At 59.0% G+C, this 54,787-nt stretch carries 65 protein-coding genes, 1 tRNA gene and 1 pseudogene (1 of these 67 cut by a window edge); 25 read left to right on the top strand and 42 right to left on the bottom strand.

What is annotated here, in order from left to right; translation table 11 throughout:
* Window positions 1-781, bottom strand: partial view of an AbrB family transcriptional regulator gene (locus KBF66_RS03945; protein WP_296652530.1) — the 5' portion only. The gene continues 284 nt to the left of window position 1, outside the view; the window shows 781 of its 1,065 coding nt (coding positions 1-781); its start codon is at window positions 779-781; its stop codon lies beyond the left edge, outside the window.
* 158 nt (window positions 782-939) lie between these two features.
* Here KBF66_RS03945 and glcE point away from each other — a divergent pair, with 158 nt between their 5' ends.
* The 3 genes from glcE to KBF66_RS03930 are packed head-to-tail and all read left to right on the top strand — an operon-like array spanning window position 940 to window position 3,945.
* Window positions 940-2,067, top strand: a complete 1,128-nt coding sequence (glcE, locus tag KBF66_RS03940) for a glycolate oxidase subunit GlcE (RefSeq protein WP_296652528.1) — start codon at window positions 940-942, stop codon at window positions 2,065-2,067.
* Window positions 2,068-2,089: 22 nt separating this feature from the next.
* Window positions 2,090-3,343 carry a glycolate oxidase subunit GlcF gene (gene glcF, locus KBF66_RS03935; protein ID WP_296652525.1) on the top strand — a complete coding sequence of 418 codons (1,254 nt, stop codon included), beginning with the start codon at window positions 2,090-2,092 and terminating at the stop codon, window positions 3,341-3,343.
* 23 nt (window positions 3,344-3,366) lie between these two features.
* Window positions 3,367-3,945, top strand: a complete 579-nt coding sequence (locus KBF66_RS03930) for a DUF1697 domain-containing protein (RefSeq protein ID WP_296652521.1) — start codon at window positions 3,367-3,369, stop codon at window positions 3,943-3,945.
* Here the strand turns inward: KBF66_RS03930 and KBF66_RS03925 are convergent.
* From KBF66_RS03925 to KBF66_RS03915, 3 genes are all read right to left on the bottom strand, one after another.
* Entirely contained in the window at window positions 3,923-4,621 is a 699-nt protein-coding gene (locus KBF66_RS03925) for a DUF2202 domain-containing protein (RefSeq protein WP_296652519.1), read from the bottom strand. The two genes, KBF66_RS03930 and KBF66_RS03925, sit on opposite strands and share 23 nt — an antisense overlap.
* A 100-nt stretch (window positions 4,622-4,721) precedes the next feature.
* Window positions 4,722-5,012, bottom strand: coding sequence for a hypothetical protein (locus KBF66_RS03920; RefSeq protein WP_296652515.1), 291 nt, complete (start codon window positions 5,010-5,012; stop codon window positions 4,722-4,724).
* Window positions 5,013-5,042: 30 nt separating this feature from the next.
* The gene (locus KBF66_RS03915; RefSeq protein ID WP_296652511.1) at window positions 5,043-5,414 is read right to left on the bottom strand and encodes a hypothetical protein; all 372 of its coding nucleotides are present in this window, start codon (window positions 5,412-5,414) and stop codon (window positions 5,043-5,045) included.
* Between the two features lie 162 nt (window positions 5,415-5,576).
* Here KBF66_RS03915 and KBF66_RS03910 point away from each other — a divergent pair, with 162 nt between their 5' ends.
* The 5 genes from KBF66_RS03910 to KBF66_RS03890 all read left to right on the top strand — a co-directional run bounded on the left by KBF66_RS03910 (window position 5,577) and on the right by KBF66_RS03890 (window position 10,947).
* A complete protein-coding gene (locus tag KBF66_RS03910; protein WP_296652509.1) occupies window positions 5,577-6,299 on the top strand; it encodes a response regulator in 723 nt (240 codons plus the stop codon).
* The gene (locus tag KBF66_RS03905) at window positions 6,299-7,636 is read left to right on the top strand and encodes an ATP-binding protein (RefSeq protein ID WP_296652507.1); all 1,338 of its coding nucleotides are present in this window, start codon (window positions 6,299-6,301) and stop codon (window positions 7,634-7,636) included. Before KBF66_RS03910 ends, KBF66_RS03905 begins: the two co-directional genes overlap by 1 nt.
* Before the next feature lie 56 nt (window positions 7,637-7,692).
* Window positions 7,693-8,751 (top strand): 3-deoxy-7-phosphoheptulonate synthase, encoded by a 1,059-nt coding sequence (locus KBF66_RS03900; RefSeq protein ID WP_296652504.1) that lies wholly within the window; start codon window positions 7,693-7,695, stop codon window positions 8,749-8,751.
* 223 nt (window positions 8,752-8,974) lie between these two features.
* Complete coding sequence (locus KBF66_RS03895; RefSeq protein ID WP_296652501.1) at window positions 8,975-10,201, top strand: histidine kinase; 1,227 nt, start codon at window positions 8,975-8,977, stop codon at window positions 10,199-10,201.
* Window positions 10,198-10,947 carry a LytTR family DNA-binding domain-containing protein gene (locus tag KBF66_RS03890; RefSeq protein WP_296652498.1) on the top strand — a complete coding sequence of 250 codons (750 nt, stop codon included), beginning with the start codon at window positions 10,198-10,200 and terminating at the stop codon, window positions 10,945-10,947. Before KBF66_RS03895 ends, KBF66_RS03890 begins: the two co-directional genes overlap by 4 nt.
* Window positions 10,948-11,016: 69 nt before the next feature.
* Here the strand turns inward: KBF66_RS03890 and KBF66_RS03885 are convergent, their stop codons facing one another.
* The gene (locus KBF66_RS03885) at window positions 11,017-11,505 is read right to left on the bottom strand and encodes a glutathione peroxidase (RefSeq protein ID WP_296652496.1); all 489 of its coding nucleotides are present in this window, start codon (window positions 11,503-11,505) and stop codon (window positions 11,017-11,019) included.
* A gap of 203 nt (window positions 11,506-11,708) precedes the next feature.
* On the opposite strand from KBF66_RS03885, the gene KBF66_RS03880 reads away from it, so the two are divergent.
* Complete coding sequence (locus tag KBF66_RS03880; RefSeq protein ID WP_296652494.1) at window positions 11,709-12,164, top strand: GNAT family N-acetyltransferase; 456 nt, start codon at window positions 11,709-11,711, stop codon at window positions 12,162-12,164.
* A gap of 24 nt (window positions 12,165-12,188) precedes the next feature.
* On the opposite strand, the gene lplT is transcribed toward KBF66_RS03880, so the two are convergent.
* A complete protein-coding gene (lplT, locus tag KBF66_RS03875) occupies window positions 12,189-13,472 on the bottom strand; it encodes a lysophospholipid transporter LplT (protein ID WP_296652492.1) in 1,284 nt (427 codons plus the stop codon).
* 123 nt (window positions 13,473-13,595) lie between these two features.
* On the opposite strand from lplT, the gene alr reads away from it, so the two are divergent.
* The 3 genes from alr to radA are packed head-to-tail and all read left to right on the top strand — an operon-like array spanning window position 13,596 to window position 17,292.
* Entirely contained in the window at window positions 13,596-14,702 is a 1,107-nt protein-coding gene (alr, locus tag KBF66_RS03870) for an alanine racemase (protein ID WP_296652490.1), read from the top strand.
* On the top strand, window positions 14,702-15,919 hold the full coding sequence (locus KBF66_RS03865; RefSeq protein ID WP_296652487.1) for an HD domain-containing protein: 1,218 nt from the start codon (window positions 14,702-14,704) through the stop codon (window positions 15,917-15,919). Before alr ends, KBF66_RS03865 begins: the two co-directional genes overlap by 1 nt.
* 5 nt (window positions 15,920-15,924) lie before the next feature.
* Window positions 15,925-17,292: a DNA repair protein RadA gene (radA, locus tag KBF66_RS03860; protein WP_296652485.1), complete on the top strand. Its 1,368-nt coding sequence runs from the start codon at window positions 15,925-15,927 to the stop codon at window positions 17,290-17,292.
* A gap of 9 nt (window positions 17,293-17,301) precedes the next feature.
* On the opposite strand, the gene KBF66_RS03855 is transcribed toward radA, so the two are convergent.
* Window positions 17,302-17,814, bottom strand: coding sequence for a glycine zipper 2TM domain-containing protein (locus tag KBF66_RS03855; protein WP_296652483.1), 513 nt, complete (start codon window positions 17,812-17,814; stop codon window positions 17,302-17,304).
* Window positions 17,815-17,913: 99 nt separating this feature from the next.
* On the opposite strand from KBF66_RS03855, the gene KBF66_RS03850 reads away from it, so the two are divergent.
* The 8 genes from KBF66_RS03850 (at window position 17,914) to waaF (ending at window position 24,905) form a co-directional block, all read left to right on the top strand.
* Complete coding sequence (locus tag KBF66_RS03850; RefSeq protein WP_296652480.1) at window positions 17,914-18,816, top strand: winged helix-turn-helix domain-containing protein; 903 nt, start codon at window positions 17,914-17,916, stop codon at window positions 18,814-18,816.
* Window positions 18,797-19,459: a response regulator transcription factor gene (locus tag KBF66_RS03845; protein WP_296652478.1), complete on the top strand. Its 663-nt coding sequence runs from the start codon at window positions 18,797-18,799 to the stop codon at window positions 19,457-19,459. Before KBF66_RS03850 ends, KBF66_RS03845 begins: the two co-directional genes overlap by 20 nt.
* Before the next feature lie 34 nt (window positions 19,460-19,493).
* Window positions 19,494-20,849 carry an ATP-binding protein gene (locus KBF66_RS03840; RefSeq protein ID WP_365732526.1) on the top strand — a complete coding sequence of 452 codons (1,356 nt, stop codon included), beginning with the start codon at window positions 19,494-19,496 and terminating at the stop codon, window positions 20,847-20,849.
* Between the two features lie 84 nt (window positions 20,850-20,933).
* Window positions 20,934-21,239 (top strand): c-type cytochrome, encoded by a 306-nt coding sequence (locus KBF66_RS03835; protein ID WP_296652476.1) that lies wholly within the window; start codon window positions 20,934-20,936, stop codon window positions 21,237-21,239.
* Window positions 21,240-21,261: 22 nt separating this feature from the next.
* Window positions 21,262-22,578: an FAD-dependent oxidoreductase gene (locus KBF66_RS03830; protein ID WP_296652474.1), complete on the top strand. Its 1,317-nt coding sequence runs from the start codon at window positions 21,262-21,264 to the stop codon at window positions 22,576-22,578.
* A 106-nt stretch (window positions 22,579-22,684) separates the two neighbouring features.
* A complete protein-coding gene (locus KBF66_RS03825; protein ID WP_296652472.1) occupies window positions 22,685-23,635 on the top strand; it encodes a branched-chain amino acid transaminase in 951 nt (316 codons plus the stop codon).
* 23 nt (window positions 23,636-23,658) lie between these two features.
* Window positions 23,659-23,862, top strand: a complete 204-nt coding sequence (locus KBF66_RS03820; protein WP_296652467.1) for a zinc-finger domain-containing protein — start codon at window positions 23,659-23,661, stop codon at window positions 23,860-23,862.
* 44 nt (window positions 23,863-23,906) lie between these two features.
* Window positions 23,907-24,905, top strand: a complete 999-nt coding sequence (gene waaF / locus KBF66_RS03815) for a lipopolysaccharide heptosyltransferase II (protein ID WP_296652464.1) — start codon at window positions 23,907-23,909, stop codon at window positions 24,903-24,905.
* A gap of 276 nt (window positions 24,906-25,181) precedes the next feature.
* Here waaF and KBF66_RS03810 read toward each other — a convergent pair whose 3' ends face one another.
* From KBF66_RS03810 to KBF66_RS03670, 29 genes are all read right to left on the bottom strand, one after another.
* On the bottom strand, window positions 25,182-26,519 hold the full coding sequence (locus KBF66_RS03810) for a HAMP domain-containing sensor histidine kinase (RefSeq protein ID WP_296652461.1): 1,338 nt from the start codon (window positions 26,517-26,519) through the stop codon (window positions 25,182-25,184).
* 15 nt (window positions 26,520-26,534) lie between these two features.
* On the bottom strand, window positions 26,535-27,239 hold the full coding sequence (locus tag KBF66_RS03805; RefSeq protein WP_296652458.1) for a response regulator transcription factor: 705 nt from the start codon (window positions 27,237-27,239) through the stop codon (window positions 26,535-26,537).
* Between the two features lie 101 nt (window positions 27,240-27,340).
* Window positions 27,341-28,675, bottom strand: a complete 1,335-nt coding sequence (locus KBF66_RS03800; protein WP_296652455.1) for an AmpG family muropeptide MFS transporter — start codon at window positions 28,673-28,675, stop codon at window positions 27,341-27,343.
* Between the two features lie 108 nt (window positions 28,676-28,783).
* Window positions 28,784-28,860: transfer RNA gene (locus KBF66_RS03795), tRNA-Met, on the bottom strand.
* 22 nt (window positions 28,861-28,882) lie between these two features.
* Complete coding sequence (gene rplQ, locus KBF66_RS03790; RefSeq protein WP_296652451.1) at window positions 28,883-29,287, bottom strand: 50S ribosomal protein L17; 405 nt, start codon at window positions 29,285-29,287, stop codon at window positions 28,883-28,885.
* 61 nt (window positions 29,288-29,348) lie between these two features.
* On the bottom strand, window positions 29,349-30,338 hold the full coding sequence (gene rpoA / locus KBF66_RS03785) for a DNA-directed RNA polymerase subunit alpha (protein WP_296652448.1): 990 nt from the start codon (window positions 30,336-30,338) through the stop codon (window positions 29,349-29,351).
* 101 nt (window positions 30,339-30,439) lie between these two features.
* Complete coding sequence (gene rpsD / locus KBF66_RS03780) at window positions 30,440-31,063, bottom strand: 30S ribosomal protein S4 (protein ID WP_296652446.1); 624 nt, start codon at window positions 31,061-31,063, stop codon at window positions 30,440-30,442.
* Window positions 31,064-31,145: 82 nt separating this feature from the next.
* Window positions 31,146-31,550: a 30S ribosomal protein S11 gene (rpsK, locus tag KBF66_RS03775; RefSeq protein ID WP_227334136.1), complete on the bottom strand. Its 405-nt coding sequence runs from the start codon at window positions 31,548-31,550 to the stop codon at window positions 31,146-31,148.
* 18 nt (window positions 31,551-31,568) lie between these two features.
* On the bottom strand, window positions 31,569-31,934 hold the full coding sequence (gene rpsM, locus KBF66_RS03770) for a 30S ribosomal protein S13 (RefSeq protein WP_296652439.1): 366 nt from the start codon (window positions 31,932-31,934) through the stop codon (window positions 31,569-31,571).
* A gap of 24 nt (window positions 31,935-31,958) precedes the next feature.
* Window positions 31,959-32,072, bottom strand: coding sequence for a 50S ribosomal protein L36 (gene rpmJ / locus KBF66_RS03765; protein ID WP_296652437.1), 114 nt, complete (start codon window positions 32,070-32,072; stop codon window positions 31,959-31,961).
* Window positions 32,073-32,105: 33 nt separating this feature from the next.
* Entirely contained in the window at window positions 32,106-32,324 is a 219-nt protein-coding gene (gene infA, locus KBF66_RS03760) for a translation initiation factor IF-1 (RefSeq protein ID WP_223907181.1), read from the bottom strand.
* 11 nt (window positions 32,325-32,335) lie between these two features.
* Window positions 32,336-33,646 carry a preprotein translocase subunit SecY gene (secY, locus tag KBF66_RS03755; RefSeq protein WP_296652434.1) on the bottom strand — a complete coding sequence of 437 codons (1,311 nt, stop codon included), beginning with the start codon at window positions 33,644-33,646 and terminating at the stop codon, window positions 32,336-32,338.
* Window positions 33,647-33,668: 22 nt separating this feature from the next.
* Complete coding sequence (rplO, locus tag KBF66_RS03750; RefSeq protein ID WP_296652431.1) at window positions 33,669-34,100, bottom strand: 50S ribosomal protein L15; 432 nt, start codon at window positions 34,098-34,100, stop codon at window positions 33,669-33,671.
* Between the two features lie 10 nt (window positions 34,101-34,110).
* On the bottom strand, window positions 34,111-34,293 hold the full coding sequence (rpmD, locus tag KBF66_RS03745; RefSeq protein WP_296652428.1) for a 50S ribosomal protein L30: 183 nt from the start codon (window positions 34,291-34,293) through the stop codon (window positions 34,111-34,113).
* A gap of 14 nt (window positions 34,294-34,307) precedes the next feature.
* Window positions 34,308-34,832, bottom strand: a complete 525-nt coding sequence (rpsE, locus tag KBF66_RS03740; RefSeq protein ID WP_296652425.1) for a 30S ribosomal protein S5 — start codon at window positions 34,830-34,832, stop codon at window positions 34,308-34,310.
* Window positions 34,833-34,850: 18 nt separating this feature from the next.
* The gene (gene rplR, locus KBF66_RS03735) at window positions 34,851-35,216 is read right to left on the bottom strand and encodes a 50S ribosomal protein L18 (RefSeq protein WP_296652422.1); all 366 of its coding nucleotides are present in this window, start codon (window positions 35,214-35,216) and stop codon (window positions 34,851-34,853) included.
* 11 nt (window positions 35,217-35,227) lie between these two features.
* Entirely contained in the window at window positions 35,228-35,761 is a 534-nt protein-coding gene (gene rplF / locus KBF66_RS03730; RefSeq protein WP_296652417.1) for a 50S ribosomal protein L6, read from the bottom strand.
* Between the two features lie 25 nt (window positions 35,762-35,786).
* On the bottom strand, window positions 35,787-36,182 hold the full coding sequence (gene rpsH / locus KBF66_RS03725; protein ID WP_296652415.1) for a 30S ribosomal protein S8: 396 nt from the start codon (window positions 36,180-36,182) through the stop codon (window positions 35,787-35,789).
* Between the two features lie 17 nt (window positions 36,183-36,199).
* Window positions 36,200-36,505 (bottom strand): 30S ribosomal protein S14, encoded by a 306-nt coding sequence (gene rpsN / locus KBF66_RS03720; protein ID WP_296652412.1) that lies wholly within the window; start codon window positions 36,503-36,505, stop codon window positions 36,200-36,202.
* A gap of 8 nt (window positions 36,506-36,513) precedes the next feature.
* Entirely contained in the window at window positions 36,514-37,053 is a 540-nt protein-coding gene (rplE, locus tag KBF66_RS03715) for a 50S ribosomal protein L5 (RefSeq protein WP_296652409.1), read from the bottom strand.
* A 2-nt stretch (window positions 37,054-37,055) separates the two neighbouring features.
* Window positions 37,056-37,376 (bottom strand): 50S ribosomal protein L24, encoded by a 321-nt coding sequence (rplX, locus tag KBF66_RS03710; protein WP_296652406.1) that lies wholly within the window; start codon window positions 37,374-37,376, stop codon window positions 37,056-37,058.
* A 9-nt stretch (window positions 37,377-37,385) separates the two neighbouring features.
* A complete protein-coding gene (gene rplN, locus KBF66_RS03705; RefSeq protein ID WP_296652403.1) occupies window positions 37,386-37,754 on the bottom strand; it encodes a 50S ribosomal protein L14 in 369 nt (122 codons plus the stop codon).
* 212 nt (window positions 37,755-37,966) lie between these two features.
* Window positions 37,967-39,520: a glycerol-3-phosphate dehydrogenase/oxidase gene (locus KBF66_RS03700; RefSeq protein ID WP_296652398.1), complete on the bottom strand. Its 1,554-nt coding sequence runs from the start codon at window positions 39,518-39,520 to the stop codon at window positions 37,967-37,969.
* Between the two features lie 177 nt (window positions 39,521-39,697).
* A complete protein-coding gene (locus KBF66_RS03695) occupies window positions 39,698-41,428 on the bottom strand; it encodes an ABC transporter substrate-binding protein (protein WP_296652395.1) in 1,731 nt (576 codons plus the stop codon).
* 82 nt (window positions 41,429-41,510) lie between these two features.
* Window positions 41,511-41,819 (bottom strand): DUF2160 domain-containing protein, encoded by a 309-nt coding sequence (locus KBF66_RS03690; protein ID WP_296652393.1) that lies wholly within the window; start codon window positions 41,817-41,819, stop codon window positions 41,511-41,513.
* Between the two features lie 45 nt (window positions 41,820-41,864).
* A complete protein-coding gene (locus tag KBF66_RS03685) occupies window positions 41,865-42,677 on the bottom strand; it encodes a carbohydrate ABC transporter permease (protein ID WP_296652391.1) in 813 nt (270 codons plus the stop codon).
* The gene (locus tag KBF66_RS03680) at window positions 42,670-43,563 is read right to left on the bottom strand and encodes a sugar ABC transporter permease (RefSeq protein ID WP_296652387.1); all 894 of its coding nucleotides are present in this window, start codon (window positions 43,561-43,563) and stop codon (window positions 42,670-42,672) included. The genes KBF66_RS03685 and KBF66_RS03680 overlap by 8 nt, the downstream gene beginning before the upstream one ends.
* Window positions 43,560-44,636: an ABC transporter ATP-binding protein gene (locus KBF66_RS03675; RefSeq protein ID WP_296652385.1), complete on the bottom strand. Its 1,077-nt coding sequence runs from the start codon at window positions 44,634-44,636 to the stop codon at window positions 43,560-43,562. The genes KBF66_RS03680 and KBF66_RS03675 overlap by 4 nt, the downstream gene beginning before the upstream one ends.
* 1 nt (window position 44,637) lies before the next feature.
* Complete coding sequence (locus tag KBF66_RS03670; protein WP_296652382.1) at window positions 44,638-45,714, bottom strand: ABC transporter ATP-binding protein; 1,077 nt, start codon at window positions 45,712-45,714, stop codon at window positions 44,638-44,640.
* A 137-nt stretch (window positions 45,715-45,851) separates the two neighbouring features.
* Here KBF66_RS03670 and KBF66_RS03665 point away from each other — a divergent pair, with 137 nt between their 5' ends.
* The 3 genes from KBF66_RS03665 to proC all read left to right on the top strand — a co-directional run bounded on the left by KBF66_RS03665 (window position 45,852) and on the right by proC (window position 49,073).
* Window positions 45,852-46,613 (top strand): DeoR/GlpR family DNA-binding transcription regulator, encoded by a 762-nt coding sequence (locus tag KBF66_RS03665; protein ID WP_296652379.1) that lies wholly within the window; start codon window positions 45,852-45,854, stop codon window positions 46,611-46,613.
* Window positions 46,614-46,668: 55 nt separating this feature from the next.
* Window positions 46,669-48,159, top strand: coding sequence for a glycerol kinase GlpK (gene glpK, locus KBF66_RS03660; protein ID WP_296652377.1), 1,491 nt, complete (start codon window positions 46,669-46,671; stop codon window positions 48,157-48,159).
* Between the two features lie 98 nt (window positions 48,160-48,257).
* The gene (gene proC / locus KBF66_RS03655; protein WP_296652374.1) at window positions 48,258-49,073 is read left to right on the top strand and encodes a pyrroline-5-carboxylate reductase; all 816 of its coding nucleotides are present in this window, start codon (window positions 48,258-48,260) and stop codon (window positions 49,071-49,073) included.
* 6 nt (window positions 49,074-49,079) lie between these two features.
* Here the strand turns inward: proC and ubiA are convergent, their stop codons facing one another.
* The 4 genes from ubiA to KBF66_RS03635 are packed head-to-tail and all read right to left on the bottom strand — an operon-like array spanning window position 49,080 to window position 52,209.
* Window positions 49,080-49,967, bottom strand: a complete 888-nt coding sequence (gene ubiA / locus KBF66_RS03650) for a 4-hydroxybenzoate octaprenyltransferase (RefSeq protein WP_296652372.1) — start codon at window positions 49,965-49,967, stop codon at window positions 49,080-49,082.
* A 5-nt stretch (window positions 49,968-49,972) separates the two neighbouring features.
* Window positions 49,973-50,875, bottom strand: coding sequence for a Dyp-type peroxidase (locus KBF66_RS03645; protein ID WP_296652370.1), 903 nt, complete (start codon window positions 50,873-50,875; stop codon window positions 49,973-49,975).
* Window positions 50,876-50,924: 49 nt separating this feature from the next.
* Window positions 50,925-51,878 (bottom strand): LysR substrate-binding domain-containing protein, encoded by a 954-nt coding sequence (locus KBF66_RS03640; RefSeq protein WP_296652368.1) that lies wholly within the window; start codon window positions 51,876-51,878, stop codon window positions 50,925-50,927.
* 4 nt (window positions 51,879-51,882) lie between these two features.
* Complete coding sequence (locus tag KBF66_RS03635) at window positions 51,883-52,209, bottom strand: DUF2007 domain-containing protein (RefSeq protein WP_296652364.1); 327 nt, start codon at window positions 52,207-52,209, stop codon at window positions 51,883-51,885.
* 83 nt (window positions 52,210-52,292) lie between these two features.
* Here KBF66_RS03635 and KBF66_RS03630 point away from each other — a divergent pair, with 83 nt between their 5' ends.
* Window positions 52,293-52,622: an antibiotic biosynthesis monooxygenase gene (locus KBF66_RS03630; protein WP_296652595.1), complete on the top strand. Its 330-nt coding sequence runs from the start codon at window positions 52,293-52,295 to the stop codon at window positions 52,620-52,622.
* Entirely contained in the window at window positions 52,537-52,794 is a 258-nt protein-coding gene (locus tag KBF66_RS03625; RefSeq protein ID WP_296652586.1) for a type II toxin-antitoxin system Phd/YefM family antitoxin, read from the top strand. Before KBF66_RS03630 ends, KBF66_RS03625 begins: the two co-directional genes overlap by 86 nt.
* Window positions 52,795-52,972: 178 nt before the next feature.
* Here KBF66_RS03625 and KBF66_RS03620 read toward each other — a convergent pair whose 3' ends face one another.
* Window positions 52,973-54,124, bottom strand: coding sequence for an acyl-CoA dehydrogenase family protein (locus tag KBF66_RS03620; RefSeq protein WP_296652362.1), 1,152 nt, complete (start codon window positions 54,122-54,124; stop codon window positions 52,973-52,975).
* 13 nt (window positions 54,125-54,137) lie between these two features.
* A pseudogene (locus KBF66_RS03615) lies at window positions 54,138-54,787 on the bottom strand (lipid-transfer protein); the annotation flags it as partial.

The following is a 54,787-nucleotide window of genomic DNA, read 5'->3' as shown; positions in this document are numbered from 1 at the left end:
TGGCACGGGTAAAACGCAGGCCGATGCTCCAGCCAATCAGGGCGTAGGCCAACACCAACGCTGGCGCCGGCAGCTCAATCACCAGCCACCCAGCCGACTGCAAGGCGGTGCCCAATAGCAGCGGCAGCACCATTGGCCCGGCCGGCAGACGCAGTCGGCGCGCCAGCAAGGCTCCGCCCAAGGCCAACAGGAGGGTCGCGGCCACATGTCCCGCGTCATGCACTGAAAACCAGGCTGCCGAGTGGCCGGAGGTCACCGTTACTGCCGGCAACCAAATTCGGGCCACCAAGGCCGCCGTGGCTGTGACCACCGCCACGCGCAGGTACTGCATAAAGGCCACCAGGCGCACATCTGCGCCATATGACTCGGCCATCAGCACCATGGCCGAGGCCGCACCCGGCGCCAAACCCCACACCGCGGTGGTACCGGGGAACACCTGGCGTCGCATCATGATCCAACCCAGTACCGCGCTGGCCAGAATGACCGCACTGGTGGCCAGTAAAAACACCGGCCAGCCAGCGGCCACTTTAGCCAGCGCAGCAGGGTTCATGCTGGCCGCCATCAGGCAACCCAGCACGCCCTGCCCCATGGCAAACCCCACCGGGGGCACAGTCAGCCGGATGTCGCGGGTTGAGAACCCAATCCCCGCTGCCATGCACCCCAACAACACGGCCGCCGGCAAATGCACGGCAGTAAACAACAGGGCCAGTCCCAAGCTGACGGGCAACAGCGCGGCCCAGGCGTAAACGGGCTGGGTGCGCAAGTGGGTAATAAGCTTCATGATCAGGGGGTGATTCTCGGCGAGACCGAGTTGAGGCCGCTTTTCACCAAGCCCGGTTCCACCGGATGGCAAATTTTATGAAACGGTGGCGTTCAAAAAATTCAAGCAACACCGCCCAAGCAGGCTCTACCATCGGTGCCTCATCAAGAGCGAGCACCATGGACGCTGCACTGCAACACCTTACTGACCAGATCAAGACCGCCGCCGCGCAAAACACCGCGTTGCGCATTGCTGGCTCCGGCAGCAAAAGCTTTTATGGCGAACCCTGTACCGGCGCGCTGCTGGACCTCAGCCGCTACTGCGGCATCACCGCTTACGAGCCCACCGAACTGGTGGTGACAGCGCGCGCCGGCACACCCTTGACCGAGCTGGAGGCGGCGCTGGCTGAAAAGGGCCAATGCCTGGCGTTTGAACCACCGCGTTTTGGCGATGGGGGAACGGTGGGCGGCATGGTGGCCGCTGGCCTGAGCGGCCCGGCGCGCGCCAGCGCCGGTGGGGTGCGCGACTATGTCTTGGGAGTGCAACTCATCAACGGCCGTGGCGAACAACTCACTTTTGGCGGCCAGGTGATGAAGAACGTCGCTGGCTACGATGTCACGCGACTGATGGTCGGCAGTCTGGGTTGCCTTGGAGTACTGACCGAGGTGTCGATCAAGGTGCTGCCGATCGCCCCGGCGCAGGCGACACTGGTCTTTGAGATCGACCAGGCCCGCGCGCTCGCCCAGTTGCACCGCTGGGGCGGCCAACCTCTGCCGCTGAATGCCAGCTGTTGGGTGCGCGACGATACCGCCGCTGGCACGCCCCAGCTGCTGTTTGTACGACTGCGCGGGGCCGCTGCTGCCGTGGACGCGGCGGTAAAAAAAATGACGCACGACCTGCCTGGCAGATTTGTCGACACGGCGCAAGCCGACGTCGACTGGGCCGCATGCCGCGACTTGCGCCTGCCGTTTTTCACCAAAACGCCAGCGGATAGCCACGCGTTGTGGCGCCTGAGCGTGCCGCAAACCACGCCCGTGCTGGACCTGCCCTGGCCGCAACTGATCGAGTGGCACGGCGGGCAGCGCTGGTTATGGACACCGCCTGACGCACTGGCACGCCTGCGTGAGGTGGCCACTGAGGCAGGCGGATTTGCTACTTTATTCAAAGCTGAAACTACATTAGATATAAGTGCTGGAGGTCGATTTCACCCTCAAAACGCAGTAACGCTGGCGATCCATCAGCGGCTGAAGACCGAGTTTGATCCGGTCGGCATCTTCAACCCCGGGCGCTTGTACCCGGGCCTTTAACACGGCCTCTCACCCAACTGCCATGCAAACCCAACTCGCACCCCGCTACCAGGGCAGCGCCGACGGCATGACCGCCGAGGCCATTTTGCGCAAATGTGTGCACTGCGGTTTTTGCACCGCGACCTGCCCCACCTACCAACTGCTCGGCGACGAGCTTGACGGCCCGCGCGGACGCATCTACCTGATGAAGCAGGTGCTCGAAGGCGTGCCACCCACACGAAAAACCCAGCAGCATCTCGACCGCTGCCTGACCTGTCGCAATTGCGAAACCACCTGCCCCAGCGGCGTGCAGTATGGCCATTTGCTCGACATTGGCCGCAAACTGGTTGACGAGCAGGTGCCACGCCCCACCAGCGAGCGGGCCCTGCGCTGGGCGCTCAAGGAAGGTTTACCGTCGTCCGCGTTTGCACCCGCCATGGCACTGGGCCAGCTGGTGCGCCCACTGCTGCCCGCCACCCTGAAGAACAAGGTGCCGGCCAAACAGGCCGCTGGCGGCTGGCCAATCCGCCAGCACAAACGCAAGGTGCTCATGCTGGCCGGCTGCGTGCAGCCCGCCATGAGCCCCAACATCAACCGCGCCAGCGCCCGGGTGTTTGACGCCGCCGGCATCGAGACGGTGCTGGCCCCCAAGGCGGGCTGCTGCGGCGCGGTGAAGTTTCACCTCAACGACCACCACGGCGGCATGGACGAGATGCGTGCCAACATCGACGCCTGGTGGCCACACATCGCGGCCGCGCCGGGCCAGGTGGCGGTGGAAGGCATTGTCATCAACGCCTCGGGCTGCGGTGCCACGGTGAAAGACTACGGCCACATTCTGCGCGACGACCCGGCCTACGCGGCCAAGGCCAAGCGTGTCAGCGCCCTCACACAAGACATCAGCGAATGGCTGCCCGAGCTGAGCCAAGCCCTGCGCGAGCGGGTCAAGGCCAGCGCCGGGCGCATCGCGTTTCATCCCCCGTGCTCGCTGCAGCACGGCATGCAACTGCGCGGAGGCGTTGAAAAATACATGGCCGAACTGGGTTTCAACATCCGGGTCACGGGCTGCGAGCCGCACCTGTGCTGCGGCTCAGCGGGCACCTACAGCGTGCTCAACCCCGAGATCGCCTACCAGCTACGCGACCGCAAGCTGAGCAACCTCGACACCACCTTTGGCACCGACAAGCCGCAGCAGATCGTGTCGGCCAACATTGGCTGCATCACCCATTTGCAAAGCGGCACCACCACGCCGGTACGGCATTGGATCGAGCTGCTTGACGAAGCACTAACACACGCTTAACGCCTCAGTTGGCCCGCCTACGCATGCCCCGTTTCGTTTTGCTGCTTCGGGGTGTCAACGTTGGCAAGGGCAAGCGCTTGCCGATGGCCGCGCTCAAGGCAATCCTTGAGGGCCTGGGCTGTACCGAGGTCAAGACAGTGCTCAACAGCGGCAATGCCGTGTTTAGCAGTCAGGAGCTGTCTGCAACTCAGCTCGCGGCGCGCATAGGTGCGGCGATTCGGGACCAACTGCAGCTAAGCCCGACGGCCATCGTCAAGTCGGCGGCTGAGCTCTCGGCCATCATTCGCGCCAATCCAATGCAGCTTCCCGCCGAAGAGCACGCAAGATTCCTTGTGGCCTTCGCACCGGACCGCCAGACACTGCAGCACCTGCACGCCATCGAGCCGCTGGTGCAGACGCCTGAGCGCTTTGTGATCGGCGATGAGGCGGCTTACCTGCACTGTCCCAACGGGCTGCTCCAAAGCAAAGCCGGCGAAGCCTTGCTGGGCAAGGCCGGCAAGGGCGTGACAACACGCAATTGGGCAACCGTCCTCAAACTCGAGGCTTTAATAACGGGTGCGGCTGATTTGAGCACTGAACCTAGCGCTCCATCGGCGTGCTGATGATGGTCTGGTAGTCGGCCAGCGCCATGTACTGGGGCACATAAATCACGCCTTGGGCCGTCAACGCGGTGACGAAGGCGCGCAGGTGGTTGCGGGACCCTTTGAGCAGACTCTGGTACACCAACACAATATCCTGATTGTCAATGTCGAGCAGTGCCTTGTTAAGGTCAATCATGTCAATTTCTTCAATCGCTGCCCCCACTTTAAGGGCCTCAACCAGTGATGGCGTTCCCGCTGCCACCAGCTGGGTATAAAGGCCCTGCAAGGTGGTGTTGGCGTAGACCCCTGCAGCCAGGGTTGAGGCTGGGTCGATGAGAGCGTACCTTGCCAGCAACTGGCGTACCGCCTCAGTATGTGTGGCCTCACTGCGAGCAATATTGCCAAACACGCGCGTCTGACCGCCCCACAGTGTGGCCAGATAGGTGTAGACATCCTGCGCCAGTTTTTCTTCCTCGCGCATAAAAACCAGCGATGCCGACTCGGCAGCACTCAGGCTCTCGATGGGCAAAATGGTCAACGAACTGCCCAGGGCGGTGCTGTCAAAGGTGCTGTTGCCCTCGGCGTCCACCAGCAAGGGTGGTCCGCTCGTCGAGCTGTCACTGTCACCACCACCACAGGCTGCCAGCGTTGCTGCCACCAACAAAGCCAGCGTGAATGATCGGATTGAGATTTTCATTGTTAACTTTCAAAGAATGCGATTGGGGTCGGGCCGACTCGGCCCGACCCACCACCCGGCACCGGTCCCGGTGACCAGGCAGGCGCGGAGTACCTGGAACTCAGTTGCCGACTGGCGTCACCAGCCCGGTGCCAGGCGTATGGATACCGCGCGGTGTGCCGGCGTTACCTTGGCGACCCACGGCCAGTGTCGGGTCGAGTAACCCGGTCCCAGGGGTGTGCAGCTGTGCCTGGGTTGCCGTGCCTGTGCCCACGCCGGCCTGACCAGCGGTGGCCGAACGGGTTTGTGCTGCAGCACCTTGGCGTGCGCCGCCAGGACCTTGTGCAAAAGCGCTTGTGCCGATGGCCAAAGTGGTGACCAATGCGATAGAGAGATAAGAGATTGATTTCATGATGACACTCCAAACAGGTTGATAAAAGGCCTAACGCCCACGGCCGGAGCCGCCCCGTCCACTGCCGCCGCCACTGCCGCCGCCTGCATTGCCAGAGCTACCTGCTCCGGTGCTACCAGCGCCGTTGCCCAGTTGCCGGCTCTCAAAGCCAGCCCCAAAGGGCAGCGCCGCTGCACCTGCATCTTCATTGCCGCCGACAACCGCGCCTTGTGTAGCCTGGGTCGGGGTGACCGACTCAAGCAGCAGCAAGGCCGGATCTGTCACCGGTGCGACGGGTTTGCGTACCGACAGGTTAAGCGGCCGCGGCAGGCTGGGGTCAGCCGCCTTGGGTGCCACCTGGCCAAACGCGCCAGTCGCTGCGGTCAGCAGCAGCAATGAGAAGATGGAAGTACGGGCTTTCATGGTGATGTTGTTTTCGGGTAGGTGTATGGTGCGTCAGGGGTGTCTCATCAGAATGTCGGTTTGGCCGCGTTGTGTATCGGTTTGTCGCAGCGTGTCATCGGCACTGCGCCTGAGCGATTACACCGCGAATAACGGCCTTAAACTGCACGCAAGGCGTATGCAATGAACTCTCTGATTTCACCTCACATTCTGGTTGTCGACGATGACCCCGACCTGCTTGAGCTGCTGCGCAGTTATCTCGGCAGCAACGGGTTCTCGGTGGCGGTGGCCGCCGACGGCGTGGCCATGCGCGCTGAGTTGGCGGCGCGCGCACCTGATGCCATCGTGCTCGACCTGATGCTGCCCGGCGAAGACGGCTTGTCGCTCACCCGGGCGCTGCGCGTCAGCTCTCAGGTCCCGATCCTGATGCTTTCGGCGCGCGGTGAAGAGCTCGACCGGGTGATTGGCCTGGAAGTGGGTGCTGACGACTACCTGGCAAAACCCTTTGGCCCGCGCGAACTGCTGGCGCGCCTGCGCGCCCTGCTGCGCCGGGGGCAAACACCGGTGGTGGTCCCCCAAAGCGCTGAGCCTGCCCTGGCGCGCTTTGGCCCCTACCAGCTCGACACGCTGGGCCACCGGCTGTTCAAGGACGGCGCTGAGCTGAGCCTGACCAGCGCCGAATACGACCTGCTGGCCGCGTTGGTGGCGCACCCCAACCGGGTGCTGTCGCGCGACACCCTGGTGGACATGCTGCGTGGCTATGACCGCGACCCGTTTGACCGCAGCATCGACAACCGGGTCACGCGCCTGCGCCGCAAGATCGAAGCCGACCCCGCCGCGCCCACCTACATCCGCACCGTGCGCGGCGAGGGCTACCTGTTCAACCCGAAAGGCAGCGACGCCTGATGCGCGGCGGGAGCCAGCAGCCCAGCCTGGCGCGCCAGAACACCGTGGCGTTGGCGCTGGCCTTTGTGGCCATGGAGCTGCTGGTGATGGCGGTGTTTGTCGGTTGGGTACTGCTGCCGCTGGCCCGGCGCTCCGCGGACGATCTGGCCGGGCTGATGGTGCTCTCGGCCCAGACCTGGGCCGAATTGCCACCGCAAACCCGCGCTGCCTTTGAGGTGGAGCTGTTCAACAAACATGCCCTGGCCTTGCGCAGCGACCCGCCAGGCCCGGCCCGCGACGAATGGCACCCACCGTACTTCTACCTGCTTGAAGACGCACTGGCGCAACGGCTGCAGCGGGCGCAGCACCTGAGCCGCGAGGCCACCGATACAGGCACCTGGTACTGGGCGCAAGTGCCGGTGGGCCAAGGGTACCTGAGCGTGGGGCTGGCAGACAACCGGGTGGATAGCCAGCCCGTTACCGCCTTTGTCGTCGCCCTGGTCGCCGGACTGGCGCTGGCGCTGGCTGTGGCGGTCTGGCTGGCACGGCGTCTGACGCGCCCGCTGGCGCGGCTCGAAGCCGCCAGCGCCGACATTGGGCAGGGCAATCTGGGCCAGCGCCTGCCCGAGACCGGGCCGCGCGAGATGGTGGCCTTGAGCCGGCGCTTTAACGCCATGGCGCAGCAGGTGCAAGACCTGCTAAGTGCCCGCACCACCCTGCTGGCCGGGGTCTCGCACGACCTGCGCACGCCGCTGGCACGCATGCGCCTCGCGCTGGAGATGCTGCGCGAGGCACCCGATGCTGCGCTGATCGACCGCATCGAGCGCGACATCACGCAGATGAACCAGCTGATTGGCGATGTATTGACGCTGGCGCGCGGTCTGGGCCAGGAGCCACCGCGCGTGCTGGACCTGGCTGAGTTTCTGCGGCAACTGGCCAGCGACTTTGACACCCCGGCGCAGCCGGTGCAGCTGGACTGCCCGGTGCGCAATGTAAGCGTGGCGGCCACCGCCTTGCAGCGGGTGCTGGGTAACCTGCTACAAAACGCGCAGCGCTACGCGCCGGGTAGCCCACTGGACCTGGTGGCCAAGCTTGAAGACGGTGCGCTGCATATGGGTGTGCTCGACCGGGGACCAGGCATTGCCGCCGAGAAGATGGAGGCCATGTTTGAGCCCTTTGTCCGCCTTGAGCACTCGCGCAGCCCAGCCACCGGTGGCGCCGGCCTGGGCCTGGCCATCGTGCGCGCCTTGGCGCGGGCCAACGGCTGGACGGTCAACCTGTCGGCCCGCCCGGGGGGTGGTCTGCAGGCCTGGGTGCGGGTGCCACCGGCACGTCCAGCTAGCCAATCACTTTCATAAATATAGCTGGTTGCGCAATTAGAATATGGGCTAGAGCCCATTTTTATCGATAAATCATGACCTTTCCCAACGCCTTCGAAAACCTCAATGTGCTGGCGCAGCAAACGCTGCTACCGCCCTCGCAACTGCACGACGCGGTGCCCGCCAACGACGCCGCCATGCGCACTGTGAGCAGTGCACGCTATACCGTCGCGCGCATTTTGCAGGGGCAGGATGCCCGGCTGATGGTGGTGGTGGGGCCATGCTCGATCCATGACACAGCGGCGGCCATGGCGTATGCGCAGCGGCTCAAGGGCTTGGCTGACGAGCTGCACAACCAGCTGTTTGTGGTGATGCGGGTGTATTTCGAAAAGCCGCGCACGACGGTCGGCTGGAAGGGCCTGATCAACGACCCGCGCATGGACGACAGCTTTCACATCGAAGAGGGCCTGCACATCGCGCGCCGCTTGCTGGTCGACCTGAATGCCATGGGCCTGCCCTGTGGCACCGAGGCGCTCGACCCGATCACGCCACAGTACCTGGGCGACCTGATTGCCTGGAGCGCCATTGGCGCACGCACCACCGAGAGCCAGACGCACCGAGAGATGGCCAGTGGGCTGTCGAGTCCGGTGGGTTTCAAAAACGGCACCGATGGCAGCCTGGATGTGGCGGTCAACGCCATGCTGTCTGCCGCGCAACCGCACACCTTTTTGGGCATCAACGGCGAAGGCCAGGTGGCGCTGACGCAAACGCGTGGCAACGCGCATGGCCACCTGATCCTGCGCGGTGGCAACCAGCCCAATTACGACTCGGTCGCGGTGGCAGAGGCCACCAGCGCTCTGCTGGCCGCCAAGCTGCCCACCAACCTCGTGGTGGACTGCAGCCACGCCAACTCGCGCAAGAATCACGCCTTGCAAAACCTGGTGCTGAAAGACGTAGTGGGACAGATCGTGGACGGCAATCGTGCCATCAAGGGCGTGATGCTCGAATCCAACCTCTTCGAGGGCAACCAGAAGCTGGCGGACCCAAAAGACTTGCGCTATGGCGTGTCGATCACCGACGCCTGCCTGGGCTGGGACGCCACCGAGGCCGGCCTGCGCGAGGCCGCAGCGCGCCTGCGCGCCCGCACACATTGAGTGTTTTCTTGAGTGATCCGGTCCAAGTGGTCAAGCCAAGGTTTGCTCCGATGATTTGAGAGAAACAGTGCCTGAATGGGTGACCGAGCAGGCGGCCATCCTCGCCAATCGTGCACCAGATCGCCAGACTCGCCATTCATCGCATTCTGGAACCGACCAACACCCGGTTTTTGTAGACTTCGGAGTTGCGAAACATCGGCATCAAAGAGCCAGGAGGTGGGTTGTGTTGAATCGACTGATCAATTGGCATCGATCGTGGGAGGATGAGATTCTGGCGGTGTTGGCCGACCCGTCACTGGCACCCAAAGCACCGCCCGGCTACCGTCGGCGTACCGCCGAAAAGCTTGCCAAAATGTCCGTCATCGAACGCCGGCAGCTGCGCGAGTTCTCGGTCGCCTACCGCGGCCGCAAGGGCTACCTGGCACTTGCCAAGTGGTTGCTGCTTTTTTGCCTGGTGGGCGCGGCCGTGCATCTGCTCGTTCCAGCCAAGTTCAGCTTGAGAGAGTCGCTCGTGCTCAGCAACCTGCTGGGCCTGTCGCTGGGTTTTGGCCTGTTCAGCGTGTGGTTCAATTACCGTCGCCTGCCACCTCCTGGCCTGCGCCCCTTCCTCGTCGCGACAGGCCTGGCTTCGCTGGGGGCTTTGACTGGTGCCAGTACGGTCGCCCTGGTGGACGGCAAGCCCATCTTCGCATCACTGGAGAAAATTGGATCCATTGTGTTGTTTGCTGGGTTTGGCGTTGGACTTGTCTTCACATTGATTCACAGCGTGGTAGCCGGGTGGCGCAACCGTGAATACGAGCTGTTGACAAGGCAACTTGAGCTGCAGGCGCAGCAAGACCGGATGGCCAGACAGCTGAGCGAGGCAAGTCTGCATTTGCTGCAAGCGCAAATCGAACCGCATTTTCTCTTCAATACGCTGGGAGCAGTGCAACAACTGGCCCAGGTGGAATGTCCGGCCGCGGCCAGTCTGACCGCCCACTTGATCACCTTCCTACGCGCCAGCCTCAGCGACATGCGCACGGACAAGGTCACGCTGGCCAGCGAATTCAGCTTGATCGAGGCGTATCTGCAAGTGATGAAAACGCGTCTGGCAGACCGGCTTGTGTTCACGCTGGAGTTGCCAGCTCATCTTGCCGAGGTCAGCATTCCGAGCATGCTGCTGCTGACGCTGGTCGAGAATTCCATCAAACATGGGATCGAGCCAGCGCTGCGCGGTGGCACCATCGAAGTTCGGGCTCAGCGACTTGATTCGGACATAGGGATACAAGTCCGGGACAGTGGTGTGGGGCTGGCCACGACCCCCGGAGTCGGTGTGGGCCTGACCAACGTTCAAGAGCGCCTGCGGCTGACCTATGGTGGCGCGGCGTCCTTCACCCTGGAACCCCAGGAACCGCAAGGCTCGATTGCAGCGATCCGATTGCCCGACACGTTGCCAGGAGTTGCTCCATGAAAACCAAAATCCTCATCGCCGAAGACGAACCTTTGATGCGCGAGCGCCTGCTGGCCATGCTGCGCGCAAGTTGGCCACAAGCGCAGGTGATCGCTGCGGCAGAGAATGGCAACGACGCCTGGGACGCCTTCCTTGAGCATGAGCCTCAAGTGGTGTTCCTCGACATTCGAATGCCGGGCTTGTCGGGACTTGAGGTAGCCGAGCGCATCGACAGCGCAGCACATATCGTGTTTGTCACGGCCTACGATCAATACGCCGTCAGCGCCTTTGAAGCGGGAGCGGTTGACTACCTGCTCAAGCCCGTGGATGCGTCGCGCCTGGAGAAAGCGGTACTTCGCCTGAAAGAAAAGCTGGCGAGCCCCCCGGCAGCATTGCAAAGCATCTTGGTTCAACTCAAAGCTGCCGTCCCTGTCCCAAAAGCGGCAAAACTTACCTGGATCAAAGCGACGGTGGGCAAACAGATCAAATTAATTGACGTCAATGAAGTACTGTTCTTCCAGTCGGACACCAAATACACGCGGGTTGTTCTGATCGACCATGAAGCCTACATCCGCACACCGATCAAGGATCTGGTGAGCGAACTGCCCGATGGACAGTTCTGGCAGATCCACCGCAGCGTCATCGTGAACGTCAAAGCCATCGCCGTTGCGCAGAGAGTCGACGCTGAGCGGATGGAAGTCGTCCTCAGACATCAGGGCGTGAGGCTACCCGTCAGTCGGGCCTTCACGCATCTGTTCAAAGAGTGAGCAGTTCGATCCGCATCGAGAACTTGCCACAGGGGTCCGGCGCACCGGCCACGATTGGGACTGTCACAGTCAGCCAATGGCCAGCGCGGCTTCGATGTCTTTGGTCAAACTCTCAGGCGAATCGGTGGGCGCGTAGCGCTTGAGCACCCCCCCATCTTTGCCGACCAGAAACTTGGTGAAGTTCCACTTGATCGACTTGCTGCCCAACAAGCCCGGCGCCTCCGCCGACAGCCATTGGTAAAGCGGATGCGCCTGAGCACCGTTGACGTCGATCTTTTCCATCATCGGGAAAGTCACGCCGTAGTTGAGCTGACAAAAGCTGGCAATCTCGTCGTTGCTACCGCTGTCTTGCGCACCGAACTGGTTGCACGGAAAACCCAGCACCACCAGACCCTGTGCCCCATAGGTTTCATGCAGTTTCTCCAGCCCGGCAAACTGCGGCGTAAACCCGCACGCACTGGCAGTGTTGACGATCAGCAGCGCTTTGCCCTTGAACTGCTTGAGCGCCACCTTTTTGCCGTCGATCGACAGCGCCTCGAAGTCATATACCGTGGTCATATCCGTTCCTTTCCAAGTCATTCACGCCAACGCAGTTTCTGCGCCACCCAATGTATGCGATCGCCTTTGGCCTTGTCGGTGCGGGGCATATTGCCCGGCCAGGTTCTGGTCAACCCAGGGGAAGGTCAAGCCCTTTTTTGCTGCCTTGCTTATAGTTGTGCTCTTCATGCCAGCAAAAACACTGAATCACCAAGGACGTCACCATGCCCGACCCCGGCTTCTCGGTTCACGACGGCTATCCACCAGACGAGACTGCCGTGGTCGACCGCGGACTGGGCGAGTCTAATGACGCTGCGGCGCCACTGCATGAAGTGCAGCCCATCTCTTGCTTCGCTCGATCCGGTGATGGGCAAGTGATCGGCGGCGCAGTGGGACGTTGGTGGGGGCAACATTGCGAACTGCAGCAGTTGTGGGTTGCTCCAGCCCACCGTCGCCAGGGGCTTGCCGTCGAGTTGATCCAGCGCTTTGAGGCCCACGCACAGCGTCACGGCTGCACCGGCTTCTACCTCGAAACCTTCAGCTTTCAGGCTCCGTCACTTTACCAATCACTGGGCTACCAGGTCGCGTATGAAAACACGGCTTATCCCCACGGCATCAGCAAGTTTCATATGGTCAAACAGCTCGGAAACGTCACGCAAAATTTATGCCCCGCTGACTGATTGGGACACGACCGTATATCAGCGTCAACCATGCGCCTTGTCATTGCGGGCGATGGCCAGCAGGCGCTCCACTTCAATGTTGTGGTCGCGGCAGTTGCGGGTATGCCAGCGCTTGATAATCCACATGAAGCCGGCAATGGTCAGACCAAACATGGTGATCGCGCCAAAGGTGGGCAAACCCAGGCCGGTGGACAAGCTGTACAGCGCCCCCAGGCCCAAAATACATGCCTGTTCGTTAAAGTTTTGCACTGCAATCGATCGGCCAGCGCCCATCAGGTTGTGCCCGCGGTGTTGCAGCAGCGCGTTCATCGGCACCACCAGAAAGCCGCCCAGCGCCCCCAACAGGATCAAAAACGGTGCGGCAATCCACACGTTGTCAATGAAGATCAGCAAAATGATCAGCAAACCCATCCCGATGCCCAGTGTGATCACGCGTGGCCCGTCTTCCAGCCGCATTCGCATCGATGCCACCACAGCACCTACCGCCATGCCAATCGCCACCACCCCTTGCAACGCAGAGGCCTGGGTCACCGAGTAGCCCAGCGCTGCCGCTGCCCAGGCCAGCACAATGAAGCGCAAATTGCCAGCCACACCCCAGATCAAGGTGGTGGCCGCCAAAGAGATCTGCCCGAGTTTGTCGCGCCAAAGCCGTGCGTTGCAGGACCAGAAGTCCGGCAGCAGTGATGCCAGGCGCTTGGGCATGGGACGCATCAGCACCCCGGTCAGTGGAATATGGGTGTTGAACCAGGCAGCCAGCAGGTAAACCAGAATGAGGACCGAAATCGCCGCCTCGGGTGCGCTGTTGATGCCGGTATCGATATATGGAAAGTCGATGGCCAGCAACTTTCTGGACAGGTGGGGTGCCACCAACTGCCCACCCAACAGCACCCCCAGGATGATGGAGCCAATCGTCAAACCTTCGATCCAGCCGTTGGCCTTGACCAGCTGCGAAGCAGGCAGCAACTCGGTGAGGATGCCGTATTTGGCCGGCGAGTAGGCTGCCGCACCCAAACCAACAATGGCATACGCCAGCAAGGGGTGGGTGCCAAACAACATGAACAGGCAACCCGCCACCTTGATGAAGTTGCTGACCAGCATGACTCTGCCTTTGGGCATGGAGTCGGCGAAAGCCCCCACAAAAGGTGCCAGCACCACGTAGAACAGCGCAAACATCGGCACCAGAGCCGCCTGTTGCCACTCTGGCGAGCGGTGGCTGCGCAGCAACTGCACAGCCGCCACAAACAGGGCATTGTCGGCAAGCGAGCTGAAAAACTGCGCTGCCATGATGGTAAAAAAACCGCGCTTCATGGATTCCTGTTGTGCCACGCCCTGTGAGGTTCCAGGCTGGTGTGATGTGTCTCCAAACTTGGTGCAGGTTATAGCACGCCCGGCAATGTCAAAATTGCACCTGTCTCATTTACCCATGTGCCTATGCCACGTCCGATTCTTGCCACTATTCACACCGCTGCGCTGCAACACAACCTGTCGCGCGCACGCCGTGCGGCGCCTGAGGCCAAGCTGTGGGCGGTTGTCAAAGCCAATGCCTACGGCCATGGCATCGAAAGGGTCTATGCCGGCTTTCGTGGTGCCGATGGTTTCGCACTGCTGGATCTGGAGGAAGCCCAGCGGGTACGCGCTCTGGGCTGGCGCGGGCCGATTTTGCTGCTCGAAGGTGTGTTCGAGATGCGCGACCTGGAACTGTGCTCACGCCTGGATCTGTGGCACGTGGTGCACTGTGATGCTCAGATGGACATGCTGTCCGCACATAAAACCAACCAGGGACATCGCGTATTCCTGAAGATGAATTCAGGCATGAATCGCCTGGGTTTTGCACCACAACGCTACCGAGCGGCCTGGACCCGATTGAATGCATTGCCGCAGGTTGAGGAAATTTCGCTGATGACACACTTCAGCGATGCCGATGGCACACGCGGCATCGAACAACAGATGCAGGTATTTGAAGCCGCCACGCACGAATTACCTGGTGAGCGCTCACTCAGCAACAGTGCCGCCACCTTGCGTCACCCTACAGCCAACCTGGCCAGCGACTGGATTCGCCCCGGCATTCTGCTCTACGGTAGTGCGCCGGACTTCGCGGACCACGACGTTGCCCACTGGGAGTTACAGCCCGGCATGACACTGTCTTCAAAATTAATCGCCATACAGTCCCTGGAAGCGGGGGCCAGCATCGGATATGGGTCGACTTTTGTGGCGGAACACCCGCTACAGATCGGTGTGGTGGCGTGCGGCTATGCCGACGGCTATCCAAGACTCTGCCCGACCGGCACCCCCATTCTGGTGGCGGGGGTACGCACCCGAACGCTGGGTCGGGTCAGCATGGACATGATCGCGGTGGACCTGACTGCACCGCTGGCCCAGGGCCAGGCCGTCGATGTCGGTACCGAAGTGACCTTGTGGGGTCGCGCCAGCCACGGCACGGTGCTGGGCATCGATGAGGTGGCCAGATCGGCTGGCACCCTGGGTTATGAGTTGATGTGTGCCCTGGCCACGCGTGTGCCGGTGGTGGTGGAGCCGTGATGGCTTATGTACCGGTTCCTTTGAATCGACTGCAAATCGGCAAACCGCTGCCAGTGGATGTGTGGACGCCGGACGGTCGCCTGCTGCTGCGCCGCGGACAGATTTTGCTGTCCCTGTCGCACCGTGACATGCTCGCCGCCCACCACGCCTGTACCACCGAGGCCGATTCCCGGGCCTGGCTGCGCAGCCTGGAACGCAGCATGCGCTCGATGCGGGCGGCGGGTGTTGATATGGCGGCAATCTCTCGCACACCCATGCCCTACGAAATTCTGGATACCGACTATCTGGAAGGCAGTGGCGTGGATGGCGGCTGGCTGGACTTGCAGGAGGTGTTGCGCAGCCTGTTGTACCAGGGTGCCGACGCTACCCAGCCACTGACGCGATTGCAGGGACTTGAAGAAAAAGCGCTGACCTTGCTGCGCCATGATCCGGACGAGGCCCTGTTTGAGTTGTTTCAGGCGCTGCCCGACCTGAACCTCGGGTATTGCGCCACCCATGCCCTGCTGGCGGGGGTGGTGTGTGCGCTGGCGGCTGAGAAAATTGCCCATCCCGAGGAAAGCCCATCGCTGCTGCTACGGTCGGCCATGGTGATGAACATTGGCATGGCACGCCCTCAAGACAGCCTGACCCGGCAGTATCGGCCGCCGGATCCCGGCCAGCGCCAGATCATCGAAGCGCACCCACCCACCAGCACCGAGATCCTGCGCGGGTTTGGCGTGTCAGACGAAGAGGTTTTGGGTGTGGTGAACTGGCACCACACCCCGGAGCTGGCACCGTTGGTGGCCGAGGACCTGACACGTCTTCGCCTGTTGAACCTGGCTGATGCCCTGATCGCGAAAATGGCCCCGCGTGTCAGTCGCCCGGCCATGGTGCCGCTGGGTGCCACCAAGATGCTGTTGCTGGAAAACGATCCCCGCACCGTGGCGCTGCGCCATGCCATCGCTGCGGTGCTGGGTTTTTACCCGCCTGGCAGCTTGGTGCAACTGGCCAATGGTGAAATTGCCGTGGTAATCAAGCGCGGCAGCCGCGCCAACACCCCACACGTGGCGAGCATCATGAATGCCAAAGGCATTGCCCTGAGCGCGTATGTCTACCACGACACTGCTCATCCTCGCAGCAACGACTATGTGGTGCGTGCGCCGGTGCCGGGCAAGTCCGTCAACATCCGCATCAGCCTGGACAAGGTACGCCGACTGCGCCAGCAGCACGGGGTCTAAAGGCCATGGTGAAGGAGAAAACCCAATTTGTTTGTTCCGACTGTGGTGGCAGCAGTCCCAAATGGCTGGGCAAATGCCCGCATTGCCATGCCTGGAACACGCTGATTGAGTCAGCCCCAGAAGGCAGTGTCACGACCAAAAACAGGTTTGCAGCGCTGGCCAAAACCGCCGAGATTGCCATTCTGGGCGACATCGACGCGGTGGACATGGCCCGCACACCCACCGGTCACGACGAGCTGGACCGGGTGCTGGGCGGCGGCATGGTCGATGGCGGAGTGGTGCTGATCGGCGGCGACCCCGGCATTGGCAAATCGACGCTGCTGTTGCAGGCACTTGATTCGCTGCAGCGCAGCGGCCAAGCCACCTTGTATGTCACGGGTGAAGAAAGCGGCGCCCAGGTGGCACTACGGGCGCGGCGCCTGGGGCTGGACCACTCCCAAGTGCGGGTACTTGCCGAAATCCAGCTGGAGAAAATCCTCGCCACGCTGGATGCCACACGACCCAACATTGCGGTGATTGACTCGATCCAGACGGTCTATTCCGAGCAACTCAGCTCGGCACCCGGTTCGGTCGCTCAGGTACGTGAATGTGCCGCACACCTGACCCGCGCCGCCAAGGCCAATGGCATCTGCATGGTGCTGGTTGGCCACGTCACCAAAGAAGGTGCTCTGGCCGGGCCCCGGGTGCTGGAACACATGGTGGACACCGTGCTGTACTTTGAGGGTGACACCCACAGCAGTTTTCGGTTGGTTCGCGCCATCAAGAACCGTTTTGGCGCGGTCAACGAGATCGGCGTCTTTGCCATGACCGAAAGAGGGTTAAAAGGGGTGAGCAACCCGAGCGCGATATTCCTGAGCCAACATGCCGAACCGGTGCCCGGCAGTTGCGTCATGGTGACCTTGGAGGGAACACGCCCGATGCTGGTGGAAATTCAGGCGCTGGTCGACAGCGGTGGACCCAGCCCACGACGGCTCAGTGTCGGGCTGGACAAGGACCGACTGGCGATGCTGCTGGCAGTGTTGCACCGCCACGCCGGGGTACCGTGTATGGATCAGGATGTATTTGTCAATGCAGTGGGTGGCGTGCGCATCTCGGAGCCGGCGGCCGACCTGGCCGTGCTGCTGGCGATCACCTCGTCATTGCGCGGCAAGGCGCTACCAAAAGGGTTTTTCGCCTATGGTGAAGTCGGGCTGGCGGGCGAAATAAGGCCGGCACCGCGCGGCCAGGAGCGGCTGCGGGAGGCCGCCAAACTGGGTTTTTCTGTGGCCATCGTCCCCAAGGCCAACGCGCCAAAGAAACCACTGGAAGGCTTGACCATCCACGCGGTGGATCGGGTGGAACAGGCGATGGAGATCGTTCGCAGCTTGAGCTGAGTGGCTCCGTTACTGGCGCACCAGCGTTTGGCCAGCCCTTCTGACGCTGTCACCGACGGCCAACCCGGGGTCCTGTTCAAAGTCAAAACTTGCACTACGTCCGTCGTTGTAGGTCACGCTCACGGTCCAGTTTTTTTGCAGACCCATGTTTTCATGGATTTTTTTGCCGGCGTAGGCACCGCCAACCGCACCCGCGATCGTCGCCACATCTTTGCCTCGGCCAGCGCCAATCTGCCGACCCAGAACCGCGCCCGCTACACCGCCCGCCACCAGGCCCAGAGTCGCATCCTGCAATGGCTTTTCAGCCACCGTGATGGCGGTGACGCGACCGCAATCCACACAGTTGCTGGCGGAATAATGGGTACCATAAACCCCGCCGGAGCTCTGATGACGCGTATCGCTGGCTGGCACCTGCGGATTGGACGACCAGCTTCCCTGCGCATGACACAGGTTCACCAGGCCACCCCAACCGATAGCCGTCAACGCGACAAACCCCCTGGTCAACCGCAACGCAGAAATCATGTATGACTCCAATCCCTGTTTTCACGCAACAAGGCACCAAGGATACTGTGCGAAACGGGCGTTAAGCCTCCCTTAATCTGAAAAAAATACAGTGCGGTGATGAGTCCTTTGCATCCGTCGGCGGCATCCGGCGAGCCCAACACCCATTACCAAGTCCCAACGCGCCAGGCAAAACAAGAACGCCGAGTGCTGGCGGCAACCCGCATCGACCAGGGGGAGCACCCCAGTCTGGTGGCTGCATCTTTGGGGATGAGCCGGGCCTGGGCCTACCAATGTTTTGCCGCTCTGAGAAAACACGGTCCCACAAGCTTGTCCGCCAGCACCGGCGGTGGGCGACCGTGCAAGCTCGCGCCAACACAGCAAAGCCAGATTTTTGACTGCCTGAACGGCAAACGTCCCGATCAATGTGATCTGTCTGGCAGTCTATGGACGCAGCAGCGCGTGCAACAGTTGATACACAGCCGCCTGGGCGTCAAGCTGTCGATCCTGACCGTCGCCAACCTGTTGTCGCGCCTTGGTTTGCCGCCCGCCAAACTCAACCATCAGGTGTCGGTGCCGGTGGTGTTTGGCAACTTATTGGGACCATCGACAACACTACTCGCTCTGACCGAACACGCCAGAGCCAAGGGGGCTGACCTTTTGTTCGGCGAAATGCGCACCTGCGCGCACACCGCTTCGCAGCAATTGTGGATGGTCAACCTGAAAGGGGCTTTCTGGTTCAACGTCTGCCCGGATGACTGCAACGCCGCCCAGTTTGTGACCTTGATGAAACGTCTGATGCGTGGACGGAATCGCCCGGTTTGCCTGTTGCTTGGACCAGGTAGCTGGCACTCTGATCCGCTGGTGCAGGACTATCTGAAAACAACCCGGGGGCGGCTGACCCTGCATGACAGGTCGGCACCCGTCGACTCCCGTGTTTCGACACCTTCCGCCCCCTTGAGCCGACGCGCTGCGTCCCAGGTGATGCGCCAGCCAGGCATTCATGCGTATTCTGCTGGCTGAAGACGACAGCATGCTGGGCGACGGCCTGCGTGCCGGTCTGCGCCAACAGGGCTACCAGGTTGACTGGGTGCGCGATGGCCTGGCGGCTGAACGCGAAATGGTCAGTGGCGAATACCAGGCCGCCGTGCTGGATCTGGGCCTGCCTTTCAAGAGCGGATTGGAAGTCCTGCAATCGCTGCGTCTGAGAAAAATCAGTCTGCCGATTCTGGTGCTGACAGCGCGTGATGCGGTGCCCGATCGGATCAAGGGGCTGGATCTGGGTGCCGATGACTATGTCTTGAAGCCGGTCGACCTGTTTGAGTTGGGCGCGCGTCTACGCTCGCTGGTGCGGCGCGCACACGGTCAAACGCAGGATCTGATCGATTGCGACGACTTGCAAATGAACCTGTCGGCACGTCAGGTTAGTCTGCATGGCCAGTCCGTCACCCTGTCAACCCGTGAATTCGACCTGCTGCATGTCCTGCTGCTCAACATGGGTCGGGTTCTGTCACGGGAGCAGCTTGAGCAGCAGCTTTACAGCTGGGGCTGCGAAGTCGAGAGCAACGCGATCGAAGTGCACATTCACCACCTGCGAAAGAAGTTGCGGCCGGACCTGATCCAAACCGTGCGTGGTGTAGGTTACACCGTTGTACGACCCAAGTAAGCCGCAGAGCCATACGGTGCGACTGTTACCTCCGTTGAAATCATTGCAAGCACGCCTGCTCGCATTGTTGCTGGTGATGGTGAGTCTGGTCTGGCTGGCAGCAGCCATATTTACCATGCTCGATACCCAGCATGAACTCGATGAACTGCTGGACGGTCACCTGGCCCAATCGGCAGCTTTGTTGGTTGCACAGCAGACCGGTCATGGCCCGGAGGACACGGCAGGGGACGCTGTGCACAACACAAGCCATGACGATGATGCACCCAGCTTGCACAAATATGCGCCACGGGTCGCGTTTCAGGTGTTTCATGAAGGCCGCCTCAGCCTGCGCTCTGCCAACGCCCCGGTGGCACCCATGTCGCAAAAGACGCGGGGGTTTGATACGGTGGACATGGGCGATCAGACGTCCTGGCGCGTCTTTGCGGCGCAGGGGAACGAGGGCGATGTGCAGGTTTATATTGGTGAATTGCTGTCGTCACGCAACGCCATTTTTTGGGCTGTGCTGCAGGGTGTTTTGATGCCCTTGTTGTTTGCATTGCCGATACTGGGACTGGTTGGCTGGGTTGCGGTACGCCATGGCCTGTCCCCGCTGCGCAGCTTGAGCCGGGTGCTGGCACAGCGCCAGGCGCAGGCACTCGATGCAGTGGAACTGGGTGATATGCCGTCTGAAGTCGAGCCCGTCGTCCAGGCACTTAACGCCTTGCTGGAGCGCATCCAACAGATGCTGGCAACCGAGCGGCGCTTTACCGCTGACGCAGCCCATGAACTGCGCACGCCGATCGCGGCGATCCGGATGCAGGCGCAGGTCGCACTGGGTGCCGGCGCCGACCAAGTCGGGCGCAATCACGCGCTGGCCCAGACCCTGGCCGGATGCGACCGTGCCACACATCTGGTGGAACAACTGCTGACGCTGTCGCGGCTTGACGCCAGCGCAGCAGCGCCGTCCGGGCGATCCGATGTGTCCGAGTTGGCGCAGCAGGTTGCGGCCGAGGTTGCACCGGTGGCATTGAGCCGCAAGCAAACACTTGAACTGGAGGCGCCGGCGCCCTGCCTGATTGCGGCAGACGCCGCATTGACCGCTGTTTTGCTGCGCAACCTGGTAGACAACGCGCTGCGCTACAGCCCCGACGGTGCACGGGTTTGGGTGTCTGTGCGGTGCTCCGGGTCAAAGGTGACGCTCACAGTGCAAGACAGTGGGCCGGGGCTTGATGAAGCCGGTATGGCACGCCTGGGCGAGCGGTTCTTTCGGGTTTTGGGCAGTGAGCAACCCGGTAGCGGTTTGGGCTGGTCGATTGTGCGGCGAATTGCTTCGGTCTATCAGGCACAAATCGACGTGACGCGTTGCCCGGCGCTTGGAGGTCTGTGCGTCGCGGTCTCCTGGCCGCGCTGACTGATTACATCTGCTTACGCTTTTATACAGACAGTAACACGCTCAAGCTCGAAACTCCTTATCGTCTTTTACGAAAGGGTTTTCATGAAACATCTCTTCCAAGCGGGCTGCGTGACTGCACTTGCCTTTGCTTTCACGCAGGGCCTGCATGCCCAAACGGCACCACCGACAGGCCGACTGCTGGCATCCAACTGTTTTCAGTGCCATGGCACTAACGGCAAAGGTCCCGGGTTTGACAAACTGAGTGGCGAGTCGGCCAACGAGATTTACAAGGAACTCAAAGAGTTTCAGAGTGGCAAAGAGGGTCAGGGCATCATGGCCAAACATGCCATGGGCTATACCGATGCCCAATTGCTGTCCCTCGCCAGTTGGCTGGCTACCCAGCGTTAACCCTGTCCATCTGGAGAAACACATGCAAAGAAGATATTTCCTCTCGAAAAGCGGCATATTGCTGGCGGCAAGCTCACCCTTGGCCTGGGCCGATGACGACAAGAAAAAGGGCAAGAAAACCTATGGCAACGCCACGGGTTCACCTGCGCCCGCGCCGACACCAACGGCTGCCTCAGGCGTCAAATCCCGTGTGATCGTGATTGGAGGCGGTATGGCTGGCGCAACTGTGGCCAAGTACTTGCGGCTGTGGGGCAACAACATTGGCGTGACGCTGATCGAGCGTGAAAGCAGCTATGTCTCCAACATCATGAGCTCGCTGGTGTTGTCCGGCCAGCGCACCATGGCCAGCCTGACCTACAACTACAGCAAACTGGTGTCGGCCTATGGCGTCACCGTGATCAAAAGTGATGTCCAGGAGATCGATACGGTTGGCGTGAAAGTGAAGCTGGCAGACGGCACCATCCTGGCTGCCGACCGCATCGTGATCGCGCCGGGCATTGATTTTGATGAGGTAAAGGGCTTGGGCGCATCCGATCGCATGCCGCACGCCTGGAAGGCTGGCATGCAAACGACTTTGCTTGCCAACCAGCTCAAGGCCATGACGGACGGCGGCACCTTTGCGCTGACCATTCCCAAAGCCCCATACCGCTGCCCGCCCGGCCCGTACGAACGGGCTTGCCTGGTTGCTGACTGGCTGAAGAAGAACAAGCCCAGGTCCAAGGTCATTGTGTTGGATGCCAACCCTGTCATCCAGGCCGAGAAGCTGGTGTTTGAAGCAGCTTTCAAAATGCACAACATTGATTACATCCCCAATGCCGAGGTGAATAGTGTGGATCCTGCCAAGATGAGTCTGGACACCACCATGGGCCCGCAATTGGGTCTGGGTGTGGTGAACCTGATCCCGCCCCAAAAGGCCGGCAGCCTGATTGCCAAAGCCGAACTTAACAACTCTGCGGATGGTCGGTTTGCCACCGTCAAGCACCTGACTTACGAGAGCACCAAGGCGCCGAAGATCCACATCATTGGCGACGCCAGCGATACCACCCAGCCCAAGGCAGGTCACATTGCAAACCAGGAAGCCAAGGTCTGCGCCGATGCCATCGTGCGCGCCTTGGCCGGGCTACCGCCCGACCCGGCACCAGTGACCAACTCGGCCTGTTACTCGACCATTACCATGTCGCAGGCCTCCTGGCTGACCGCGGTTTACCAGTACGACACGGCCACGTCCAAAATGAAGGTCGGTGGTGCCGGGGTTGCAGCCTCTGAGACCTGGGATTCGGAGAACTTCAAGGAGATGAACACCTGGTTCAACGCCTTGATGGCGGACAGCTTCGCCTGATGCTCACGCGTTAAAGCGCATCCAAGGGGGCTGGCCAGGGTAGGGCCAGCCCCGTAAAATAACGGTTTTGACCTTCAGTGCAACGCTGACTATTAAGGAACAACCGATGAGTCCCCTACCCCCCTCAATGGCTGACCGCGACGGCAAAATCTGGATGGATGGCCAGATGGTGGACTGGCGCGAAGCCAAGATCCACGTGCTGACCCACACCCTGCACTACGGCTGCGGCGCTTTTGAAGGTGTGCGCGCTTACAACACGGTCAATGGCACAGCCATCTTTCGCCTCGAAGAACACACCGACCGACTCTTCAATAGCGCCAAGATTCTGCGCATGAAGATTCCGTTTACCAAAGAGGAAGTCAACGAGGCGCAAAAAGCTGTCATCCGTGAGAACAAGCTCGAATCCGGCTACCTGCGTCCGCTGACCTGGATTGGCGACAAAAAGCTCGGTGTCTCACCCAAGGGCAACACCATTCACCTGATGGTGGCGGCCTGGCCCTGGGGTGCCTACCTGGGCGAAGAAGGCATGAAACGCGGCATCCGCGTGAAAATTTCGAGCTTTACCCGGCATCACGTCAACATCACCATGACCCAGGCCAAGGCGGTCAGCAACTACACCAACTCGATTCTGGCCAATCTGGAGGCCACCGATGACGGCTACGATGAGGCAATGTTGCTTGACGCCAATGGTTTTGTCTCGGAGGGGGCAGGCGAGAATCTGTTTGTGGTGAAAGACGGCGTGGTGTACACGCCGGATTTGTCGGCCGGTGCCCTCAACGGCATCACCCGCAACACCGTCTTGCACATTTGCAAGGACCTGGGCCTAGAACTGGTGCAAAAGCGTATCACCCGTGACGAAGTCTACATTGCCGACGAGGCCTTCTTCACCGGCACCGCCGCCGAGGTGACCCCGATTCGTGAACTTGACCGGATTGAACTCGGCAAAGGCGCTTATGTGGGCAGCCGTGGTCCGATCACCGAGAAAATCCAAAGCGCGTTTTTTGACATCGTGAACGGCCGCAATCCGAAATACGCACACTGGTTAAGCCAAATCTAGGACCACATCAGAGCAACAACATCATGGCAAACCTAAACATCGAGATTTTGGCCAAAGACCTCAACCAGCAAGGCGGGGTTTTCTGCCCAAGCCCGCTGGCGGACATGAAACTGTGGAACAGCCACCCCAAGGTGTTCCTGAATGTGGCTGCGACAGGGCAAGCGAGATGCCCGTATTGCGGCACGCTGTACCAACTCAAAGACGGTGAACATTTCCACGGCCATTGAAGGCCCGTCGCGCCGATCCGCCGCCACCCTTCAATGAGCCCGGCTTGACGCGTTCGCTCGTCATTGCACCGCAGTGGATCGGTGACGCCGTCATGACCGAGCCCTTGCTTCGGCGGTTGTATGCGCGCGGAGAACGGCTGGTGGTGGGAGCGCTGCCATGGGTGGCACCGGTTTACCGCGCCATGCCGCAGGTGGCGCAGGTGATCGAGTTTCCGTTTTCGCACGGTGGATTGCAGTTTCGCGAGCGGCAACGACTGGCGCGTCAGCTGGACGCGCAGTTTGATGTGGCTTATATCTGTCCCAACTCCCTCAAGAGTGCGCTGCTGCCATTCCTTGCGCGGATACCCAGGCGCATCGGCTATCTGGGAGAGGCGCGCGTTGGATTGTTGACCCATCGGCTGAAAAACCCGCCCAAGTCACAACGGCCGCCGATGGTGGCCTTTTACTCGGCGCTCAGTGGTGAGACAGACTTGGCCAGTGACCGCCCTCATCTGCACCTGGCGGTGGCTGAGGTGGAAGCCGTGCTCCACGATCTGGGCTTGCAACGCCATGCCTACTACGTGTTCGCTCCGGGGGCGGAGTTTGGCCCGGCCAAACGCTGGCCAACCCGCCACTTTGCGGCGCTAGCCAGGCAACTGAAGCTGCCGGTGGTGTTGTTAGGTTCAGCCAAGGATTCGGCGCTTTGCGATGACATCTTGCAGGCCGTGGCAGGGTTGCAAAACCCCGTTCTTAATTTGGCAGGGAAAACCACGCTAGCCCAAGCTCTGTCTGTCATTGAAGCTAGTCAATGCATAGTGAGCAACGACTCCGGCCTGATGCATGTGGCAGCGGGCTTTGCGGTGCCGCAAATCGCCTTGTTCGGCTCCAGCAGCCCCCTGCACACACCACCCCTGAACGATAAGGCACAGGTTCTGTGGTTAAAACAAAGCCCCAACTACCGGCCAGCGCTCGACTGTGCGCCGTGTTTTGAGCGTGTTTGCCCACTTGGTCACACCCGCTGCCTGAACGACATTCAGCCCCAGGACGTGCTTCGTCTTTTGTAGCTATCACGACCTCGCTCTATTACGCTGATGGCATTTTTGAGTAAAAAAAAGCCACCGCGAGGTGGCTTGTAAAGATTCCCCGAGGGGAACCGTCGTTGGAAACTCTCCGTTGGTCAAAAACAGCGTCCTGACACTCTCCAAATCATTTTGCTTCATGGCTGTGACAGCAGCTGAGGTCTACTGTAGCGGGGTCGCACAACATTGGGTATCCCCCATTTGGGGGATATTGCAAGGTATTTTTGAAAAAAATCCAAAAAATCGGTAAGGCTTCGCGCGTCAAGCCGCTTTTTCGGGCGTCAAAGGCAGTTCGATCACAAAACAGGCACCACCGCCCGGGTGATCCTGACAAAAGGCACGACCGCCATGGCGCACGGCAATGGATTTAACCAGAGCCAGAGCCAGCCCGACCCCGCCGTCACGCTCGGTTGCACCCGGCAGCCGATAAAACGGCTCAAAGATGCGCTCATGCAGTGCCGCAGGCACACCTGGCCCGCGATCACAAACACGGATCTCGACCCGGTCCTTCTGCCGTGACAGCAACAACCGGATTTCACCGGCTGCATGACGGCGCGCGTTCTCAAGCAGATTGCGTACGGCGCGGCGCAACAACTTGGCCACCCCCTGCACGGCGAGTTCAGTGGCTACCGCGTCACCGCAGGTGCCCACCTCGGACGCCACGATGTCAAGATCAGCGCCCACGCGTGCGCATTCCTCGGCAGCTAGTCCGATCAGGTCAACCGACTCGACAGTACCCATATCGGCCTGGCGCGCATCGAGTCGGCTGGCCAGCAAGATCTCGTCGATCAGTTGGTCAAGTTCCGTGATATTTCGCGCAATTTCGCCCCTGAACGCCTCAGACGCAGCTGGCCCCAACAACTCCAGACCAATACGAATGCGGGCCAAGGGTGAACGGAGCTCGTGTGATGCATTGGCGAGCAGGGACCTCTGCGATGCCAGCAGGGTCTCATGGGACTGAACCAGGGTCTGGATGCGCTCGGCAGCACTGTTGAATCGACGCGCCAGAAAGGCCACTTCATCCTGCCCGGCTTCGGGGACACGAATAGACAAGTCACCGTCGCCCCACTGCTTGACACCATCTTGCAAGCGTTCAAGGCGCCGCGTCAGGGTGCGCACGATCGGATAGGTTGCCAAAGCCACCGCGATACCAACCCACACCAGCATCCAGGCAAAGCCAAAGGGAGGTCGGCTCCAGAAGGACGGCGGTGCCCGCAAGAAACGCATTCGCATGGTCTGCCCGTCATGCATGCGCACGGTGAAGTCGGCACCACCCGTGCGATCCAAATCGGGTCCGGAGGTCAAACCAAGGTCAATATCCCTCTGGTTGGCAGAATGTCCGCGTGGCCCATGTGGCAAAGGGATGGCGTCAGTTGGCACCTGCTGCCGCCAGGCTGGCCCGGATTCCCGCTCAGTCAGATCGTCGGGCGCTGCCGGTCGTCGACCACGGCCAATCACCTGGCCCGCCTCATTGCGCACCACCACATCTCGCAGCGGTGGCTCTGCCGCCATCCGCCAGATCCACCCGACCAAAAGGGTCAACACCGCAACCGCCAGCACCACGGCCAGCCAGATACGGATGTAGAGCTTATTCAGCATGACGCACGGTGGCGCTCAGTCTTGCTGGCGGGCAAAGACATAGCCAACGCCGCGCACCGTCAAGATGCGCTTGGGTGACTTCGGGTCAAGCTCGATGGCGGCGCGGATCCGGCCCATGTGCACGTCAATCGAACGGTCGAACGCGTCGAGTTCGCGGCCGCGAACGGCCTCCATGATCTGATCACGCGTCAACACCCGTCCCGCACGTTCTGCCAGCGCGACCAGCAGGTCAAACTGGTAGGAAGTGAGATCACACACTTGGCCAGCCACGCTGACCACCCGTGCATCCTGATCAATCTCAAGCGAACCAAAAGACAACACCTGATGCGACGTCACGGTCGGCTCTGCCTGGCGCCGCAGGACAGCGCGGATACGTGCCAGCAACTCCCGCGGCTCGAACGGCTTGGGCAAATAGTCATCAGCGCCCATCTCAAGGCCAATGATGCGGTCCATCGGATCGCCTTTGGCGGTGAGCATCAGAATGGGGGTACTTGCCACCGGGCCGCTCATCGCGCGGATGCGGCGGCACACCTCCAACCCGTCCATGTCCGGCAGCATCAGGTCCAGCACCACCAGGTGCGGTGTGGTCGAGCGCAACATGGACAAACCGGTCTGGGCGTCTCCGGCGTGGTCGACCTGATAGCCCGATTGACGCAGGTACTCAGCCACCATGTGGGCCAGGCGCGCATCATCTTCGATCATCAGCAGGTGTTGGTTCATGGCCTGAGAGTCTAGTGATTTACCGACACGCTGGTTTGAAGTTCAGGTAAAGATAGGTAAAACCTGGCCAGAACTTTTTTGTAGCATAAGGTCCAATGCAGTTAAGCGCTAGACGCCAATTTAATCCGAGATGTGAGCGCCACCAAAACCAGTACCGGCAAGCCCAGCAAGGCCGTGGCAACAAAAAACTGGGGGTAGCCAAAGGCGTCGACATAGCGACCCGAGTAACCGGCCACAAACTTGGGCAGCAGCAACATCATCGAACTGAAGAGTGCATACTGCGTGGCGGAATAACTGACATTGGTGAGGCTCGACAAATAGGCAATGAAGGCAGCAGATGCCACCCCACCGGCCAGGTTGTCGGCTGAGATCACCCAGATCAGCCCGCTAAGGTCATGCCCTCGCGTACTCAAGGCTGCAAACAGCAAATTGCTGGCAGCGCTGAGCACCGCACCCAGCATCAACACCCGCATCACCCCCAGACGCAGCGCCAGTGCGCCGCCCACAAAAGCACCGACCAATGTCATGATGACGCCATAAATCTTGGTCACGGCGGCAACCTCGTCTTTGCTATAGCCCATGTCGACATAAAACGGATTGGCCATGATGCCCATGACCACATCGCTGATGCGGTAAGTGCCGATCAAGGTAAGGATCAGCACTGCGTGCCAGCGATAACGCTGCAGAAAGTCGGCAAACGGTGCCACCAGCGCGCCGTGAAGCCAATCGAGCGCATTGCGAGCAGGCGTCAGCGGCCGGGCCGCCGGTTCGGGTGAGAACAGCACGGTGACGACCCCAAGCACCATACTGGCGGCCATCACCAGGTAGGCGGTTTGCCACGCACTGTGCTGATAAGTGGCAAGCGCTGGGTCCTGCGCGCGCGCCGCAATCCACAGCACACCGGCACCGGACCAGATCATGGCAAGCCGGTACCCGGTCTGGTACGCAGCTGCCAGTGCGGCCTGGCGACTGGTGTCTGCGGATTCAATCCGATAGGCATCCAGCGCAATATCCTGCGTCGCAGATCCAAAAGCCACAGCCAGGGCACCCCACACCACGGGCGTCAAAGCCAACTGCGGGTCATTGAACGACATCGCCACCAAACCGACCAGTATGGCCAATTGCGAGAGCAGCAACCAGCTGCGACGCCGTCCGAGTCTGGCCGTCAAAAAGGGAATGGGCAAGCGGTCCACCAAGGGTGCCCACATCCACTTGAAGGCATAGGCCAATCCAACCCAGCTCAGATAACCAATGGTGGTACGGTCAATGCCCGCTTCACGCAGCCAGAAACTGAGGGTACCGAGCACCAACAGCAGTGGCAAACCTGCCGAAAATCCCAACAACAACAGGCGCAGCGTCGCTGGCTCCAGATACACCTTCAGCGTCTCTAGCCAGCTGGACCGCACTATCTTGACGCGATCATCCGGGTTCGTCATGGTCTAGCCCTTTGATTCGTGACCTACAACTCTGAGTGAGTCAATGTGTCGCAAAGCAAAACGCCCACAATCTGTGGGCGTTTTGCTTCGGGGCTGAGCCCCATGTTTTGGTTGCGCGAGAAGGATTTGAACCTCCGACCTTTGGGTTATGAGCCCAACGAGCTACCAGACTGCTCCATCGCGCGGTATGTTCTGATTGTACCTTACTCAGGTCGACGCAACGGCTGGAGCGGACGATTCTGTCGCATCTTCCACGCCGCGATCGACCAATTCAACCAGGGCCATTGGTGCATTGTCGCCAACCCTAAAGCCCATCTTCAAAATGCGCGTGTAACCACCTGGCCGCGCCTTGAACCGAGGACCCAATACGTCGAACAACTTCACAACACTGTCACGATCGCGCAAACGGTCAAACGCCAGTCGACGATTGGCCACGGTGGCAACTTTGGCAAGCGTGATCATCGGCTCAATCACACGGCGCAGTTCCTTGGCTTTCGGAACAGTGGTCTTGATCGCCTCGTGTGCAATCAGTGAATTCATCATGTTGCGCAGCATTGCCAAACGATGAGAAGAGGTTCTGTTAAGTTTCCGTAATCCGTGTCCGTGACGCATAGTGATTTCCTTTGTATATTAAGCAGGCAGCCGTATCAGGTACTGTCCGATGCGCTAAATCTCAGCGCTTTTCAAGGGCCGCTGGAGGCCAGCTTTCCAATTTCATTCCGAGGGTCAGGCCGCGTGAGGTCAACACTTCCTTGATCTCATTGAGAGATTTACGACCCAAATTGGGTGTCTTGAGCAATTCGTTCTCGGTGCGCTGGATCAAGTCGCCGATGTAATAGATATTTTCAGCTTTCAGGCAGTTGGCCGAGCGCACGGTCAACTCAAGCTCATCCACCGGGCGCAGCAAGACCGGGTCAAACTGCGCACCACCGCGAGACGAGGATGACACGATGGTGTCAATCTCACCACCCTCCAACTGTGCAAACACCGCCAGTTGTTCCACCAGGATCTTTGCCGACGCGCGAACTGCATCTTCCGCAGACAGCGCGCCATTGGTCTCAATGTCGACAATGAGTTTATCAAGATCGGTACGCTGCTCCACCCGTGCACTCTCGACCGTATAACTGACACGACGGACAGGCGAAAAGGAGGCATCCAGCACAATACGGCCAATGGATTTCGAGGGCTCATCACCGTGACGGCGCATGGTCCCTGGCACGTAACCGCGACCTTTTTCTACCTTGATCTGCATGTCAATCTTGCCACCCGCTGCGAGATTGGCGATCACATGCGACGGGTTGATGATCTCCACATCGTGAGGGGTCTGAATATCACCGGCTGACACCACGCCTTCGGTGTCTTTGCGCAGACTCAGCGTCACTTCATCACGGTTATGCAGTTTAAAAACGACACCCTTGAGGTTCAAAAGAATGTTGACCACATCCTCGTGAACACCATCAATCGATGAATACTCATGCAAAACGCCCGCGATGGTGACTTCGGTGGGTGCATAACCCGGCATCGAAGACAACAATACGCGCCGCAATGCATTGCCCAAGGTATGACCGTAACCCCGTTCAAAGGGCTCAAGCACAACTTTGGCACGATTAGTCGACAGTTGCTCAACCTGAATCGTCTTTGGTTTTAACAAATTACTTTGCATGGAAAATCCTCTCAATACCCCCGATTCGTTACGTCGGTAAGGCTGACTAAAAGAGCAAAAGCCAGTCCGGGCTTTTGCTGCAAACCAGTGACAACTTCAGATTAACGAGAGTACAACTCAACAATCAGCGATTCGTTCACATCCGCCGCAAACTGATCACGATCAGGAACTGCTTTGAAAACACCCTCAGCCTTGTCGGCATTCACGTCAACCCAAGCAGGCATACCCACTTGCTGAGCCAGTTGCAAAGCTTCAAGCACACGGTTCTGCTTGGCGGACTTCTCACGCACTGCGATCACATCACCCACTTTCACCATGAAAGAAGGGATATTGACAGGCTTGCCGTTCACCAGCATCGCCTTGTGCGAAACCAGTTGCCGCGCCTCAGCACGGGTCGAACCAAAACCCATCCGGTAAACCACGTTGTCCAAACGGGTCTCCAGCAATGCCAACAAATTGGAACCGGTATTGCCTTTACGGCGATCAGCTTCCTGAAAGTAGCGACGGAACTGTTTTTCCATCACACCATACATGCGCTTGACTTTCTGCTTTTCGCGCAGTTGAAGGCCGAAGTCGGATGTACGGGCACCCGAGGTGCGACCGTGTTGACCGGGTTTCGAGTCGAACTTGGCCTTATCCCCAATGGAACGACGTGCGCTCTTGAGGAAAAGGTCTGTACCTTCACGGCGGGAAAGTTTGGCCTTGGGGCCGAGATAACGTGCCACTTGAGTTTCCTTTTAATCATCTACCGCAAACATGCGGGAGCCACAGTCATTGAAGCTGTGGCGGTGGGCTTGGTTGAAAATACTAAATACGACGGCGCTTTTGCGGCCGACATCCGTTGTGCGGCACCGGCGTAACGTCAGCAATCATGTTGATACGAATGCCCAGGGCAGCCAACGCACGCACCGAAGACTCGCGACCAGGTCCGGGACCCTTGATCTCAACGTCAAGGTTCTTGATCCCTTGTTCAATCGCGGCACGCCCCGCCACCTCTGATGCAACCTGAGCTGCAAAGGGGGTTGACTTGCGCGAGCCCTTGAATCCTTGTCCACCTGACGACGCCCAGGACAAAGAATTGCCCTGACGGTCCGTGATGGTGATGATCGTGTTGTTAAACGACGCATGAACGTGCGCAATGCCGTCCGCTACGTTCTTGCGAACTTTCTTGCGTACACGCTGAGCGGCGTTGTTAGCTGGTGCTTTTGCCATGGTAATCCTTCAAATAACTTATTTCTTCAGCGAAGCAGCCGCTTTACGGGGACCCTTGCGTGTGCGTGCATTGGTACGCGTGCGCTGACCACGCAACGGCAAGCCACGACGATGACGGAAACCTCTATAACACCCGATGTCCATCAACCGCTTGATGTTCATGGTGGTCTCGCGCCGCAAATCGCCTTCGATGGTGAACTTGGCTACTTCATCACGAACTTTCTCAAGCTCATGATCGGTCAGATCCTTGATTTTTTTGGAATAGTCAATGCCGCAAGCCTCACAGATCTTGCGGGCCCGACTGCGACCGACGCCGAAAATGGCAGTCAAGCCGATTTCGGAATGCTTTTGCGGCGGAATGTTAATACCAGCGATACGTGCCATTTTGGTCCTCTATAACTTTTGCAATTAACCCTGGCGCTGCTTGTGACGGGGATCCGTACAGATAACCCGAACAATGCCGTGACGCCGAATAATCTTGCAGTTACGGCATATTTTTTTAACCGAAGCCGAAACTTTCATTTCACTCTCCTAAACAAATCATTGAAAGACTAACTATTTCGCTCTAAAGACAATCCGTGCCCGACTCAAGTCATACGGCGTCAGTTCAACGGTCACCTTGTCACCTGGCAGAATCCGGATGTAGTGCATACGCATCTTGCCTGAAATATGCCCCAGCACGATATGCCCATTTTCCAGTTTGACCCTGAAGGTTGCATTGGGAAGATTTTCAACAATCTCGCCTTGCATTTGTATAACGTCATCTTTTGCCATAAGTAACCTTCTCAAGAAGACTTGAAATTAGCCTTCTTTAGCAAAGACTCATATTGCTGCGACATCAGATAGTTTTGCACCTGGGCCATAAAGTCCATCGTTACCACAACAATAATCAGCAAAGATGTACCGCCAAAATAAAACGGAACGTTGTACTTCAGAATCAAGAATTCCGGCAACAAACAAACCAAGGTGATATATATGGCACCAACGAAGGTAAGGCGCAACAAAATCTTATCAATGTACTTGGCTGTATTGTCACCAGGACGAATGCCCGGCACAAATGCTCCACTCTTTTTCAAGTTTTCTGCCGTCTCACGACTATTGAATACCAATGCCGTGTAGAAGAAACAGAAAAATATGATGGCGGCCGCGTACAACATCACATAAATAGGTTGCCCAGGCGTCAATGAACCCGCAATGTCCTTGAGCCAGCGCATGGAATCACCAGCACTGAACCACCCCACCACGGTCGCCGGCAACAAAATGATGGACGACGCAAAAATGGGAGGAATCACACCCGCCATATTGAGCTTGAGGGGCAAGTGAGAAGATTGCCCACCATAGACCTTGTTACCGACCTGCCGCCGCGCATAGTTAACCAGAATCTTGCGCTGACCACGTTCCACAAACACCACAAAATAAGTCACCAGTCCAACCAGAACAATGATGAACAGCGAAACAATGATGCTCATTGCTCCGGTTCTGACCAACTCAAGCAAGCCTCCAATGGCGTTGGGCAAACCAGCCGCAATACCACCAAAAATAAGAATAGAAATACCATTGCCGAGCCCCCGCTCGGTGATCTGCTCACCCAACCACATCAAAAACATGGTTCCTGCGGTCAAGGTGACCACCGCAGTCATACGAAAACCAAAACCAGGCGCGATCACCAATCCAGCCGAGCTTTCCAGCGCGACAGCAATGCCCAATGACTGGAACAAAGCCAACCCAAGCGTGCCATAGCGGGTGTACTGAGTAATCTTGCGTCGGCCCGCTTCACCTTCTTTTTTGAGCTGCTCGAAAGCAGGCAACACATACCCCATCAGCTGCATGATGATCGATGCAGAAATATAGGGCATGATCCCCAATGCAAAGATCGTGAACCGCGACAAGGCTCCACCTGAAAACATGTTGAACATGCCCAGAATACCGCCCTGCTGTCCCTTGAAGAATTGCTGCAACTGAACCGGATCAATGCCAGGAACCGGAATGTGCGCACCAATCCGATAGACCACAAGTGCCAGCAGCAGAAAAACCAGTCGGCGCTGGAGATCTCCGTACTTACCTGTTTTAGCAGCGGCTGCTGAGCTGGTTACCACTTGTGACAGTCTCTCGTATCAATTAAGCCAGTGACCCACCAGCCGCCTCAATGGCAGCCTTGGCGCCAGCAGTGGCACCAATGCCTGTCAACTTGACCGCCTTGGAAATGTCGCCCGTCTTGATTACCTTGACGACCTTGGCCAATTCACCCACCAGACCTGCCTGCTTGAGCACCAGAATGTCAACCTCAACCAGACCCAAAGCGTCCAGTGCCTGCAAGCTGATCTCAGCGTTGAACTTGAGCAAAGCCGACTTGAAGCCACGCTTTGGCAAGCGGCGCTGCATCGGCATCTGACCACCTTCAAAGCCGACTTTATGATAGCCACCTGCGCGCGACTTTTGACCCTTGTGACCACGCCCGGCGGTCTTACCAAGACCCGAGCCAATGCCGCGACCCACGCGCCGTTTGTAGTGCTTGGCACCATCAGCGGGTTTAATACCGTTAAGTTCCATTGTCAGCCTCTCAGAGCACCTTGACCAGATAACTGATCTTGTTAATCATGCCGCGCACCTCAGGTGTGTCGGCGAGTTCGCTGGTACTGTTCAACTTGCGCAAACCCAGACCACGCACCGTCGCACGATGTGACTCGGCGCACCCGATCGGACTGCGCACCAGCTTTACCGTTACTTTCTTTTCTGTTGTCATCTTGAACGCTCCAATCAGGCAAACAGCTCTTCAACCGTCTTGCCACGTTTAGCGGCAACGACTGAAGGGGTAGTGGCGCGGGACAGGGCATCCAACGTCGCACGCACCATGTTGTACGGATTGCTGGAACCATGGCTCTTGGCAACGATATCGGTGATCCCGATGACTTCGAATACCGCGCGCATGGGGCCTCCGGCAATAATGCCGGTACCTTTGGGGGCGGGTGCCATCATCACAGAGGCGGCACCATGATGGCCCATGACCCGGTGATGAATCGAACCATTCTTGAGCGCGACCTTGGACATGTTGCGACGGGCTTCTTCCATCGCTTTTTGCACGGCAGCCGGAACCTCTTTGGACTTGCCCTTACCCATGCCAACGGTACCGTCACCGTCGCCAACCACGGTCAAGGCAGCAAAACCGAGAATACGTCCACCCTTAACCACCTTGGTTACACGGTTGATCGCAATCATCTTTTCGCGCAGACCGTCCTCAGGACCCTCTGCCTTACCTTGCATTTTTGCTTGTACTTTAGCCATCTTTAGTTTCCGATCTGCTTAGAACTGCAAGCCAGCTTCACGTGCCGAATCTGCCAGCGCCTTGACGCGGCCATGGTACGCAAAGCCAGCGCGATCAAACGCCACTTTTTCAACGCCGACAGCCTTGGCCTTCTCAGCAACCCGCTTGCCAATCACCTGAGCCGCGGCGACATTGCCACCTTTGCCAGAACCACCCAGCGCTGCACGAACCTCTGCCTCTGCTGTGGAAGCCGTTGCCAGAACACGCGCACCGTCTCCGGAAATAACGCTGGCATAGATGTGCAGATTGGTACGATTCACCGTCAACCGGGCGACACCCTGATTGGCGATGCGAATGCGAGTCTGGCGAGCCCGACGAAGACGCTGTTCTTTTTTGTTCAACATGCTGCAGCCCCTTATTTCTTCTTGGTTTCTTTGATAACCACTTTTTCGTCCGAGTAGCGAATACCCTTGCCTTTGTACGGCTCAGGAGGACGAATCGCACGGATCTCAGCAGCCACCTGACCAACACGCTGCCGATCGGCACCCTTGATCACAATTTCAGTCGGCGTTGGAGTTGTCACCGTGATGCCTTCTGGCATATCTTTGTTGACCGGGTGCGAATAGCCAACCGCGAGATTCAGTTTGTTGCCTTGGGCTTGCGCTTTGTAGCCAACACCGATCAAGTTCAGCTTCTTCTCGAAACCCTTGGTGACACCAATCACCATGTTATTGACCAACTGACGCATGGTGCCAGTCATGGCATCAGCGGCACGGGTGTCATTGGTGGCAACAAAACTCAGTTTGCCAGCGTCACTCGACACCGCAACCAAACTGCTTTGTGGCACCAGCAACAGGCCACCAGCGCCTTTGATGCTCAAATTCTGCTCACCCACCGAAACTTCGACACCGGCAGGGATAACAACGGGTAATTTACCAATACGGGACATTTGTAGTTCTCCTGAATGTCACGCTTTAAGCGACGTAACAAAGCACTTCACCGCCAACACCTGTGGCGCGCGCTTTGCGGTCGGTCATCACACCTTTGGGTGTGGTCACGATAGCCACGCCCAGCCCGTTTTGAACCTGCGGAATGGCACCGCTACCACGGTACACCCGCAGACCAGGGCGACTGACTCGCTCGATACGCTCAATGACCGGGCGACCTGCATAGTATTTAAGGGCTATCTCAAGCTCCGAAACACCATTGACGGCGTTGACCTTGAAATCATCGATATAACCTTCGTCCTTCAATACTTGGACGATCGCCACCTTCACCTTGGAAGACGGGACACGCACCGACGCTTTGGCAACCATCTGCGCATTGCGAATGCGGGTCAGGAGGTCGGCAATGGGATCACTCATACTCATATCTTGTCTCCTGCCGCTTACCAGCTAGCCTTGACAATGCCTGGAATCTCACCGGCAAAGGCCATTTCACGAATCTTGGCGCGTGCCAAGCCGAAGTGCGCAAAAGTTCCACGGGGGCGCCCCGTGATTTCGCAGCGGTTGCGCTGACGCGTCGGGTTGGCGTTGCGAGGCAACATTTGCAAGCCCAGACGAGCGGCAGCGCGCTCGTCCTCGGTGCGCTTGGCATCCTTAGAGATCGCCTTCAGTTCCGCATGTTTTTTTGCGTACTTGGCAACCAGTTTGTCGCGTTTGAGTTCGCGTTCGATCAAAGCCATCTTAGCCACAGATCACCTCAGTTCTTGAAGGGAAAACGGAAGCCGGCCAGAAGCGCTTTGCACTCGTCGTCGGTCTTGGCCGTGGTCGTGATACTGATATTGAGACCACGCAAGGCATCCACCTTGTCGTATTCAATCTCAGGGAAAATGATTTGCTCTTTGACGCCAATGTTGTAATTGCCGCGGCCATCAAAAGCGCGCCCGGATATCCCCCGGAAATCTCGCACACGCGGCAGAGCCACAGTGACAAAGCGGTCCAAGAATTCGTACATTTGCGCGCCACGCAGCGTCACCATGCAACCAATGGCCTGATTTTCACGGATCTTGAAGCCCGCAATCGCCTTCTTGGACATTGTGACCACGGGTTTTTGCCCTGCAATCTTGGTCAGATCCGCAACCGCATGATCCATCACCTTCTTGTCAGCAACCGCCTCACTCACACCCATATTGAGTGTGATCTTGGTCATACGCGGCACCTGCATCGGTGACTTGTAGCCAAACTTGGCGATCAGTTCGGGCGCGAGTTTGTCGCGGTAGAGTTCTTGCAAACGAGCCATGTTCATGCCACCTTGATTTCTTCGCCGCTGGACTTGTAGACGCGAACGCGCTTGCCATCAGCCAACACTTTGACACCCACCCGGTCCGCCTTGCCCGTGGCCGCATTGAAAATTGCCACATTGGACTGGTGTATCGGCATGGTTTTTTCAACAATGCCACCCGCCTCACCCTTCATGGGATTTGGCTTGGCATGTTTTTTGACCAGATTGACACCCTCGACCACCAGATGGGAGTCATCTTTACGCAGGCTTACCTTGCCACGCTTACCTTTGTCACGCCCTGCGAGCACGATGACATCATCGCCTTTGCGAATTTTGTTCATGAGATGTCCTTACAAAACTTCAGGCGCCAAGGACACGATCTTCATGAACTTTTCAGTGCGCAACTCACGCGTCACCGGTCCAAAAATACGTGTGCCGATCGGCTCCAACTTGGCATTCAGCAACACTGCGGCATTGCCATCAAACTTAACCAGCGAACCATCATTGCGACGAATGCCCTTGGCCGTACGCACGACTACAGCGCTGTACACATCGCCTTTTTTGACGCGACCACGTGGCGCAGCCTCTTTGATACTTACTTTGATAATGTCGCCAACGCTGGCGTAGCGACGCTTGGATCCGCCGAGCACCTTGATGCACAGAACGGACTTTGCGCCAGTGTTATCGGCGACTTCTAGTCGAGATTCGGTTTGGATCATTTGTTTAATTCCCAACTTGCACCAAAAACAAAGGCCAACCCTGAGGCAGCACTTATATTCCGGTCAGTCTTGGGCCCGTCACCCTCAGCATGAACCACTCACACTGAAAGCTTTGGGCGGACATAGTTCGCTAAATCACATTCAACGCTTTTTTCAAGCGAAGCGCTGCATTATGCACTGAAAACACAGACTGGTCAAAGGATTTCATCAAACTACAAAACATATTGGTTCGCAAGCGTCAGGAACGCCTCTGTTTTGGGGTCAGTGTTGGTTTCCTGCATCAGGATGTCGCCCACCCGATGCGCGACAGCGCTGGCCAGTCGGGCATCCAGAAACAGGCAGCGCGAGCGACGGGCCAGCACATCTTCTACCGTCAGCGCATACTCGTATCTTGCGGCAAAGCGCACCATCGCCACGGTCAATCCAGCGCAAATCTCTTCTCCTGCCCCTGGCAACGTTTTGACAAAGTCCTGCTCTGCACCATAGGAGTGCCACCCGGGTGCGAGCGCCAGCGACCAGGTCGGCATTGCGGTGTTGCCGACGCCCACCAAGGGCAGCGACTCCGTCAACCCTTTACGAGTGCGGCCGATCAACCCACTTTGTTCGCACTTTTCGATCACATCCTCCGCCATGGCGCGGTAGGTTGTCCATTTGCCGCCGGTCACCGTCACCAACCCGCTTTGACTGGTGAGAATGGTGTGCTCGCGGCTGATCGATTTGGTTTTGTGACCGGCATGCTGTGGCGGCTTGACCAAAGGGCGCAACCCAACCCATACGCTCCTGACATCGCTGCGCTTTGGCGCCAGACGCAAGTAGCGGGCTGCCTCTTTCAATATAAAGTCAATTTCATGATCGAAAGGCAGGGGCTCACGGCTCAGATCCTGACGTGGCGTGTCCGTTGTGCCCAAAATGACTTTCCCCAACCACGGCACAGCGAAGAGCACTCGGCCATCAGCGGTCTTGGGCACAATCAGCGCGGTCTCGGAGCCAAGAAACTCACGGTCCACCACCATATGAACCCCCTGGCTAGGCGCCACCAGCGGCTCCGTCGCTTCCCCGTCGGGCTCAGGGACTGCCAGCCCGTCTTTCTGGCGCAATTCGTCCACCCACACCCCGGTGGCATTAACCACACACGCGCTGGAAAGCGTATGCTGCGCACCTGTCAAGGTATCTTCGCACAGTACGCCCGCCACTTTTCCTTGCGAATATTGCAAGCCAGTGGCCTGGCAGTAGTTCACCAAAAGGGCACCACGCGCGGCTGCGGTTCGCGCCAGCGCCAGCGCCAGGCGGGCATCGTTGAACTGACCATCCCAATACTTAACCCCACCGGACAAGCCTTTGGCGCGAAGGGTCGGCAGGTATTCAAGGGTTTCACCACGACCCAGCATTTCGGTTCGACCCAAACCAGCACGCCCGGCGAGCAGGTCATACATCTTCAGGCCGGCGCCGAAAAATGGCGCATCCCACCAGTGATAGGTCGGCATGACAAAGGCCAGCGGCTGCGCCACATAAGGCGCGTTCTTCAACACAATGGCGCGCTCACGCAACGCCTCCTGCACCAGCGCAATATTGCCTTGGGCCAAATAGCGCACCCCGCCATGTACCAGTTTGGTAGAACGTGAGGAAGTCCCATGGGCAAAATCATGCGAATCGATCAATACCACGCTCAGCCCCCGCACGGCGGCGTCCAGTGCCACGCCCAGGCCTGTCGCACCACCGCCGACCACGATCATGTCGTATCGACGTGGTTCGGCCAGGCTTGACATCAAGTCGGCGCGCCGGGTCATCGTTGGTATGACACACTCTATAGTCATAAGTAAAGCCCCGCTTTCCCAATTGCAGTTTCTTCGGTCCACAAGCAGCCACGCATGAAAGACCAATGGCCGTGCGACAAATCTGCCGACACGGCCACCGTCAGACGGGCAAAAAAATCAAGCCGTCAATCAGCGAACTTTGCCATTCTTCCATGCACTCAGCAGTGTGTCGTAGGCAATCGTCTCTCCCTTTGGCTTCTCGTTTGCCAATTTCTTCCATGGCGCACCCTTGTCACTGAGCCATTTGCCCGGATCGCCCTTGGCATTGAGCTTGGGCGCGCACACGGCCATGCCGGAACGCTCCAGCCGAGCCATCACGTCATCCATCTCGTTGGCCAGATTGTCCATCGCTGCCTGTGGTGTTTTTTCGCCAGTGACGGCAACCGCCACATTCTTCCACCATAGCTGCGCCAGCTTTGGATAATCAGGCACATTGGTACCAGTTGGGGTCCAGGCGACTCGCGCCGGACTGCGATAAAACTCAACCAGTCCGCCGAGCTTGGGTGCCATGTCGGTCATCGCTTTGGACTGAATGTCTGACTCACGAATCGGGGTCAAGCCCACAATGGTCTTCTTCAACGAGGTCGACTTCGCCGTCACGAACTGCGCATAAAGCCAGGCGGCAGCCACCTTGTTGGCATCGTGATTCTTGAAGAAGGTCCATGAACCAACGTCCTGGTAGCCATTCTGCATGCCCTGTTTCCAGTAGGGGCCATTGGGGCCGGGTGCCATACGCCACTTCGGAGTTCCGTCGGCATTGACCACCGGCAAGCCCGGTTTGATCATGTCCGCCGTGAACGCGGTGTACCAGAAAATCTGCTGAGCAATCTGCCCCTGCGCGGGCACCGGTCCGGCCTCACCAAAAGTCATGCCAATGGCTTCCTTGGGTGAGTACTTCTTCATCCAGTCGATGTACTTGGTTAGCGCATAGACGGCTGCGGGTGAATTGGTTGCGCCCCCGCGTGCGGTCGACGCTCCCTGCGGGTTACAACCATCTGCCGATGCCCGAATACCCCATTCGTCCACCGGTTTGCCGTTGGGAATGCCAATATCCGCCGTACCCGCCATTGACAACCACGCATCCGTGAAGCGCCAGCCGAGTGACGGGTCTTTCTTGCCGTAATCCATGTGCCCATAAATTGGCTTGCCATCGATGGTTTTCACGTCTTCACTGAAAAATGCGGCGATGTCCTCGTAGGCGCTCCAATTGAGTGGCACGCCCAGGTCGTAGCCGTATTTGGCCTTGAACTTGTCTTTCAGATCCTGGCGCGCAAACAAGTCGGCACGGAACCAGTACAGATTGGCAAACTGCTGGTCAGGCAGCTGGTACATCTTTTTGTCTGGCGCGGTGGTAAAGCTGGTGCCGATGAAGTCCTTCAGATCAAGCCCCGGATTGGTCCATTCCTTGCCGCTGCCGCTCATGTAATCGGTCAAGTTCAGAATCTTCCCATACCGATAGTGGGTACCAATCAGATCCGAATCGGTGATCCAACCGTCGTAAATTGACTTGCCTGACTGCATCGAAGTCTGCAGCTTTTCAACCACGTCACCTTCCTGAATCAGGTCATGCTTCACGACAATGCCCGTGATTTCAGCAAAAGCCTTGGCAAGCGTCTTCGATTCATACTCGTGCGTGGTGATCGTCTCAGAAACAACTGAAATTTCCTTCACACCTTTGGCCTGCAGTTTCTTGGCGGCGTCGATGAACCACTTCATTTCCGCTGCTTGCTGGTCTTTGGAAAGGGTTGAGGGCTGAAATTCGCTATCAATCCACTTCTTGGCCGATGCCTCATCTGCCCAGCCGTGACTGGTCAGCGCGCAGGCAATAGCGGCCGACAATGCGGTGTACCGCAACTTCATGTTGAATCTCCTTTAGTCATTGAGCCCCCGGTTTCAAAGGAAAATTCGGCTCCGGGGAACAAAAAGCCGATCCTTGAACACACTAGCCTTTACGCATGATCAGCACCAACAAAGCCATCGACAACACAAAACTGATCCAAATCGACGGCTCTGACTCAAGTTCCATCCAGACGACCAGTTTCCCGCTGATACCGACAAAAATCAGGTTGACGTAGGCGGCCGAGAGCAGTCCGATGAACAACCGGTCACCTCGCGTGGTCTCGATCGGCAAAAACCCGCGCCGCATGCTGGTGGGCGACTTCATTTCCCAGACCGTCATAACGCCCAGCATCAGCCCGATGCAGAGAAAAAAAACCGCCACGGGCGTTGTCCAAGCCATCCATTCAAACATTCGAGACCCCCATTTGGTTGAATTCGCGCGACGTTTGGCAAGGCCTCAGACGCGGCCCATCGCGAATCCCTTGGCGATGTAATTGCGGACAAACCAGATCACGATTGCGCCCGGGACGATCGTCAATACGCCGGCAGCAGCCAAGGTGGCCCAGTCCATGCCAGAAGCTGAAACCGTGCGTGTCATGGTCGCCACAATGGGTTTGGCATTGACGCTGGTCAAAGTGCGCGCCAGTAACAGCTCGACCCAACTGAACATGAAGCAAAAGAAAGCAGCCACTCCAACACCCGCTTTGATCAGTGGAATAAATATCGTGACAAAAAACTTCGGAAAGGAATAGCCGTCGATATAGGCTGTTTCGTCAATCTCGCGCGGAATGCCGCTCATGAAGCCCTCCAGAATCCAGACCGCCAGCGGCACATTGAACAAGAGGTGCGCCAGAGCCACGGCAAGATGTGTGTCCATCAACCCCACCGTGGTATAGAGCTGAAAGAACGGCAGCAAAAACACTGCCGGCGGTGTCATGCGATTGGTCAGCAGCCAGAAAAACACATGCTTGTCACCCAAAAAACTATAGCGGGAAAAGGCGTAGGCAGCTGGCAAGGCCACCGTGATCGAAATCACCGTGTTGATGCCCACATAAATCAGGCTATTGATATAGCCCGAATACCACGAGGCGTCGGTCAGGATGGTGCGGTAATTGGCCCAGGTAAAGTGCTGCGGCAACAAGGAAAAACTGGCCAGGATCTCATCGTTCGTCTTGAACGACATATTGACCATCCAATACACCGGAAGCAGCGCAAACACTATGTAAACCAGCAAGAAAATGCTTCGCTTCTGAAAACCCGTGCTATTCATGGCCGCCCTCCTTAGCCTGCGTGCCTACGCGCTGCATCCAGTTGTACAGAATGAAACACAACAGCAAGATGATCAGGAAGTAGATCAGGGAAAACGCCGCCGCTGGCCCCAGATCAAACTGGCCGACTGCCTTTTGTGTCAGAAACTGCGACAGGAAGGTGGTCGAGTTTCCTGGCCCACCGCCGGTCAACACAAAGGGTTCGGTGTAAATCATGAAGCTGTCCATGAACCGCAACAACACGGCGATCATCAGCACCCCACGCATTTTGGGCAACTGCACATACCAGAACACAGCAAACTTGCTGGCACCATCAATGCTCGCGGCCTGGTAATAGGCGTCCGGAATGGAGCGCAGCCCGGCATAGCCCAGCAAAGCGACCAACGGCGTCCAGTGCCACACATCCATCAGCAACACAGTCGCCCAGGCGTGAGCGGCATTTCCGGTATAGCTGTAGTCAATGCCCAAGCCTTGCAAGCCCGCCCCCATCAAGCCAATGTCGGCGCGTCCGAAAATCTGCCAGATGGTGCCCACCACATTCCAGGGAATCAGCAGCGAAAGCGACACAATCACCAGCACTGCAGACGCCTTCCACCCCTGGGCGGGCATCGACAGTGCCAGCAAAATACCCAAAGGCAATTCAACCAACAGCACCGAGAAAGAATACGTCAGTTGCCGCAACAGGGCACCATGCAACTCTTCGTCGCGCATGATGGCCGCAAACCACTCGGTCCCGACAAACACGCGTCTCTCTGGCGAGATGATGTCCTGAACTGAATAGTTCACCACCGTCATCAAAGGCAAGATCGCCGAAAAAGCCACACACAGCAGCACCGGCAGAATCAAAAACCAGGCTTTCTGATTGACGGGTTTGGTGGTCACACTCATGCCACGATCTCCTCATTTTTGTAGAAACAGGTCTGTTCACCCAAAACCTGCAGCCACACCGCGTCACCACTGGTCCAATGCCCCAAGTGCGAGGCCAGCCGCGCCTTGATCGTTTGGCCGCAATAATTGGCGCTGAGCATCAGATGGGTTCCCACATCCTGCACCTGAACCACCGTCATCGGCAGGGCGCCCGGTGCGTGCGGTGCCACCGGCACCACATACTCGGGACGCACACCAAGCTTGATGCTGCCCGACGGCAACGCCAACCCTGCCGGCAAAGGCAACACTACATCAGCCAGATGCAGCGCCTGCTGCTCCACTTGACCCAGTAAAAAATTCATCCCTGGGGAGCCAATAAAGTGCCCGACAAAGGTGTGGCTCGGCCGCTCAAACAATTGCGCGGCCGTGCCTACCTGCACCGCTCGCCCACGGGTCATCACCACCACTTGCTCTGCAAATGTGAGTGCCTCAACCTGATCGTGCGTGACGTAAATCATCGTCAGCTTGAGTTCATGGTGGATTTGCTTGATCTTGCGACGCAGCTGCCACTTCAAGTGCGGATCAATGACCGTCAGCGGCTCATCAAACAACACCGCCGAAACATCTGGTCGCACCAGGCCACGACCAAGCGAGATTTTCTGTTTTTCGTCGGCGGCCAGGTTGGCGGCGCGTTGATTCAGCTGGGCACTCATCTCCAGCACCTCGGCGATCTCGCCCACACGCTTGTGAATGACCTCCTTGGGAACTTGCCGGTTACGCAGTGGAAACGCCAGGTTCTCTGCGACCGTCATGGTGTCGTAAATCACCGGAAACTGAAACACCTGCGCAATATTGCGCGCCTGCGGTGAAGATCGCGTGACGTCGACGCCGTCAAAGCGGACACGGCCTTGCGACGGCGCCAGCAAACCCGACATGATATTGAGCAAGGTGGTCTTGCCACAACCCGATGGCCCCAGCAAAGCATAGGCACCGCCGTCTTCAAACGTCATTTGTAAAGGTAACAGGGCGTAGTCGCTGTCTTGCCGGGGGTTGGGCTTGTAGGCGTGGGCCAGATCAAGTTCAATGCGTGCCATGTCAGCACCCTCCCTTTGGCGCTGGAGACTGCAACAACAAGCCCTGATCGTCAAACACATACACCTGCGCCGGGTTCAAATACAGCACCACCTGCGCAGCCAGTTCAAAATAGTGCACCCCCGTCAGTTGCGCCACCAGATCGCCGACCGATGTCGCCACATGCAAAAAGGTGTCTGAGCCAGAAATTTCGACCAGTTCAACCCGTCCGGCCAACGAAACGTCACAAGCCTGAGACTGCACCCGCAAGGCACTGGCGCGCATACCGACGGTGAATGTCCGCGAACGCGTATTGACCAGTTCCAGTGGCAGCAGTGGTCCACCATCGAGCTGAATTCCACCGACTGCACCGCCACTGGCCGTCATCAGATTCATGGGCGGATCACTGAACGCCCGCGCCACCCGCAACGACCTGGGCTTATGAAACACCTCTGCCGTCGGCCCGTACTGCAACAGCTCTCCAGCGTCGAGCACCGCCGTGTATCCCCCCAGCAGCAAAGCCTCTCCCGGCTCGGTGGTCGCATAGATCACGGTGGAACTGCCAGCAGCAAACAGTTCGGTCAGTTCATCGCGCAGTTCTTCGCGCAATTTGTAGTCCAAATTCACCAGCGGCTCATCAAGCAACATCAGCGGTGCGCCTTTGGCCAATGCGCGCGCCAAAGCAACGCGCTGCTGCTGACCTCCTGAGAGCTCTGCCGGATAGCGGTCCAGAAACGTCTCGATATGCAATTTGGCCGCCAGTTCGCGCACCCGCTGATCGATGTTCTTCTCCCGGCGCAGCTTGAGGGGTGACGCAATGTTGTCCCACACCTTCAACGACGGATAGTTGATGAACTGCTGATAAACCATGGCCACATCGCGCTGGCGCACCGGCATACCCACGACACTCCGGCCATCCACCAGCACCTGACCCTTTGAAGGAACGTCCAAACCCGCCATGATGCGCATGAGGCTGGTCTTGCCCGCCTGCGTGGCCCCGAGCAATACGGTGACCGCGCTGCTTCGTGGTGCAATGCTCATGTCGTACAACCAGGTTTGCGCGCCAACCGTTTTGCTCACACCCTCAAGAGTCAACTGCATCCCGCTGCCTTTTCCATCAATAACTTTGTAAATTATTGCTCCTTTTTTTTCTTTTCTCATCGGTAGTTACCCTATTCTTTTTCTTATTCATTCGTTTTAAAGTAAAAACACTCATAAATTTGGGTTAACAATGAGCTATGAACCCCAGGCAATTGACGCTATTGACCTTTGTGCAAAACCAGGGCTCTGTCACTGTTGAACAGTTGGCAGACAAACTGGGTGTCACGCTGCAAACCGTGCGCCGCGATGTCCAGCGCCTGGCCGACAAGGGTTTGTTGGCGCGCTTTCACGGTGGCGTGCGCGTGCCCAGTTCCACCATCGAGAACATTGGTCGCCAGCAACGCGAAAACCTGAACAAGGCGGGGAAACTCCGCATTGCGCGCGCCGTTGCCGCAAATGTTCCCAACGACTGCTCGCTGATACTGAACATTGGCACCACCACCGAGTGCGTTGCGGCCGCGCTGCTGCACCACTGCGGGCTGCGGGTTGTCACCAACAATCTGAATGTTGCAACCACCTTGAGCACCAACCCCAGCTGCGAAGTGATCGTTGTCGGTGGCGTGGTGCGCGGGCGTGACCAGGGCATCGTGGGTGAAGCCGCAGTTGACTTCATCCGGCAATTTCAGGTGGACATTGCCATCATCGGGATCTCGGCAATTGAGTCCGACGGCTCGTTGCGGGACTACGACTACCGGGAAGTCAAGGTGTCCCAAGCCATCCTGACCCATGCTCGTGAGGTCTGGCTGGCCGCCGACGCCAGCAAATTTAACCGCCCTGCCATGGTGGAGGTGGGCAAACTGTCGCAGATCGACCGGCTTTTCACCGATGCACCGCCACCAGATCCCTTTCCAGCCTTGCTTAGCGAGGCCAAAGTGCGTTGCGATGTGTCGCTGGCGTAAGCGGTATTCGCATCATCCATAACCCAAGTTTTGCATTTGAGACCAAGGTGATTTCATGAGCTACTTACTCGCCCTTGACCAGGGCACCTCCAGTTCGCGCAGCATCGTTTTTGATGCGGACGGCCGCATCGTTGCCCTTGCCCAGCAGGAGCTGCCACAAATCTACCCGCAACCGGGCTGGGTCGAACATGACCCGATGGCCATTTGGCGCGGTCAACTCTCGACCGCACGCGAGGCGCTCACCAAAGCCGGGCTCACGGCCCGCGACATTCGCGCCGTGGGCATCACCAACCAACGCGAAACCACGGTGGTCTGGAACCGCCGCACCGGCGCACCGATTCATAACGCCATCGTCTGGCAGGACCGCCGGGCGGAACCCGCCTGCCTCGATCTGCGTGAACGCGGACTGGCGCCAACAATTCAGTCCAGCACCGGTTTGCTGGTTGATGCCTATTTCTCCGGCACCAAGCTCAAGTGGATTCTGGACCATGTGCCCGGTGCGCGACAGCAAGCCCACAAAGGCGAACTGGCTTTTGGCACGGTGGACAGCTGGCTGATCTGGCAACTCACCCATGGCGCGGTGCACGCCACCGATGTCAGCAACGCCTCGCGCACCATGCTCTTCAATGTCCACACCAACCAGTGGGACCCAACGCTGCTGGCGGCACTCGACATCCCAGCAAGCCTGTTGCCTCGGGTGATGCCGTCGAGCGCGGTTTACGGCGAAGTGGCCGCCGACCTGCTCGGCCATGCAGTGACGATTGGCGGTGTCGCCGGCGACCAGCAAAGCGCCCTGTTTGGTCAGGCCTGCTTCAAGGCCGGCATGGTGAAAAACACCTACGGCACCGGCTGCTTCATGCTGATGCACACGGGGGGCAAGTTTCAGACCTCCACCAGCGGCCTGATCACCACCAGCGCAGCGCAGACCACGCCGCAGCCCGAATTCGCCATTGAAGGCAGTGTGTTTGTCGGTGGCGCGGTGGTGCACTGGTTGCGCGATGGCCTGCGCGCCATCAGCAACAGTTCTGAAGTCCAGGCACTGGCTGAAAGTGTGCCCGATGCCGGTGGTGTGATGATGGTGCCAGCCTTTACCGGCCTGGGCGCTCCCTATTGGAATCCCGAGGCGCGCGGCACCATAACCGGCATCACGCGCGGCACAACGCACGCCCACATTGCCCGGGCTGCTCTTGAAAGTATTGCATTTCAGAGCGCTGCGTTGCTCCAGGCCATGAGTCGAGATGCCGTGGCCGGTGGTAGCGCTGGCGTTGCCGAAATGCGCGTGGATGGCGGGGCCTGCGTGAATAACCTGCTGATGCAGTTTCAGGCCGATCTGCTGGGCATTCCCGTGCTGCGCCCGAAAGTTGTCGAAACCACGGCGCTGGGCGCGGCCTACCTTGCGGGCCTGGCCACCGGCGTGTTCACCGGCACCGATGAGATCACCGCCCAATGGCAGGTTGAGCGGCGCTTTGAGCCATCAATGCCACAGGATCATGCCGCGGCTTTGATGGCGCGCTGGGAGCACGCGGTGCGCCAGACGGTCCTCTAGCACGCCGCACGATGGTCAGGCGCCGGGCTGTCAGCTTGATTGATTAGACTCAACGCCTTTTCATCACCCAGCAGCAGTCTGAGCACTGCCCACCCCTCATGAGCGAGCGCATAGCATTTATTGGCGGCGGCAACATGGCCAGCGCCATCATCGGCGGCCTGATCCAGCAGGGGTACAGCGGGCCGCAAATTGACGTGGTTGAACCCTCCGAAGACGCGCGCAGCAATCTGTTGGGCAGTTTTGGCATTCAGGCGCAGCCTCAGGTCGGCCCTTTTTTGGGGGAGGCCGGGCTGATCGTCTGGGCCGTCAAGCCACAGACCTTTAAGGACGCGGCGCTCGCTGCACAACCCTTCGCCGCCCGGGCCCTGCACCTGAGTGTGGCCGCCGGCATCCGCAGTGACAGCATGGCCACCTGGCTGGGCAGCGAGCGCATTGTGCGCGCCATGCCCAATACACCGGCGCTGGTCGGCAAGGGGATTGCCGGCCTGTTTGCCCGAAGCGCCGTGACCGATGCCGACCGCCAGCGCGTTGAAGACGTCATGGCGACCACCGGCCAATTCATCTGGCTCGATGTCGAAGAACAGCTGGACGCGGTGACTGCGCTGTCGGGCTCCGGTCCGGCGTATGTGTTTTATTTCATGGAAGCCATGACCACCGCCGGCACCGAAATGGGCCTGAGCCGCGCGCAATCGCACCAATTGGCTGTGGCCACTTTTGTCGGTGCCAGCGAACTGGCCCGCACGGCCGATGAGCCCCCGCAGGTGCTGCGCCAGCGCGTCACCTCCAAAGGTGGCACCACCTTTGCGGCCATCACCGAGATGGAAAACAACGACATGCGCGCCATCTTTATCGACGCCATCTATGCCGCGCGTGAGCGGGCCAAGACCCTGGGCGACGAATTTGGTGCCGCCTGAGGCCCCCTATTTCAAGGCAAAGCCCAGCGCAATACCGGCAAACACGGTAAAACCCAGCCAGTGATTGAGCCGGAACGCCTTGAAACAACCCTCGCGGCTGCGTGACCTGATCAACCCGTAGTGCCACGCGGCCTGCGCCAGCGCCAATCCATTAGCTATATAAAAAAAAGCTGCAAGCGCAAATGGAATAAGCGCTAGCGTCCAAAAACTTATAAAAAGCAGATAACACAGCATGACCACCGGCACATCCCAACGGCCCAAGGTGATGGCCGAGGTTTTCATGCCAATCTTCAGGTCGTCGTCACGATCCACCATGGCGTACTCGGTGTCATAGGCCAGCACCCAAAACAGGTTGCCCAGCATCAGGACCCAGCCCTGCGCCGGCACCTCGCCCAGCACCGCGGCAAACGCCATGGGCATGCCCATGCCGAACGCCAGCCCCAGCACCGCCTGCGGCATGGCCACAAAACGCTTGGCGTAAGGGTAGGCCAGCGTGATGGCCAGCGCCGCAAACGACATGCCAATGGTGATGGCGTTGGTGGTCAGCACCAATGCAAACGCCAGCAACGCCAGCACAGCACCCACGGCCAATGCCTCGCGGTTGCTGACCGCGCCCGACGTGACCGGGCGCTGCGCCGTGCGCTTGACGTGTCGGTCAAAGTCGCGGTCGGCCACATCGTTGATGCAACAACCGGCGCTGCGCATCAAAATGGTGCCCAACACAAACACCGCCAACAAATGCCAACCCGGAAACCCGCCTGCTGCCACCCACAGCGCGCCCAGCGTAGGCCACAGCAGCAGCAACCAGCCGGCAGGCCGATTCCAGCGGATCAGGTCCAGGTACAGCGCCAGTTTGCGCTGCCACCAGGCTGCCTTGACTTCCCTTTGGGCCACAGCAATCACAGTCCCAAATGGCGCAAATCAAGCCGCCCCTGGTGCATCGGCGGACACCAGAAGTTGGCCCCGGTCAGCGGCCGGGAAATCGAGAACAGGCCGTCCACCACGCCGTCATCGAGCCCCGCCATACGCCGCATCAGCGCATCAAACGCGTCAAACGAGTGCCCGAACGCGACGAACATCAAACCGGCCTGCGCACCACAGGTCCAGGGCATGGAGCGGCGCAGCACAAACGCCGGGGGCGTGAAGTCTTCTTGTGCGGTGCGTTTGACGTGCGCTGATTCGGGGGCGTCTTCAAGCTCTTCATTGCTGATACGCGCGCGCCCAAAGGTGTGGTCCTGCTGCGCCGGGCTCATCGCAGCAAAGGCGTCCAGGTCATGCAGCCACTGCTGCACCGCCATAAAACTGCTGCCGTCCAGCCCCGGCCCGGCGCCCTGCAGCAGCGCGGCCTGCACAGCGGCCTCGTCTTGCGGGTTTTCGGTACCGTCTTCGTAGCCCGTGAGGTCACGCCCGTGGCCGTTGGGGCCACGTCCATAGCGAAACGCATCCACCACCTGATCTTGCTGCAGCGCCGGGGCCAGGCACTGCGCCACCCGGCGTGTCAGATGCAGCAATTCACCCGTCTCCTGTCCGCGCAGCCAGCAGCACAGCGCAGCCGGAGTGGCTGGCACGGCCACACCTGGCCCGCTCAAGGCGGCAAAGCTGCGCAGCCCCGGCACCTGCACCCCCAGCAATTGCACCAAGGGCGGCCCCAACCCCACCAGCACCTGCGCGCCATCGACCAGCCCAGCCAGACGGCCCAGCCCCGCCCGCAGCGCCGCCGGGTCGGGGTTGGCAATTGAAAAAAACACATAGCGCCCGATGGTGGGCACATCCTGCAAAACAGCGGCCTGACACTGCAACATGATCAACAACTCCTGTCCAAAAAGTTTTGCCTTGGGTCCCGCCAACGCTTTATGACAAACGCTGAACGCCGGGCAACTCGCAGGCGTAAATGGCGTTGCGCAGCGCGGCAATTGCTTCGTAGCGGGTGAAACTGCGCCGCCATGCCAGCACCACCCGACGCACCGGCGGGTCACCGGCGAAAGGCAGGTATTTCACATAGGGGTCTTCATCGCGCTTACGACGAGGTTTGGGCGCCATCGCCTCTTTGGGCACACTCAGGCGCGGCACCAGCGTCACACCCATGCCCGCAGCCACCATGTGCTTGATGGTCTCCAGCGACGAGCCCTCAAAGCTCTTGCGAATGCCCTCGGCATTGGCTGAAAAACGGGCAAACTCCGGGCACACCTCGAGCACATGGTCGCGAAAACAGTGGCCACTGCCCAGCAACAGCATGGTCTCTGACTTGAGTTGCTCGCTCGTCACGCTGGGCTGCGCGGCCAGCGGGTGACTGGTCGGCACGGCTGCCATGAACGGCTCGTCGTACAAAGGCGCCACCGCCAGCCCGGCATCAGGAAACGGCTCTGCCAGAATGGCGCAATCGATCTCCCCGGTGCGCAGCATATCGAGCAACTTGACGGTAAAGTTCTCCTGCAGCATCAGCGGCATCTCGGGGGTGCGCTGAATCATCTGGCGCACCAGGTCGGGCAGTAAATACGGACCGATGGTGTAGATCACCCCCAGCGTGAGCGGTCCGGCCAGCGGGTTTTTGCCACGCTTGGCAATCTCCTTGATCGCCGCGGCCTGCTCCAGCACGCTTTGCGCCTGGCGCACAATCTCCTCGCCCAGATGCGTCACCGTCACTTCGTTGGCGCTGCGCTCAAACAGCTTGACGTCGAGCTCTTCTTCGAGCTTCTTGATCGCCACAGACAAGGTGGGTTGCGAGACATAGCACGCCTCGGCGGCTTTGCCAAAATGCCGCTCACGTGCCACGGCCACGATGTATTTCAGTTCGGTCAGTGTCATGTTGCTATTGTCCTACCCCGACAGATCCATTTGCGGGCATCAGAGCACCACAGTTCCAGCATTGTTCAAAACCCCCTTCAACCAGCTCGCCGCAGCCACACCACCAGCGCTGCTGCGGCGGGTTGCGCCAATCAGCCAACAACTGCAGGGCCCGGGTGTGCTGCGCGGCATCACGCACCCAGACCTCAGGCAGACACTGGTCCGGCGGCAACTCACCCGCCACACTGCCCAGGTACTGCCGCTGCACGCTGGCGTCAATGCCCTGCGCCCTAAGCACGTCAGTCCACAAGGTGGCCAGAGCCAGATTGGGGGCGTGGGTGAGGCGTTGCATGAGGTCTGTAGCATAAACCCCATAGGCTCGGCCAAAGGTGTACTGTCGCGCATACCATCGCCCGTTCAACACAAGGAGTTTGAATGGTCGTCGTCATCTTCCGTGCCAAAGTTCGTCAGCTGGACCCTGAATATGCCGCCGTTGCGGCGCGGATGCGCGAACTTGCCCTGGGTCAGTTTGGCTGCCTGGAGTTTCAGGCCGTGTCTGAGGGCGTCGATGAAGTGGCCCTGTCTTACTGGCCCGATGAGCATAGCGTTCGGGCCTGGAGAAACCACGCCGAGCATGCCCTGGCGCAACAACTGGGCAGAACGCGCTGGTACGAATCCTATGTGGTGCAGGTGGCACACATTGAGCGCGAATACCGGTTTGAGGCTCCAACCAAGGGCGAGCGAGGCAAAGCGGGCCGCCATTAACTGGCCAGTGTTCATCACAGACCGAGGCAGACCGGCCCATATGCTGATTCGCTTCGAGGATTATCAGCACGTCAAAAGGCAGCGGCGGATTGCCGAAGCATTGGCGATGCCTGGTATGGCCGACATCAAATCCGACGGCACGCTGTCCGTGATGGTTATCATATTTTCATAGCGACTGGTGCTTATTTAGCAAGCGCCACAGGCCGAAAATATATATAAAACTCAGTTTTAACGGTCAGCCACAGTTTGCGGAAGGAGTCGTGCAAACTGGTGGATGGAAATCAATAAGCTGACACTCTTGGTTCAGCGCAGTTTCCGTCGACTGGACTGCTCTTGTGCAGCGAGTCCAATCAAAGCGACCGCGCGATGATTTCTTTCATGATCTCGCTGGTGCCGCCATAAATGCGCTGTACCCGGGTATCAACATACATCTGTGCGATCGGGTACTCCAGCATGTAACCATACCCGCCAAACAGTTGCAGACATTCGTCAATGACACGGCCCTCGGTTTCACTGAGCCACAATTTGGCAATGGAGGCGGTGGTGGCATCCATATTGCCCTGCACCATGCGGACAATACAGTCATCCACAAAAGCACGCGCCACAACCGCCTGAGTTTTGACCTCGGCGAGTTTGAAACGGGTGTTTTGCATCTCGATCAGCGGTTTGCCAAACGCATGACGCTGCCGTGTGTAGTCCACCGTCAGGCGCAGGGCGCGTTCAATGGCTCCCATGGCCGAAATGGCCAGCATCGTGCGCTCATAAGGCAACTCGCTCATCAGGTGGGCAAACCCGAGGCCTTCGACACCGCCCAAGAGCGCATTGGTCCCTACCCGTACATTGTCAAAAAACAGCTCACAGGTATCCTGGCCCTTTTGGCCCATTTTTTCAAGGATGCGCCCCACTCGATAACCCGGCTGCGCCTGGGTTTCCACCAAAAACAGCGAGCAGCCCTTGGCACCTGCCGCAGGGTCGGTCTTGGCGACCACCACCACCAAGTCAGCCAGGTAGCCGTTGGAGATGAAAATTTTGGAACCGTTGATCAGGTAACCGTCGCCCTCACGCTCGGCCCGGGTGCGCACACTTTGCAGGTCCGAGCCCGTGCCAGGCTCGGTCATGGCGATGGCGGCCACCATCTCACCACTGGCCAGCAGCGGCAAGTAGCGGGCGCGTTGAGCCTCGGTGCCCTGGTTGAGCAGGTAATGCGCCACGATGGCATGCACATGCACGCCAAACGCGCGGTCACCGACAAAGGCAAGTTCTTCAAACAGAATCGCCATATGGGCATAGTTGCCACCTGCCCCGCCATATTCGTCGGGAATGTCAGCCAACAAAAAGCCCAGCGCACCGGCTTTGCGCCACAAGTCGCGGTCCACATGTTGCTGTTGCCGCCAGCGTGCCTGGTGCGGATCAACCTCAGCGGCGATAAAGCGGCGCACCATGTCGCGGTAGAGTTCCAGATCCGGGTCCATCCAGCGTGATGTTGGCTGGTGTGAGTGCATGGCGTTCTCCCGATCAGGCGGATTGGTAAAGGGTCACCACGCAGGCACCACCCAAACCCAGGTTGTGCTGCAAGGCGGTGCGGGCACCTACCACCTGGCGTTGCCCGGCATTGCCACGAAGTTGCTGTGTCAGCTCATAGCACTGTGCCAGTCCGGTGGCTCCCAGCGGGTGGCCTTTGGACAGCAGGCCGCCTGACGGGTTGGTGACCACCTTGCCACCGTAGCTGTTGTCACCATCGGCAATGAACTTGGCCGCACCACCCTCAGGGCACAAGCCCAGGCCTTCATAGGTGATAAGTTCGTTCTGTGCGAAACAGTCATGCAACTCCACCACGTCCAGGTCTTGCGGGCCAATGCCCGCGTGTTCATACACCTGATTCGCTGCGTCACGGGTCATGTCATACCCCACCAGGCGCATCATGTCGTTGGACGCAAAGGTGCTGACGCGGTCGGTGGTCATGGCTTGTGCGGCAATGAACACATCGGTGCGCAAGCCATGGCGTTTGGCAAACCCTTCTGACACCAGCACGGCGGCAGCCGCGCCGCAGGTGGGTGGGCAAGCCATCAGCCGGGTCATGACACCGGGCCACAGGACAGGAGAGTCCAGAACCTCCTGCTCGGTGACCACCTTGCGAAATAGTGCCATGGGGTTGTTGGCCGCAT

Source organism: Rhodoferax sp. (genome assembly GCF_018063565.1).
Classification (GTDB): domain Bacteria; phylum Pseudomonadota; class Gammaproteobacteria; order Burkholderiales; family Burkholderiaceae_C; genus Rhodoferax.
This window is presented reverse-complemented; position numbering and strand designations above follow the sequence as displayed.

Bases quoted from the DNA above. Each gene is read 5' to 3' on its own strand.
- rpmJ (WP_296652437.1), bottom strand. From the start codon at position 32,072: ATGAAAGTTTCGGCTTCGGTTAAAAAAATATGCCGTAACTGCAAGATT.
- KBF66_RS03640 (WP_296652368.1), bottom strand. From the start codon at position 51,878: ATGACACTGACCGAACTGAAATACATCGTGGCCGTGGCACGTGAGCGG.
- glcE (WP_296652528.1), top strand. From the start codon at position 940: ATGGACGCTGCACTGCAACACCTTACTGACCAGATCAAGACCGCCGCC.
- KBF66_RS03690 (WP_296652393.1), bottom strand. From the start codon at position 41,819: ATGTTTGAATGGATGGCTTGGACAACGCCCGTGGCGGTTTTTTTTCTC.
- rpsM (WP_296652439.1), bottom strand. From the start codon at position 31,934: ATGGCACGTATCGCTGGTATTAACATTCCGCCGCAAAAGCATTCCGAA.
- KBF66_RS03665 (WP_296652379.1), top strand. From the start codon at position 45,852: ATGAACCCCAGGCAATTGACGCTATTGACCTTTGTGCAAAACCAGGGC.
- rplQ (WP_296652451.1), bottom strand. From the start codon at position 29,287: ATGCGTCACGGACACGGATTACGGAAACTTAACAGAACCTCTTCTCAT.
- rpoA (WP_296652448.1), bottom strand. From the start codon at position 30,338: ATGCAAAGTAATTTGTTAAAACCAAAGACGATTCAGGTTGAGCAACTG.
- KBF66_RS03630 (WP_296652595.1), top strand. From the start codon at position 52,293: ATGGTCGTCGTCATCTTCCGTGCCAAAGTTCGTCAGCTGGACCCTGAA.
- glpK (WP_296652377.1), top strand. From the start codon at position 46,669: ATGAGCTACTTACTCGCCCTTGACCAGGGCACCTCCAGTTCGCGCAGC.
- glcF (WP_296652525.1), top strand. From the start codon at position 2,090: ATGCAAACCCAACTCGCACCCCGCTACCAGGGCAGCGCCGACGGCATG.
- KBF66_RS03810 (WP_296652461.1), bottom strand. From the start codon at position 26,519: ATGCTGAATAAGCTCTACATCCGTATCTGGCTGGCCGTGGTGCTGGCG.
- KBF66_RS03830 (WP_296652474.1), top strand. From the start codon at position 21,262: ATGCAAAGAAGATATTTCCTCTCGAAAAGCGGCATATTGCTGGCGGCA.
- KBF66_RS03915 (WP_296652511.1), bottom strand. From the start codon at position 5,414: ATGAAAGCCCGTACTTCCATCTTCTCATTGCTGCTGCTGACCGCAGCG.
- KBF66_RS03885 (WP_296652496.1), bottom strand. From the start codon at position 11,505: ATGACCACGGTATATGACTTCGAGGCGCTGTCGATCGACGGCAAAAAG.
- KBF66_RS03880 (WP_296652494.1), top strand. From the start codon at position 11,709: ATGCCCGACCCCGGCTTCTCGGTTCACGACGGCTATCCACCAGACGAG.
- KBF66_RS03905 (WP_296652507.1), top strand. From the start codon at position 6,299: ATGCGCGGCGGGAGCCAGCAGCCCAGCCTGGCGCGCCAGAACACCGTG.
- KBF66_RS03845 (WP_296652478.1), top strand. From the start codon at position 18,797: ATGCGTATTCTGCTGGCTGAAGACGACAGCATGCTGGGCGACGGCCTG.
- rplO (WP_296652431.1), bottom strand. From the start codon at position 34,100: ATGGAACTTAACGGTATTAAACCCGCTGATGGTGCCAAGCACTACAAA.
- KBF66_RS03865 (WP_296652487.1), top strand. From the start codon at position 14,702: ATGGCTTATGTACCGGTTCCTTTGAATCGACTGCAAATCGGCAAACCG.
- KBF66_RS03695 (WP_296652395.1), bottom strand. From the start codon at position 41,428: ATGAAGTTGCGGTACACCGCATTGTCGGCCGCTATTGCCTGCGCGCTG.
- rplF (WP_296652417.1), bottom strand. From the start codon at position 35,761: ATGTCCCGTATTGGTAAATTACCCGTTGTTATCCCTGCCGGTGTCGAA.
- radA (WP_296652485.1), top strand. From the start codon at position 15,925: ATGGTGAAGGAGAAAACCCAATTTGTTTGTTCCGACTGTGGTGGCAGC.
- KBF66_RS03635 (WP_296652364.1), bottom strand. From the start codon at position 52,209: ATGCAACGCCTCACCCACGCCCCCAATCTGGCTCTGGCCACCTTGTGG.
- KBF66_RS03900 (WP_296652504.1), top strand. From the start codon at position 7,693: ATGACCTTTCCCAACGCCTTCGAAAACCTCAATGTGCTGGCGCAGCAA.
- KBF66_RS03890 (WP_296652498.1), top strand. From the start codon at position 10,198: ATGAAAACCAAAATCCTCATCGCCGAAGACGAACCTTTGATGCGCGAG.
- KBF66_RS03835 (WP_296652476.1), top strand. From the start codon at position 20,934: ATGAAACATCTCTTCCAAGCGGGCTGCGTGACTGCACTTGCCTTTGCT.
- KBF66_RS03910 (WP_296652509.1), top strand. From the start codon at position 5,577: ATGAACTCTCTGATTTCACCTCACATTCTGGTTGTCGACGATGACCCC.
- KBF66_RS03920 (WP_296652515.1), bottom strand. From the start codon at position 5,012: ATGAAATCAATCTCTTATCTCTCTATCGCATTGGTCACCACTTTGGCC.
- KBF66_RS03925 (WP_296652519.1), bottom strand. From the start codon at position 4,621: ATGAAAATCTCAATCCGATCATTCACGCTGGCTTTGTTGGTGGCAGCA.
- KBF66_RS03850 (WP_296652480.1), top strand. From the start codon at position 17,914: ATGAGTCCTTTGCATCCGTCGGCGGCATCCGGCGAGCCCAACACCCAT.
- alr (WP_296652490.1), top strand. From the start codon at position 13,596: ATGCCACGTCCGATTCTTGCCACTATTCACACCGCTGCGCTGCAACAC.
- rplX (WP_296652406.1), bottom strand. From the start codon at position 37,376: ATGAACAAAATTCGCAAAGGCGATGATGTCATCGTGCTCGCAGGGCGT.
- rplE (WP_296652409.1), bottom strand. From the start codon at position 37,053: ATGGCTCGTTTGCAAGAACTCTACCGCGACAAACTCGCGCCCGAACTG.
- KBF66_RS03675 (WP_296652385.1), bottom strand. From the start codon at position 44,636: ATGGCACGCATTGAACTTGATCTGGCCCACGCCTACAAGCCCAACCCC.
- KBF66_RS03670 (WP_296652382.1), bottom strand. From the start codon at position 45,714: ATGCAGTTGACTCTTGAGGGTGTGAGCAAAACGGTTGGCGCGCAAACC.
- KBF66_RS03930 (WP_296652521.1), top strand. From the start codon at position 3,367: ATGCCCCGTTTCGTTTTGCTGCTTCGGGGTGTCAACGTTGGCAAGGGC.
- KBF66_RS03805 (WP_296652458.1), bottom strand. From the start codon at position 27,239: ATGAACCAACACCTGCTGATGATCGAAGATGATGCGCGCCTGGCCCAC.
- lplT (WP_296652492.1), bottom strand. From the start codon at position 13,472: ATGAAGCGCGGTTTTTTTACCATCATGGCAGCGCAGTTTTTCAGCTCG.
- KBF66_RS03820 (WP_296652467.1), top strand. From the start codon at position 23,659: ATGGCAAACCTAAACATCGAGATTTTGGCCAAAGACCTCAACCAGCAA.
- rplN (WP_296652403.1), bottom strand. From the start codon at position 37,754: ATGATCCAAACCGAATCTCGACTAGAAGTCGCCGATAACACTGGCGCA.
- KBF66_RS03700 (WP_296652398.1), bottom strand. From the start codon at position 39,520: ATGTCAAGCCTGGCCGAACCACGTCGATACGACATGATCGTGGTCGGC.
- KBF66_RS03855 (WP_296652483.1), bottom strand. From the start codon at position 17,814: ATGATTTCTGCGTTGCGGTTGACCAGGGGGTTTGTCGCGTTGACGGCT.
- KBF66_RS03800 (WP_296652455.1), bottom strand. From the start codon at position 28,675: ATGACGAACCCGGATGATCGCGTCAAGATAGTGCGGTCCAGCTGGCTA.
- proC (WP_296652374.1), top strand. From the start codon at position 48,258: ATGAGCGAGCGCATAGCATTTATTGGCGGCGGCAACATGGCCAGCGCC.
- KBF66_RS03645 (WP_296652370.1), bottom strand. From the start codon at position 50,875: ATGTTGCAGTGTCAGGCCGCTGTTTTGCAGGATGTGCCCACCATCGGG.
- rpsH (WP_296652415.1), bottom strand. From the start codon at position 36,182: ATGAGTATGAGTGATCCCATTGCCGACCTCCTGACCCGCATTCGCAAT.
- KBF66_RS03620 (WP_296652362.1), bottom strand. From the start codon at position 54,124: ATGCACTCACACCAGCCAACATCACGCTGGATGGACCCGGATCTGGAA.
- rpsK (WP_227334136.1), bottom strand. From the start codon at position 31,550: ATGGCAAAAGCACCAGCTAACAACGCCGCTCAGCGTGTACGCAAGAAA.
- KBF66_RS03680 (WP_296652387.1), bottom strand. From the start codon at position 43,563: ATGAGTGTGACCACCAAACCCGTCAATCAGAAAGCCTGGTTTTTGATT.
- KBF66_RS03825 (WP_296652472.1), top strand. From the start codon at position 22,685: ATGAGTCCCCTACCCCCCTCAATGGCTGACCGCGACGGCAAAATCTGG.
- KBF66_RS03625 (WP_296652586.1), top strand. From the start codon at position 52,537: ATGTGGTGCAGGTGGCACACATTGAGCGCGAATACCGGTTTGAGGCTC.
- rplR (WP_296652422.1), bottom strand. From the start codon at position 35,216: ATGTTGAACAAAAAAGAACAGCGTCTTCGTCGGGCTCGCCAGACTCGC.
- infA (WP_223907181.1), bottom strand. From the start codon at position 32,324: ATGGCAAAAGATGACGTTATACAAATGCAAGGCGAGATTGTTGAAAAT.
- rpmD (WP_296652428.1), bottom strand. From the start codon at position 34,293: ATGACAACAGAAAAGAAAGTAACGGTAAAGCTGGTGCGCAGTCCGATC.
- rpsE (WP_296652425.1), bottom strand. From the start codon at position 34,832: ATGGCTAAAGTACAAGCAAAAATGCAAGGTAAGGCAGAGGGTCCTGAG.
- KBF66_RS03685 (WP_296652391.1), bottom strand. From the start codon at position 42,677: ATGAATAGCACGGGTTTTCAGAAGCGAAGCATTTTCTTGCTGGTTTAC.